Below are 57671 nucleotides of genomic sequence, written 5' to 3' on the forward strand. Positions count from 1 at the left end.
GGACGGATGTGCTTGCAAAGCAGAATGCGTATGCTATCCAGAATGATTTCATTGGTTCACCTCTCTAAAATTCATCTCTATATTTACGTAAAAACTCATACGCTTTCGGACCGTCAAACGACCAGTTGCGCTTGTTTCCATTTGGATAACTCGCAATGCCTTCACTTTCTAAAATCTTTCTGAACTTAGGATTGAATAATATCTTGTCATCCACACTGTTATTTGATTTGAATGGCGAATGATCAATGAACTCTTTTTTAGACCATGTCGCTTTCTGTTGGTTCATCAACAACTGTGTGTGAATATCTTTTTCAATCAATACATATTCTTCTGGGATGTTGATTTGCACACTGAGTGATTGTGTCATGAGTGCTACCTCCTTGAATCTGTTCGTTTGATTATTTTGATATAATCACCTGGGGAGGTGATTTATATGACTTGGTATGAATTTGAAAAATATTTTAGTTCTTTCCAACCAGAGGTTGAAAAGCAATTTGGTAACGATAGTGAATACTTTCGTAATTTATTATCAGAATTAAAAAGAGATAATTCTGAAGGTTTCTCAGAAGAATTTTTATATTCACTAGCTATGAACGAATGTTCTAAGCGTTATTCCGAAACGCTCATTTACAATGTTGCTCGGCAGATTTTAAAAGACGACGAGCAGAGTCAGTAGCACTTTCAGGGTCTTTCGGTATAATAAATGACTCTTTTGTTAAGTCTGAAAAATTCTTAGGCCGATTAAGCAATTGTTCTATAACTGTTACAGCAGCATATAGAATGATTGCTTTTTTAATTGGTTTTAAATCTTGCATGTGGTTTCCTCCTATTAATTGGTTTGCTCGATTGTTGGTAGGATGTTGTTATCTTTAAGCAAGTCGTAAATAAACAATCTGCCCTTTTGCGTCCATTTAGTATTCATACGTACTGATGTGCTACCGTCTTTATGTTCAATTTCTGTAGTTGATGAATGTGTATAGCCTTTATCGTGTAAGTTTGAATAAAGTAACCATTGTCCTGATTGCTTGTATTGAACTTTCAATTCATGCAGCAACTTGTTTAATGCTTGAGCTGACATACCATAGTCCTTTGCAATCTGACCTACTGTCACTAAACTTTTGTTGTTTAAAATCGTGTCTAAGTAAGACGCTTTGGGTTCATATTCAGCAATCTTTTGTTTTTGCATGTTGTTTTCAAGTTGTAACTGTTGTTTCTCTTTCTGCTCTTCAATCCACAATTCAGCACGCTTAACTGGATCATCTATCATATAACTTGCGATAGGCTGTGAGATTTGTCGTTCCATTTCATTAAATTTATTAATGTACGCCATTTTAAAATCGTTGTGACCTTGAATATTGAACATATATAAAATGAAACCGTCTTTAGTTAAGAGATATTCCTTCTGTTTACGTCCACGTGAATCTTTATAGTTACTAGGAACAATTAATGCACTCACATTTGAGGACATTAAAATTTGTTCTAGATCACGTTTTACATTGTCATGTCTTCTTTTCAACTCATTAGCTACTACTCGACTAGAAACGACTGCTCCTAATTCCGAATTGTTTTCAATTTTGATTTCTTGTAATGCTTGCACGTGGTTTCCTCCTTATTCAAAATCTTCATTAGATAAATTTGAAAGACGCTTTTTGTATAGATGTAAATACATATCTTTGAAGTATCTGTAAATCTTTGCAGCCTCTTCAAATTCACGTTCACTTAAATCAGAATTTCTGCTAACACCAAAAACTGCTAAAGTTAATTTTCTGATAAGCTCATGGATATTATCGTCATTCACTTTTCCGTTAAAGTACTTGTGAAAGTAATTGTTGCTATCACATAGATATTTCTTTAAAGCTAATGGTCTATAATGTCGGCCTCTATATGGAGGTTTTATAAACTTTGTAAAATTAAAGTCTTCATTGATGTTTGCGATATCGTCTTCTGTAATTCTTACTTCATTAAAAATTGAGATTGGTTTAATTGTTTTCTTACCGTCCAACCTTTTACTTACTTCACGTTCTACAATTTCAATCAATTCTTGTTTTGTTAATGTGATTTGCTCCATTGTTTCCTCCTATTAAGTTGTTTGACGTTGTTTTGTCGTGTTTTCACGACTTGGATTTAAAAAATATATATCTGCACTGATATCTAAGTACAGGCAAATCTTTCTAACTTCAGTCATGGAGAAATCGTTACCGTTTGTTCTATTGAGTTTTTTATTCACTGTAGTCCTGTTTACATCAAGCAACTCAGCTAAATCTTTGTTTTTAATCCCTCTTTCTATTAACAAACCTTTTAATTTGTTGTAAGCGTTCATTGTTTCACCTCTTTCTTTGTCGTGTTTTCACGACTTATCTATTATATTACACGTTAGTGTTACTTATTGCAACACCTTTTGTCGTATTTTTAAAACTTTTTTTATCTTTACCTATATATGTGTTGTAAATAAGCAACACTTATTGTATATTAAAATTACACAGAAAAGAAAAGTAAGGAGTGAAAACAAATGACTTTCGGAGATAGAATAAGAAAATTAAGAAAACAAAAAGGTTTAACATTACAACAACTTAGTGATGATTTACATGACCAGTTTCCTGCCAAAGATAAAAAAAATAGTTTTACAAAAGGTAAATTATCCAACTGGGAAAATAATAAATCCGAACCAATAGCTAAAACCGTATCACAATTAGCTACTTATTTTGGTGTCAGCATGGATTACTTAATCGGCTTAGAAGATGATATTGTACCTTTAGAAAATATTAATAATTATTATAAAGTTCCCTATTACGGTAAAGTATCGGCAGGAAATTTCGAAACTGTAGAATTAGAACATAAGGATTTTGAAATTCCAGATATTGCATTCAAAGGACGCAAACCAAGCGAATGTATTGCTTTACAAATTAATGGAGACAGTATGAATAAAATCCTCGCTAATGGTTCATACATAGTCGTACATGATTATAGAATCAATCAAGATTACAAATTAAATAGTAATGATATTTTAGTATTGCGCATTGGTGGAGAATACACTGTAAAACGCGTTAGACGTACCGAAACAAAGTTGCATTTAGATCCAGTAAGTTATTCGGACGAATTTAAAACGAATTCATTTGATTTAGAATCTGTGGATGAAATAGAGGTAATTGGAAAAGTGATTTATAACTATCAAATATTTGAGTAAAGTTGAATTACCTGCTTTAAAAGCTAGTTTATAAACCATTGCTTCTGGTATGAAATCGCCTTTCTCAACTTCTTGGGAAAGATATTTTCTTAAATATTTATTGAAGGAGAAACAAAAATGAAAATCAAACTATTAGGAACATTAGCACTATCATCTGTATTATTACTCACAGCATGTGGGCAAGAAGAAGAAAAGAAAGAGAAAGACAATAAAACAGAAACAACTAAGAAAGAAGAGCAAAAGAAAACGGATGAAACACAAACATACGAAGATGTACAAAATAATAATCAACAAGAAACAAATAATAATATTTCTGCTCAAGATGCAGAACAAATTGTTTCGAATTATTATATAAATAGAGGTTCTAATGGTCTGCAAGCTTTTGAATTCAAAACAAATATGGCCAGAAGTAATGATAATGAGTACTACATTGAACACCTTGTTCGAGATGCTGCCGGAACACCTGTAAAATTTTGTGCTGTTGTTAATAGAAGAACAGGAGTAGTTGTTGATAGATTTAATGATATGAGCGAAGAAGAAATGGCAGAATTTGAGGAATTCAAAAAAAGGAGCCCTAAATACCGTAGCTCTGATGAAAAGGAAAATACCGAACAAGAGAATTCTCAGCCTGTGGAACAACAAGAAGAAACTAATAACCCTGATATAGAGCAACCTAAAAATGAAGAAAGTAGCATGAATACACCTTCTGATGAAGAAATCAAAGAATGATAGAGTCAGCAAAGCTCACTACACAGTTTACAATCAGCATCATCTCAGCCCCCCCCTCCACTCTGGGGCGAAAGGAGGTTGAGGATGGAATTTAAAAATTGGAAAGTTAATCTTAATGGAAAAGGTTCATACAATATCGTGACTAATGAAGATACTTTGTTAGTTTTACAAAATTATCAACACGTTGAAATAGCTTTAAAATTTGAAAACGAAAATATTCAAGTTAAATCTCTAGGATACGGACAAGATTTAAGTATCAATCCTGTTACAAAAGAGATAACTATAAATGTAACTGATTTATTAGAAGATGATGAGTAGGTTAAAGGAGGTAAGAAATGGAAGAAGCTTGTTAGTTTCAAGAACTATCTTTAATATTGACTAATAAAGAAAAAACATCTATAATGCAAGTATGAAATAGTTGTTCTATGAAACGACTCAAGAAACCTCTCATGCTTGCATGAGGGGTTTTTTCGTTGTAGGAGAGAATTCTATTGAAAGACATAAATGCCATAAAAATTTATTTAAAGACTTCCAAAGAATCAAAACCATATTTAAGCTGTAAAGAACAAGTAATTTTATTAAAAGATAGAGGATTAATTATTGATAACGAAGAATTTGCGTTGCTACAGCTAGAAACAATTTCCTATTATTCATTGATTAACGCTTATTCTCACTTTTTTAAGAATAAAGACAACGACCATTTTGTAAAAAATACACATTTTAGAGATTTGTTCCATTGTTATCAAAATGATATGAGATTAAAGAATTTATATTTTAAATACTTGATATTGATTGAACAGTCTTTAAAGAATAATGTTGCTGCGGTAGTGGCTAAAAACTTTGGCGTCAATGAACCTAAAACAAAAAATAAATATAACCCAAAATTTTTCGATAGAAAATATAGTTATCTAGATACTTACTATTATGATCCTCATAAAAGTAAAAGAGCTGGAGTATTGGATGATATTAGCAAATCTTTAAATTGGAATAAAGTGGAATCGATAAATCATTATAAGAGTAAACATAACCATGTGCCACCATGGATAATAATATTACCTCACAACTTTGGTTTAACAATTAAGTGGTTAAGCATTTTAAAGAAAAAACATAAAGTAGAAGTTTTAAAAAGTATTTCTAATATAACAGATAACGAAAAAGAGTTATCAAGTATAGGGGTGGATTCACTGAATTTATTAAGAGAATTCAGAAACAGAATAGCACACGGCCATAGATTTTATTCTTTTAAATCTGAATCCCAATTATCTCGAACACATTTCAATAATATAATTGATTACGAATTAATTTTGAAAAAAGATTATGCTAAAGACATTGGAAGAAATGATTTATATGCATTAACTTTAATAATTCTTTTGTTTACTAGAAATAAACCAACACGGGATAATTTAATAGAAGAGTTATTTAAATTATACGGAGAAATGGATCAATACAACAAAATAAATTTACTAGAATCAATCGGTTTTACTTACGATCTAATACGAAAACTTTCTTTTTTTAATGAAAATTATCTTTGAAAGTTTAATCAATAATTTTGGGTACACCACCGTACCCTTATTATTTTTTTACCTTTTTTTGAGGAGGAATGCATTATGCGAATGAGACAATACGAAAAAGGCAAATGGCAATATGAATTTAAATATAATAACAAACGCTACCGTAAAAAAGGATTCCGTACTAAAAAAGAAGCTGAATACGCAGGTATAGAGAAGTTAAATGAATTACAACAAGGTTATTCCCCTGATAACACTTTGACATTACATCAATACTTAACTCAGTGGGTTATTACCTATAAACGTAACTCAGTATCAAAATCAACGTACGGAGGTTATAAAAGTAATTTGAAAATATTAAAATCATTCAAAATAGCAGATATACCGATAGCAAAATTGACACGTCTTGATGTTCAGAATTTCCTTACTGCGTACACAGAAACACGCAGTCAAGTGACGGGCAGAAAAATGCGATCATTACTTAAAACCTCATTAGACGATGCTGTGTATGACGGGTTAATCAAACGTAACCCTGTGTATAGAATTACATTCAAAGCAGGTCATGAACCTAAAAAAGAAACAGACAAGTTCATCAGTATAGAAGAATACAAACGGTTAAAAAATAAACTGATGCAAAGCAATAAAAGAATGGATTTGATTTTATTTATCATGATTTGTACTGGTTGTCGTGTGAGTGGTGCAATCAATATGAAATCGAGTTATATCGGTAAAGACCTTTATATTGATGAACAGAAAACAGATTCTTCCCCTCGCTATGTAGACGTAGCAAAAGAAGATATGCAGCATATCAGAAAAGTGATTTCTACATGGGCTGTTAGTATGGACGGTTACATTTTTAAAGATAGAGGAATACTGCCAAGAGTAAAAAGAGTGAATGCAAGACTTGGAGAGTTATGCGAAGAATTAGATATAAAAAAGATAACTACTCATGCGCTGCGTCACACACACTGTAGTTATCTATTATCACAAGGTGTTTCTATTCAATATATCAGTAAACGTTTAGGACACAAAAATATGCGTATCACATTGGAAGTGTACTCTCATTTATTAGAGGAGCAATTTGACGAAGAGAATGACCAAGCAATTGAAGTTTTAGGGACTCTTTAGGGGCTTAACCCCTATAAACTCGCGTGGTTACAACCATGATTTTTGCCTTGTGAGAATAAGTTCACAACGGTGTCATCGAATTCTACAATTGTTCCTTTCATTTGGAAACCGTTTAATAAGAAAACAGTTAACTCCTCTTTGCTGTCTTTAAAACCTTGTAGAAAATTCTCTTGGATGCTTTTATCATTCATGATTGCATTCTCTCCTTTTTTTTATTTATGTGGGCAGTAATGTCATCTAGAATCAATGGAAGTGGCTGTTGCTCTCTATCAAACCATTGCACATTCATTTTATTTTTGAACCAAGTCATTTGACGTTTTGCGTAATTTCTTGAGTGTTGTTTTAACTTGTCAACTGCTTGTTCAATCGAAATGTCTTGATCAATAGCAGGAATCAACTCTTTATATCCTATTGCTTGCATGCTCTGACAATTTGTAAAACCCTGTCTCAGCAGTTGCTCTACTTCATTAATTAAACCCGCTTTCATCATATGATCAACACGATTGTTTATTCGTTGATACATAGTTTCACGCGACGTTTCTACCCCTATTAATAATGTATCATAATTTTCTGTATATTGTTGAACTTTTTTGCGATTACTTAATTTTTTTTTCGTTTTTAAGTAATATTCAACCGCTCTCAACACTCTTTTACGGTTATTCGGGTGAATATCCTCTGCAGACTCCGCATCAAAGCTTGCGAGATATTGATGTAACGCTTCATTAGACAAGCTTTCTAATTCCTCCAGCTTTTCACGTACAGCACATGCTGTTTCTTCAGAAACTTCTTCTTTATCAAATGGATAGTTATAAATTAGTGATTGAATATAAAGACCCGTACCTCCAGCGATAATTGGAACTTTACCGCGCGCTGTGATGTCTTTAATTAATGCTTCAGCACGAACTTTGAAGTCATATGCTGAAAATGATTCATCTGGATTTAAAATATCAATAAGATAATGAGGGATATTTTGCATCTCTTCAGGCGTAGCTTTAGCTGTCCCAATGTCCATGCCTTTATAAACCTGCATTGAATCACCGCTGATAATTTCACCATCAACTTTTTTCGCAAGTTCAATGCTTAATTCAGTTTTCCCTACCGCTGTTGGTCCTACAATGACAACGAGTAAGGGTTTTGTGTTGTTGCTCATATTAATCCCCCTGCTTATATTTGTTAAGGATATTTTTCTTAATCCAGTCATACATGTTATTCCATGTTTGATGATAGTCTTCTTCAAACAGAATTTCATGTCGCTTATTACGATAAAGTTGTACCGTAATGTGTTTTACACCATTTTTCTTCATTGCCACACCCAGTCTGCGAATACCTTTGCCATAGTCTCCAAATGCATCATCTTTACCAGAAATTAATAAGACTGGTAAATCTGCATTCATCTTTTTGATTTCTTTTGGTGTGCTGGTTTTCATCATTTCATTCAGCGTTTCATAAATAATCTGATTTGAGACTAAGAATCCGCAATACTGATCAGAACAATATCTATCAACTTCCTCTCTTTGTGTTGATAACCAATCATTCTCAGTTTGCACGTTCTGAATTCCTCGATTGAATGGTCTGAAAGCTAGACGGTTGACCCATCTGAGTCTTCTGCGTTTGCCAAATACAATCGTGATTATTTTCATTAATAATGCTAAAATCTTCCCTTTTAATTTCGGGAACAATCCTGTACCTGTCAAAATCAAACCTTGCGACATATCAGGATACATTTCAACATATTTACGTGCAATAATCGATCCCATTGAATGGCCGAGCACAATATACGGCAGTTCATCTCTTTCTGGATATAACGTTTGCGCAATTTCATAAGCATCCGCCGCAACATTTTCAATACTGTCATAATGCCCTCTTGTGCTTTCGTCTATATCCTTACCATGACCTCGATGATTGTGACGAATCACATCATAGCCTTGTTGGTTGAGCGATTCGACAAATGTATCATAACGTCCCATATGTTCAGCCATACCATGAAAAATATGTACAATTCCAATTCGTGTTTTATTCGCTTTATCTAATTTAACTTCAATATTTGTACCATCTTCAACTGTTACCTTAAATGTGTTAGGACACATTGACTACACTCCCGTCTAACTTTTTATTATTCTAAGATGCCTTCACTAGATGTCTTACCCTTCTATTATAAAACAGACCCCAAATTCTTGAAATAGGCTTTCATTTACCTAAATAGTAAAAAAACTGCACTCTTTAATAATAGGATAACAAAAATGAGCTGGAACTTCGTCCCAACTCATTTTGATACTCTATTTTGCTTTATTCAGCAGGTTGATTATTCGCAGTTCTTGCTTCATTAATCGCTTCTTCCAATTCTTCTGTATACAATGAACGTTGAATTTCGTCATAGTTTAATAGTTGTGCTAATACATCTACAACCGCTTCTTTATATTTCAAGACATCTTCAATATCGAAGTACAACATACCTGTTCTGCGGATTAAGAAATCTGTTGGTTTATAAACCATTTCATTTTGAATACCATATACCAATTCAGCATAGATTTCTAATGGCAATCCTGAGTTTTGATATTGTGCCGTATGCGCAATTTTATAGATTTCATCTGCGTTTGAACCATAACGTTGTGCAATATCTTCAGCAGTTTTTGCGTCAATTTGATATTTCTTAGCTTCAGCTACTTTTTCTTCTACAAAGTGATCGAAATTCGCACTGCCGCCGACATCTCCGCCTGAAATTGTCAGATGTTTTGTTTCGCATGGACCGAATTTCTTACCGAAGTCTTGTTGTAAACGTTTTGCTAATAAGTCCACAATGCCTTTTGCCATATGACGATAACCTGTTAATTTACCGCCCGCAATTGTTAATAGGCCAGATTTACCTTCCCAGATTTCATCTTTACGTGAAATTTCAGATGGGTCTTTACCTTCTTCTAAAATCAATGGTCTGATACCTGCCCAAGATGATTCGATATCTTTATCTGTTATATCTAATCCTGGGAACATATAGTTCACTGCATCGACTAGGTAATCACGGTCTTCTTGTGTTGGTAGTGGTGACGCTTTGTCATTGTTATAGAATGTGTCAGTTGTGCCGATATACGCTTTACCTTCACGAGGAATCGCAAAGATCATTCTGCCATCTGATTTTGTATCGAAATAAACCGCTTGTTGTAATGGGAATTTAGATTGATCGATAACAATATGCACACCTTTAGTTAAGCGTAATTGTTTATTGTTTCTAGAATAATCAGCGCCTCTGACTTCATCTACCCATGGGCCACTAGCATTAATAACTTTTTTAGCGTGAATGGTATAAGCTTCATCCGTCAACATGTCAGTCACTTGAATGCCATTCACTTTTTCGTTGTCATTGTATGTGAAATTCATTGATTTCGTATAGTTAAGAATATCTGCACCTTTTTCCGCTGCACGTTTCATGACTTCAATTGTTAAACGCGCATCATCTGTACGATATTCTACATAGTAACCGCCGCCTTTTAGGCCTTTCTTTTTAACTAATGGTTCTTTTTCTAATGTTTCTTTTTTGTTCAACATTTTCTTGCGTTCTGATTTTTTAACCCCTGCTAAACGGTCATACATTGCTAAACCGATAGAAGTTGTAAATTTACCGAATGTACCGCCTTTATGCATCGGTAACAACATCCATTCCGGTGTTGTTACATGTGGACCATTTTCATAAACAATCGCACGTTCACGTCCAGTTTCTGCTACAACCCCGACTTGAAATTGTTTTAAGTAGCGTAAACCGCCATGAACTAATTTAGTAGAACGAGAACTTGTTCCTTGCGCAAAGTCTTGCATTTCTACTAATGCCACTTTCATACCGCGGTCTGCCGCATCTAACGCAATGCCGGCACCTGTAATACCACCGCCGATGATAACGACATCATATTCTTCCTCTTTCAATCTTCCTTTAATTACATCTCTGTTTAATGTTGATAAACTCATTGAACAACGCCTCCTAAAATATTCTGTTATGAATGCATGAGACAAGTCGAGATGCGAATTTAACGCAAAATAAATTAAAAAATGAGAGACCTATCCCATACATTAAAAATGGTGTGAACAGTTCTCTCATTCTCGAGTCATAGATATTAACTTGTCTTTAGTATAACATAGTTAGAAATCAGTCGTCTAATTAGTCGTCCAGCTTGAAGACTTGTGTTGCTTCTACAGCTTTTTTCCAACCTTTATATAATTTTTCTCTTTCTTTTTCATCCATTTCAGGTTCGAAAGCTTGATCTAATTTCCAACGGTTCGCAATTTCTGCTTTACTATCCCAGAAACCTACCGCAAGTCCTGCAAGATAAGCAGCACCTAACGCAGTCGTTTCATTGATTTCAGGACGTTCTACTGTAATATTTTGAATATCTGCTTGGAATTGCATTAAGAAGTTGTTCTTAACAGCACCACCATCTACACGGATATTCTTCACTTCAATACCTGAGTCTTGAATCATCGCTTCAACCACATCACGTGTTTGGTAACAAATAGATTCTAACGTTGCTCTGATAAAGTGTTCTTTCTCAGTCGCACGCGTAATACCTAATACTGCACCACGCGCATTCGCATCCCAATAAGGTGTACCGAGTCCAACAAATGCAGGCACCACATAAACGCCATCACTTGATTCAATACGGTTCGCATAGTTTTCAGATTCAGGTGCGGAGTTAATCATACGTAAACCATCTCGCAACCATTGAATAGCTGAGCCAGAGACGAAAATAGAACCTTCTAATGCATAATTCACTTCGCCATCTAAGCCGAATGCGATTGTTGTTAATAAACCGTTATCAGATTGAATCGCTTCTTTACCAGTGTTCATTAACATGAATCCACCTGTACCGTACGTGTTTTTCACTTCACCACGTTCGAAGCATGCTTGTCCGAATAAGGCTGCTTGCTGATCCCCTGCGATTCCCGCAATCGGTACTTCTTGTCCGAAGAAATGATAATCTTTTGTTTTCGCATAAATCTCACTTGATTCATGAACTTCCGGCAACATTTGTTTTGGAATATCTAGAATTTCTAATAATTCATCATCCCATTTTAAGTCATGAATATTGTAAATTAATGTACGGCTGGCATTCGTATAATCCGTCACATGCGCACCGCCCCCTGATAATTTCCAGACAATCCATGAATCTACTGTACCGAATAATAAATCACCGTTTTCAGCTTTTTCTCTTGCGCCTTCCACATTGTCTAAAATCCATTTGATTTTAGTACCAGAGAAATATGGATCAAGAACTAAACCTGTTTTCTCACGGAATGTATCTTCATAACCTTGATCACGTAATGATTGTACAATATCTTGTGTTTGACGAGATTGCCACACAATCGCATTATAAATCGGACGACCAGTATGTTTATCCCAAATGATAGTTGTTTCCCTTTGGTTTGTAATACCGATACCGCTGATTTGATGCGGATAAATATTATCGTCATTCAACACTGTCGCAATGACAGACAACACGGATGTCCAAATTTCATTCGCATCATGTTCAACCCAACCTAAATGTGGGAAATGTTGTGTGAATTCACGTTGTGCTGTTGAGACAATTTCTCCTTCTTTATTGAATAATATTGCACGTGTACTTGTAGTACCTTGGTCTATTGACATAATATATCTTTCCATAGTAAGCCACTCCTTAACCCTGATTTTAACATGTTATTAATGTTTTAACTGTTCCCCCGAATTATCTAAGCCTGCAAACACTTTGATTAGTAAATCGTACCAATGTCTTTCTTATCGATTTTATTTAAGACAACACCTAAAATTAAAGTTGCTGCAGTTAATAAAATCGCCACAACAGATAATGCATCAAATGTTTCTTTATAAGCTGCACGGTAAATACAAGCACCTAACATACCGCCTGCAATTGGACCTAGCACAGGCACAATCGCATAAGACCAATTTGAATTGCCTTTACCTGCAATCGGTAATAATGCGTGCGCAATACGCGGACCTAAATCACGCGCTGGATTAATCGCATAACCTGTCGGGCCACCTAAACTTAAACCAATTGCCACAATCAAACCACCGACAATAATCGGATTTAAGCCTTCAGTGAACTTATTAATACCAATAAATAATAAGCTTAATGTTAATGCTGCTGTACCGATAATTTCACTGAAAAAGTTAGCATAGTAATTTTTGATACCTGGTGCTGTACAAAACACTGCTAATTTTGCACCTTGATCTTCAGTCACTTTCCAGTGCGGTAAATACATTAACCAAACTAAAAAGCCTCCGACAATACCGCCGAGCATTTGACAGATGATATAACCTGGCACTTTGTACCATTCAATACCGCCATCCATCGCAAAAGCAACTGTCACAGCTGGATTTAAATGTGCACCTGAAAAAGTTCCGACTGCATAAACACCTAGTGTTACCGCAAGCCCCCAACCAAGCGAAATATTAATCCAATCACTGCCTAAACCTTTTGATTTTGCTAAGTTCAAATTGGCAACCACGCCGCCCCCAAATAAAATCAGAATGGCTGTCCCTAGAAATTCCGCAAAATATGGACTCATCTTAATTCACTCCTTAAAAAAAGACAAAAAGACTCCTACATAATTGAATACAATGTAGAAGTCTCCTATCTCTATCAATATTTATATTAACTTATTAACAGAATATCTTTTTATGAAAGCGTTGTCAATAATTATTCACAATTTCACAAAATTACGTTCCAAAAATTTACCATAATGTTTTATTGCTCGTTGTAACATATTCCGCACCACTTGTTACGGCTTCTTGTACTTCTTCTTCTAAATCAATCAGCCCACCAGCAATCACAGGTGTCTTTGTTTCATCATAAATTTTCTGTATTACCTTGCTTGCGACTCCAGGTAATACTTCCACAAAATCCGGCTTTACTTGTTGGATTAAGGCAATACTACGTTTAAGCGCATGACTATCAATAATAAAGACACGTAAAATTGTCGTTACTTTTAATGTCTTTGCTTTTTTAATCACTTTAGGTTTCGTCGACACAATACCTTTCGGCTTGAATTTTTGAATCAAATATTCACAACCGAACTCATCGTGCGCAATACCCCTTGTTAAATCCACATGAATATACATTTCCATGCTGTGTTGTTTCAATAAATCGGTAATACTTTGTAAATGACCGATATGCGCATCCAATAACACGCAAGTAGGATAATCCGCTTTCACCAATTTTTCTAAATCGCGCATTTCACGGATTGCAGGTAAAATGTGTGGTTTCAAGCTCATATCTCCTTTACTGGATACGTTTGAATAAACGCTCCATTTCATAATTTGAAAAACTGATGATAATCGGACGACCATGCGGACAAGTAAATGGGTCTTCCATTTCTCTCAACTGATCAATTAAGTCCGCCATTTCATGATTTCTTAAATAATGATTGGCTTTAATAGATTTTTTACAGCTCATCATGATGGCCGCTTCTTCTCTAATCTTCTTAATCTCTACTTTTTTATGTTCTAACACATACTCTACCATATCTTGAATAATCTCTTCTGCCTCTGCTTTAGGGAACCAGACAGGATAACTATTCACGATATAGTCATGCGCACCGAACGGTTCTAAATGTACCCCTACTTTATCTAATTCATCCTTGAACTCATCAATAATCATTTGCTCATCTTTTGAAAAATGGAATGTTAACGGTATTAATAAATTCTGAACTTCATTCGTTACTTCTCCAATTTTTTCACGGAAATACTCATATTTAATGCGTTCTTGTGCCGCATGCTGATCAATCATAAACATGCCAGTCTCATTTTGCGCAATAATATATGTCCCATGAACTTGGCCGACTACTTCCATATATGGCACACGGTGTTTAGGTTGCGCGTTTTGTGTTTCACGAACATCTGGTGTTGGTTGTGCGTCATACGCTGCTTCTTCTGGTGTATGTGTTGTAGCTTCAGTTTTATTTAATAATGCATCGTTATTATCAGATTGATTATCTTTTTCTTCTAAATCAGACAACATTGCTTTTTGCATCTCTTGATACGCTTGATAATCTGAAGCTGATGTATTCTTTTCAGAGACCTGTTCATTAGAAGCTTCAGATTCAGATTCAAAGGTAGGCAAATCATTCGAAGTTTGAGTAGATTGTTGCTGGTTTCTTTTTTCAAAATCTAATTTCTGTTGTTCAAATGATTCCAACACTTTGTTCTTTTTATACAATTTATTTTCATCATTATGTGGAATTAAGATTTTATCTTTAAACGCATCTCTAATTTTTTCGACAATTAAATCATATAATTGTTCTTCTTTAGAAAGTCTGACTTCTAATTTTGTAGGATGCACATTGACGTCTACTAAAATTGGATCCATTTCAATATTGATATAACAAATAGGATAACGGCCGATTGTCAGCAACGTATGATACCCTTCTAAAATGGCTTTATTTAAAATGAAATTCTTAATATAACGTCCATTGATAAAAATAGAAATATAGTGACGGTTACTACGTGAATGTTCTGGTTTAGCGACATAACCTTCTAGGTGGTAATCACTCGTATCACCTGTAATATGTACTAAATCTTTAGCCACTTTCATACCGTATATTTCTGCCATCACTTCATTCGTACGTCCAGAACCATTTGTTTTAATCAGCACTTTACCATCTGAAACTAAAGTGAAACGCACATCTGGATGACTCATGGCCATACGGTTGACGATATCTGTAATCTTGCCTAATTCTGTATACAAGCTCTTCACATATTTCAAACGTGCTGGCGTATTATAAAACAAGGATTCTACTAAAATATCTGTCCCTTGTTTCGCTTTCGCCGGCTTTTGGTTTAAAATTGCGCCATCTTCTGCATAAATTTCATGACCGTTTTGTCCGTCTGTACATGTTTTTAATGTCACTTTTGCTACAGAAGAAATACTGGCCAAGGCTTCACCACGAAAGCCTAATGTTCTTATATGGAATAAGTCGTTATCTTCACTTAACTTACTCGTCGCATGACGATGAAAGACTAACTTCAAGTCATCTTCCTCTATACCTGTTCCATTATCTACAACACGAATAGATTCAATGCCAGACTGTTTAACTTCTATATTAATTTCACTTGCTTGTGCATCAAGGGCATTTTCGAGTAATTCTTTGACGACTGATCCAGGACGTTCTACGACTTCACCCGCCGCAATTTTATTAGCGAGTGAAGTTTGTAATTCTTTAATTTTGCCCATGATTCGTCACCTCTATTTTAATTGATTTTGTAATTCGTTTAATTTAATCAATGCTTCAAGCGGTGTCATATTAGAAATATTAAGTTGTTTCAATTCCGCTTCTATCGCACTTTCTTTCGGCGCACTATCAAATAAGTCAAAGGTACCTTGGAAGAACTCTGCTTCATTTCCTTTAGACTGTTTTGTTTCTTCTGTGCTTTCAGCCACCTGCATTTCTGATGTTTCATTCGTCGGAATATGCGGCTGTGGTTTATCTTTTGCTTCAAAGGCATCTAAAATCACTTGTGCACGGTCAATCACTTCATCAGGTAAGTCTGCTAATTTCGCAACTTGAATACCATAACTGTCATCTACTGCACCCTTTTTGACTTTATGCAGGAAGATCAATTCGCCTTGATATTCATTTGCTGCGACATGTACATTTTTAAGACATGGTAACGATTGATCTAATGTTGTCAGCTCATGGTAGTGAGTAGAGAATAAAGTCTTCGCATGAGACGTTTGTGCTACATATTCAATCATGGCTTGAGCTAATGCTAAACCATCAAATGTAGAAGTACCACGACCGATTTCATCGAAGATAATCAAGCTGTCTTCAGTCGCGTAAGTTAAGGCTTTTTGTGCTTCTAACATTTCTACCATGAACGTACTTTTACCTGAAACTAAATCATCCGCTGCACCGATACGTGTAAAGATTTGGTCAAAAATCGGTAAGACCGCTTCACCACATGGAACATATGCCCCCATTTGCGCCATAATACTGATAATCGCAATTTGACGCATATATGTTGATTTACCTGACATATTCGGTCCAGTAATTAAGTAAATAAATTGTTCGTCATCTAAGTAACAATCATTAGGTACATAATCATTATAATCCATCACACGTTCTACCACTGGATGGCGTGAATCGACTAAGTTCAATGTTTTATCTTCACTGAACTCAGGTCTGACGTAGTTATATTTTTGCGCGATTTCCGCAAAACTTTGAAGACAGTCAATTTCTGAAATTAATTTTGCTTGTTTTTGAAGACGTTCAGTATAAGTTTTAACTGCTTCTCTCAATTTCACAAATAATTGATACTCTAATTCAACCGCTTTATCTTCTGCGCCTAAAATCAAATCTTCTTTTTCTTTTAATTCGTCAGTAATAAAACGTTCCGCATTCGATAAAGTTTGTTTACGTGTATAGCCATAATCAGCAGGTTCAAAGTCTTTTAGATTCGCACGCGTAATTTCGATAAAGTAACCGAATACTTTGTTGAAGCTGATTTTTAATGAGCGGATGCCAGTACGTTCTCGTTCTTTTGCTTGAAGTTGCGCAAGCCATTGTTTCCCATTAATTGACGCTTCTAAATATTCATCAAGCTGTTCATTGAAGCCTTGTTTAAATAAACCACCATCTTTTACAGAAATCGGAGGCTCTTCCACGATACTTTGTTCTAATAAATCGAGTAAATCATCTAAAGGTTCTAGCTGTCTGAATTGTTCTGGCAGCTGTTGATCAAATTCATCTAGTAAAGCTTTGATATTCGGAATTTCAGATATTGAGTGCTTCAATTGGATTAAATCACGTGCATTGACGTTACCATAACTGACACGTCCCACAAGGCGTTCAATATCATAGACTTGGTTTAAGTAATTACGGAGTGTATCACGTTCGATGAAGCGGTCTATCAATTGAGACACTGCATCTAAACGTTCATTAATAGCTTGTTTATAAATTAATGGCCGATCTATCCATTGTTTTAAACGACGTGCTCCCATCGGAGTTTTCGTTTCATCCATCAGCCATAATAAAGTACCTTTTTTAGACTTCAAACGGATACTTTCTGTTAACTCTAAATTACGTTTCGCATAATAATCCATTTTCATAAAGTCTACTGCTTCGTACACTTTGACATCTTCAATATGATCTAAGTTTCGTTTTTGTGTGTGATGAATATAATCTAATAAGACTTGTACAGCACGATGCATCAGGTCATCTTCTACTTGATTCACTGGATAGTCTTGATTCGTGATATCATCTACAACAGTCAACGTTTCAGTCGCAAGCGACATTTGTTGTTTTAAGTTTTCTTCTACTGTTTCTGCTGTCACAATTTCATTTGGATTAATCGTTGTGATTTCATTCAGCAACATACTTTCATCTTTAAAGTGTGTCACTTTTAATTCACCAGTAGAAACATCGCAATAACTTAACGCAATGCCACCATTTTCTCTGACGAAGCTTAAAATATAGTTGTTTTGTTTCTCATCAACACCGCCCTGGTTCATAATCGTACCAGGTGTAACGACGCGGATGACTTCACGGCGTACCATGCCTTTTGTAACCTTCGGATCTTCCATTTGTTCACAAATAGCCACTTTATAGCCGTTATCAATTAAAGTTTCGATATAGCTTTCTGCTGAATGATACGGCACCCCGCACATGGGTATCGGATTTTCTTTTTTCGCATCACGCTTCGTCAACGTGATTTCTAACACTTTCGATGCGACTTTAGCATCTTCATAAAACATTTCATAAAAATCGCCTAGTCTGAAAAACAGTAAGCAGTCTTGATATTGTGATTTAATTTTTAAATATTGCTGCATCATCGGCGTTACATTTGTCATGATTTTCAATCATTCCTTCTAATTTTAGGTTTAATCATTATAAGTGATTGTATAGGAAATTCATATTCTTTTCACTTGTCTTAACTCATCTATTTTAACAAATTATGTTCTCACAAACGAGTATCGTCTTTACACTGTAATTTTAATCTAATTTTAAAAATAATAATAAATCATAAAACTATAGTTAACTTTTATAAACTTATAGTAAATATGTGCAATTCCCCTTAAATCTTAAGCTATCATGAAAATATCTTAAACAAAGGAGCATGAATACATATGAAAATTAAATCAACTATTTTTTCTACTCTCATGATTTCTACTGCACTTCTCGCAACTTCCCAAGCTTCTTATGCGAGCACCGACACTATCGGTCCAGCTTCAAATGCGCATAACCAATCTACAAAAAATATGTCTAATCATCCGCATAACATCTTAAATCAAAATGTTTCAATTGCACATCGTGGCGCGAGTGGTTATGCACCTGAACATACTTTCTTCGCATATGACAAAGCGAAACATGAACTTAACGCAGACTATATTGAATTAGATTTACAGATGACTAAAGACGGCAATCTTATCGCGATGCATGATGAAACGGTAGATCGTACAACTGGTGGAAAATTCCATGGTCCCGTCAAAAATTATACGACAGAACAACTGAAACAAATGGATGTCGGTACTTGGTTTAACGTTGAAAATCCACAATATGCGAAACCTGAATATGAAGGCGCAAAAATTCCGACGCTTGACGAGATTTTAAATCGTTATGGTCAAGATACTAATTATTATATCGAGACAAAGTCACCAGATGTGTATCCAGGTATGGAAGAAAAATTACTTCAAACACTGAATCAACATGGCTTATTAACTCCTGCAAAACTAAAAAACGGACAAGTTGTGATTCAAAGCTTCTCACAAGAAAGCTTACTGAAGATGCAACGCTTAAATAGCCATATTCCGCTTATTCAACTAACAGATATTGGTCAATTATCCGCTTATACTGATCAACAACTAGACTTTATTTCATCTTATGCACAAGGTGTCGGCCCTGAGTATCATGATGCGACACCACAAAATGTCGACAAAGCACATCGTCACGACTTACTTGTTCATCCATATACAGTAAATACACAACCAGAGATGCAAGCATTGCTGAATGCAGGTGTAGATGGTGCATTTTCAAATTATATCGATCAGTATATTCAGTTACGTGATCAAAAATAGTACTAATTGACCACATATAGTTATTTCATGTATGAGATTCTAACAGTTTACTAGTATTTTCTTTCTATGACTAAAACAATATTTAGTTATAAAAACCACAAGATATAACAATGACCCCATTCACTTCATTTAAGAAACAAATGGGGTCTTATTTATTAATCTTTAGGCAACCAACGAGAGAGTTTGCCTTTTTTAAATAATATCATTAATACAACATAGCTGATAAAAGCACCGACAGCACTTGAAGTAATAAAGGCTGCCATTAAAGGTTTAATCGCAAAATGTTGTAAACCGAGTACGAATGCTAATGGAATACACATAAAACTTCCGATTAATCCTGTACCGATGACTTCACCGATAGCTGCCATAAATAAATGTTTACGGTAGCGGTAAAGTGCACTTGCCAACAATACACCAATCATACTGCCAGGAAACGCAAAAGCAGATCCTGTGCCGAACATCATTCTAATTACAGAAGATAGAAAGGCTTGTGCCAATCCAAACCACGGTCCTACAAATACAGCGCATAGCACATTAATCATATGCTGAATCGGTGCTGCTTTAATCGGTCCAATAGGGATAACAATCAAACTGCTTAAAACCACATTAATGGCGATAAACATTGAAGTCAGTGTAAGCTTTCTTACATTCACAATAAAAAACGCCCTTTCACTTATAATTTAAAGTTACTGCTTGTGGTGCGCTGCATTTAACTGATCAGCCATCGTATTAATCATCATCTGCAATAAATCATTCGCATCTGCTTGGGCATCACGAAACTCTGTCACAATCGGCAACGCATTGATTTTTTGTTGAATCTCCGCAATCTCTGCTTCACTACGCTTGAAAGCTTCCATTTTGCCGTAGTTCTGCAAATTGACTGATTGCTTTTGTCGTTGTTTCAAATCAGCCATCCACGCATCGATATGATGATTACGATGTATTTGTTGTTCAACTTTTTGATATTCTTTAACGGTTTCTAAAGCTTTTATTTGATCACTGAGTGCTTGTGCCTTAGCGATAATCTCTGCTTTATCGTACATTATGCTTCAACCGCTTCAGCTTCCACAATATTTAAGAATGTACCGTTTAAAGAATATTGTTTCGCTTCATCAATTTTCACTTTCACTAATTGACCAATTGCTTCTTTAGGTCCTCTGAAATTGACAAGTTTATTTTTCTCAGTATAACCTGCTAAAACATTTTCATCTTTTTTACTGCTGCCTTCACATAGTACAGTGACCACTTCACCTTCGTATGCTTTTAAGGCACGTTCTGAATAATAACCGACTTTTTTATTCAAACGTTGTAAACGTTCTTTCTTCACTTCAGTTGCCACGTTATCTTTCATACGTGCTGCTGGTGTACCATCACGTTGTGAATAAAGGTACGTATACGCATGTTCGAATTCAACTTCATCATATAGTGATAAAGTCTCTTCAAATTGTTCTTCAGTTTCATTTGGATAACCGACAATGATATCTGTTGTTAACGCAACATCTGGAATTGCTGCTTTGATACGATTTACTAAATCTAAATAACTTTCACGTGTATATTTGCGTCCCATAATTTTAAGTACGGCATCATTACCAGATTGTACCGGTAAATGAATATGTGGAATAATATTGCCGCCTTTGGCAATAACTTCAATCATGTGGTCTGTGAAGTCCCATGGATGACTTGTTGTGAAGCGAACACGTGGAATATCAATTTTAGCGATATCTTCAAATAAATGGCCTAAACCATATTCAATATCTTGTAAGTCCTTACCATATGAGTTAACATTTTGTCCTAATAATGTAATCTCTTTATAACCTTGACGTGCTAAATCACGTACTTCTTCAATAATATCTTCTGGTCTACGGCTACGTTCTTTACCACGTGTAAACGGAACAATACAATATGTACAGAACTTGTCACAACCGTACATAATATTGACCCAAGCTTTGAAATAGTCATCACGTACTTTAGGCAAGTTTTCAATAACATCGCCTTCTTTTGACCATACATCAATGACCATTGCTTTAGATAAATAAGCTTCTTCTAAAATTTCAGGCAGTTTATGAATATTATGCGTACCGAAAATCATGTCCACATTTTGGAATGATTTTAAGATTTTATTTACTACTGATTCTTCTTGTGACATACAACCGCAAACGCCGATTAAACAATCTGGACGATCGCGTTTTAAATGTTTTAAATTACCGATTTCACTGAACACTTTATTCTCCGCATTCTCACGGATTGCACAAGTATTCAGTAAAATAACATCCGCTTTCAACATGTCGTCTGCTAGCGTATAACCAAGTGCCTCAAAAATACCTGCCATTACTTCTGTGTCATGTGCGTTCATTTGACAACCGTATGTTTTAATAAAGAACGTACGGCCTTTACCCATATCTTTAAACTTTTCATCTATTTGGAAATCACGATTATATTTTACTTCTTCTTTACCGCGTTTTTTGGCTTCTTTTAAACTAGGAGGTTGATACACTGTTTCGAAGTACTGACTATAATCTTTTTCTTTTTTATTTCGTTGAGCAATGACGTCTAAAGAACCTGCTTTTCTTTGTTCTTCATTCACTTCGCAAAATCCTTTCTATATCCCCGATTTATCATTATTACATTATATATGGTTTATCATAAAAGTGCAAAATGATTCTTGTTCTCATAAGAAAAAGCCGGTCAATGTGACCGACTCTTTGATTAGTGTTTAGATTTAGGGTTCAAAGCATCTTTTAATCCTTCACCCACGAAGTTGATACATAAAATTGTAATCGTAATAATCATCGCTGGTGGCATCCAAATCCATGGTTTACTGCTTAATACATCCGCTTCTTGCGCATCCGATAACATATTCCCCCATGTCGGTGTTGTTTTCGCAATACCGAAACCAAGGAAACTTAAACCAGCTTCTGCCACGATTTGTACCGCAAATAATAATGTTGCTTGTACAATGATGACACTTAAAATATTTGGAAGTAAGTGTTTTAACATAATTTTATAAACAGGTGTTCCAATTGAAACTGCCGCTAAGAAATATTCATTTTCTTTTTCCTGCATGACTTTACCACGAGTTAATCTGGCAATCCCAACCCATGATAAGGTAATGATTACAGCTGCTAAAATAAATGCTGAGCCATATGGGTTTTTGATTTTGTCACTGAATGTCGCATTTAATACGATTGCGAATGGAATGAATGGGAACAACATAACAAACTCAGTAAAACGCATTAAAATGGTATCTACTTTGCCGCCATAGTAACCTGAAATCATTCCGACAATCAAACCGATGATTAAAATTCCGGCAGTTGTCACAATCCCAAAGACCATAGAGACACGACCAGAATAAAGCAGACGACTTAAAATATCACGTCCACCGGCATCTGTGCCTAACCAGTGTTCTGGTGACATATCCCCTTTAATATAAACCAAATTTTGTAAGTTTGGATCGTACGGCGCAAGCAGTGGAGATAACATTGAAATCACAAATATCGCAATTAATGTAATCAGCGCTGTCATTGCTAATTTATTATGTGTGAAGTGAATCATGGCTGTTTTCAGCGGTGAATAACTTTCATGTTTCGTTTTTGATTTTTTAGACATGTTTTCTCCTCCTTAGTTGCTCTTAATTCTAGGGTCTACAATACTGTATGTGATGTCGGATATTAAGTTCGCTAATAGTCCTAAAAATGCAAAGAATAAAAGTAATGCCATCATTAATGGATAGTCTTTACCGCTGATTGCTTCAATTAATAATTTACCGATACCAGGATAAGAGAAAATCGTTTCTGTAATTACAGCCCCGCCGAAGATAGATAACACATCTCCACCGAAGAATGTCACAATCGGAATGACTGAGTTTCTTAAAATATGTTTGTTGTAAATTTTGTTTTCTGAAATACCATTTGAACGTGCTGTTCTGACATAGTCTTTACGTGAATTTTCGATAATATCATTTCTTAAGAATTGTACGTAACCTGCTGTCGACATAATACCTAGAATCAATGCAGGCAATAAGGCATGATAAATTTTACTCATATAGTACGGGAATGTACCTTCTTCCAAACCAATCGTCACTGAGCCTTGGAATGGGAACCAGTTTAATTGGAAAGCAAATAAATAAATTGCGAACACACCCGCTACAAATGAAGGTAACGCGAGTAAGAAATAGTTCGCGATTTGTATAGAATAATCTAAAGGTGAGTACGGTTTCCGTCCTGAAACAATACCAAGCGGAAACGCTAAAATATAAGTAAATATCAAACTTAATGTACCTAGTGTAATTGTGTTTGGCATTCTTTCTTTAATTAAATCTAAAACTGGACGTTTGAATCGTACAGATTCACCTAAATCACCTTGAGCGATTTTTTCAGCCCATTTCATATATTGCACATGAATCGGCTGATCATAGCCTAATTTTTTTCTTTGTTGTTCAATATATTTAGATGCTGAACTATCAGTTGACGTTACAGATCCTGTAAAAGCATCACCCGGCTGCATTTTCGCAATACCGAAGATAACGATTGAAATTAAGAATAATAACCGAATCATCAATAATAAACGACGAACAATTAACTGAATCATTTTTCCACCTCTTCCTCAATCAATAAGCATGCTGCGAAATGATTTTGACTGACTTCTTTATACTTTGGCTTAGTTGTTTTACACGCTTCTTGAGCAATCGGACAACGGGTATGGAATGGACACCCTGTCGGTGGATTGGCAGGAGAAGGTAAATCACCTGTTAATAAAATACGTTCTTTTCTTTTTTCTGGATCAATTTCAGGAATAGCTGAAATCAAAGCTTGTGTGTACGGATGTTTAGGATTGTTATAAATTTCATCTGACGGACCTTGTTCTACAATGTGTCCGAGATACATAACTCCAATGTAATCACTCACATGCTTTACGACACTTAAGTCATGGGCGATAAATAAATAGCTGAGATTAAACTCTTCTTGCAAATCATCTAATAAGTTCAAAACTTGAGATTGTACAGAAACATCTAACGCACTGACAGGTTCATCTAAAATGATAAGTTTTGGTTTTAAAGCGAGTGCACGTGCAATACCGACCCTTTGTCTTTGACCCCCTGAAAATTCATGCGCATATTTGTAATAGTCTTCTGTATTTAGACCTACTTTGACAAGCAGTGCTTTGACTTCTTTTTCGAGTTCTTCTTTAGATATTTTATGATAGTTTTTAATCGGTTCAGCGACGATATCGCCGACCATTTGAAGCGGGTTTAATGATGCATAAGGATCTTGAAAGACCATTTGAAAACCTTGTCTCGCTTCTCTCAACTTTCTACCTTAAATCTTTGTGATATCCTCGCCATCGAATAAAACAGTACCATCTGTCGGTGTCTGTAATCTTAAAATGCTGCGTCCTGCTGACGATTTACCACAGCCTGATTCACCAACAAGCCCCATTGTTTCTCCTTCATTAATTTTAAAACTGATACCGTCTACTGCTTTAACTTGACCGATTGTTCTACGAAAAAATCCACCTTTAATTGGATAATATTGCTTAAGATTGTTTACTTCTAAGATTGTCTTTTTATCCATATCGTTCCTCCATTATTGCTCGTCATATAAATGACAAGCGACTTTATGTTTTGCGTCAATCGATTTTAAAGCGACGTTTTCAGTTTTACAGATATCCATAACATGCGGACATCTATTTGCGAATTTACATCCTACTTTCGGCATATTTACAAGTGAAGGGACACTACCTTCAATGACTTCTAATTTTTCAACATCACTGTCTAATTTAGGTATCGATCTGATTAAAGCTTGTGTATAAGGATGTTTCGGAGATTTGAAAATTTCATTTGTCGTGCCAGTTTCAATAATATTACCGGCATACATTACGGCAACGCGGTCACAGAGTTCTGAGATAACAGCTAAGTCATGCGAAATGAAGATGATAGACATATTCGTTTCTTTTCTGATTTTACGTAACAACTCTAAAATTTGGGCTTGTACTGTAACGTCTAAGGCAGTGGTAGGCTCATCAGCGATTAACAAATCAGGACTACAAGAAATAGCTAATGCGATCATGACACGCTGTCTCATCCCCCCTGATAATTGATGCGGATAGTTATCAATGACTTCTGCGGCACGCGGAATACCTACTTGGTTCAGCAAATCAATCGCTTTGGCTCTCGCTTCTGATTTATTCAATTTCAAATGCAGCATGATTTTTTCAGTAAGCTGATTACCAATTGTAAATACTGGATTTAAAGCTGTCATCGGTTCTTGGAAAATCATTGAGAGTTCTTTACCTCTTAGTTGGTTATAGTCATTCTCACTGATGTTGTCGACACGCTTACCTTTAAAGACGATTTCTCCTTCTTCAATCTTGGCAATTTTTTCTGGTAATAACTGCATCACAGATAAACTTATTACAGATTTACCTGATCCTGATTCACCTACGATCCCAAGAATCTCCCCTTCTTCAACTGACAAATTAATATCATTAACTGCAGAATGCCATTCTTTCTTTATGTAAAAGCTGGTTTTTAATTGTGTTATTTCTAAAATATTCCTCGATGTCAATTTCAACACTCCCTTTTTTTGCTTAGAAAAAGCCTCGAAAATAATCGAGGCTTTTCATGCAAAATTATTTTTCTACAGTCCATTCATTTGCAGGGTTAGAACCTTTGAATGAAACTTCAAAGTTTTTAACTTTATTGCTAACTAAAGTAATATCTTCAAGTTCTACAAGAGGGATAACTGGAACATCTTTATTCCAAAGTTTTTGCCATTTCAAGTAGATATCTTTACGTTTTTCTTTGTCGTTTCCTACAACATCAAAATCAGTAGCTTCTGCTAATAATTTATCTGATTCTGGGTTGTTGTAACGTGATTCATTCCATAATGCATTTGATTTATATAAACCTGATGGATCTGGGTCAGCCCCTTGTTGCCATCCTCTGAAATAAACTTCAACGCTACCGTCTGATTTTTCTAAATCTGCATTATATTTACTGAATTCAACCATGCTGACTTTAGTTTTCAAACCAACTTTTTCCCAATAACCTTTAAGTGCTGCAGTTCTTGGTTCAAATGTTGGGTTTGCACCTGCATAGTGTTTCAAGCTGATTTCGAATTTTTTACCTTTAGGGTCTTCTCTGAAACCATCGCCGTCTCTATCTTTATATCCTGCTTCATCTAATAATTTTTTCGCTTTTTTAACATTGTAGCTATAGTCTTCTAAGCCTTTATTACCTTGAGATACCCAGTGACTTGTTGGAATTAATGAGTTCGTTGGTTTAGCGTAACCATACATGAATGCTTTAATCCATTCATCTTTATTGATCGCATAATCCATTGCTTTTCTTAAACGTACATCTTGGTATTTAGGAAGTGGTTCTCCGACTTTCATTGCTTTTTTATCATATTTGTTTAATACAAATCCGATAATTTGGTATTGTGTTGATGGTGCTGTTAATATTTTAATGTTGTCTGCTTTAGAGTCTTTGACTTGTTTCGCCATTGGTGGTGTACCTTGACCTACCATGTCGATGTCGCCGTTTTGAAGAGCTTTAACCATCGCATTTTGGTCTACAACTTTATAGTTGATTTTGTCTAGTTTTGGTTCACCTTTCCAGTAATCTTTGTTTTTCTCAAATTGTACTGATTCGCCATCTACGATTTTTTTAACTTTGAATGGTCCATAACCGATTGGGTGTTTACGAACAGCGTCTGATTTCGCCATATCTTTAACTGGAATATCTTTAAAGATTTTTTCACTCAATAAATCGCCAGCATAAATTTTCAATAAGTTATTAACTTTTTTCTCTTTGAATGTGATTTCTACATTGTAGTCATCAATTTTTTTGATACCTGAAATTGTATCCGCTTGACCTTCTTTTTTCGCTTGTGCCCCTTCGATACAATCTACGTTGTCATAACGTGGACCATCGTAGTCAGGATTTGCTAATGTTTCTAATGTGAAAAATCCAGTCATTGATTGTTAATGGATTACCATCTTGCCATTTCACACCTTTTTTCAATGTGAATTTATATTTCTTAGCAGGTTCGATTTCTTTCCATGACACTAAGTTTGGTTCTAATTGTAAATGATCATCCATTTTGAATAATCCATCACTGAATAATCCGATAACACCTGAATCAGTGACTGATGCTGCATAAATACCAGAGAAGTTACCTTCTGGTGGTGCACCTGTACCAATATTTAATGTACCGCCTTTTTTGTCACTCTTGCCCGTACTGCTTGAACCCTTAGTATTATTAGAATCCGACTTTTTGCTGCCGCATGCTGATAGTACTAATAACAGTGATAGTAAAACTATCGCTAACTTAAACCATCGTTTCTTCATATAATTCCTCCTCTTGCTGTTATCTCTATGCCGCTTATATGAAATTATTATATTAATATTCAGACTATTGTGTCAATGACGCTTCTATTTTTTATTATTTTTATAATTAGGTTGTTTGATAAAACAAAAAAGCACTCCTGTAATTAGGAATGCTTTAGCAAATAATATTTATTAATCATATTTTGCGGTCAAATCTTCCATTGTAATACCAGTCGGTACATAATAGAACTTCACTTGACTGATGACACTTGGTACTTCTAGTTCGACCATTCTGTCATTAATATTTTGAATTAAAATTAAACACTCGCTCATTGTGCCTTGAACGGTTGTTTCTAATGGCGATACTCTAAATTTTAATCCAGATTGTTCAATAATAGAAATCGCTTCATCAACATATGGAATAACGTCTTCACCATTGGGTGTTTTAGGTAATACTTGAATACTCATCAATGTATCTTGCATCTTTCAAACCTCTTTTCACTATTTCATTAACTTTACTGTATCAAAATTTATATTTTCTATCGAATATTCTATCTTAGTTTTATGGAAATCATACAGTGTGGTAATAACAGCTGATAATAATGAGGCGATGATCAATTTCTTTATAGACTAGGCGGTGGATTTCATCAAGTTTCAAAACTTTAAAACCACCTTCACTGATTCGTCTAACATATAGAGGCACAGGATGATTATCTTCATCAAAAGGAATTTCACCTTTAATTTGTCTGATTGCTCGATTAAAATGTTTGATTAATTCTCCATTTAAACTTTTGAAATGGGTATGATCATTATTTGCTGTTTCCGTAAAATCGATTAATAAATGATCGTCTACTAACACTTTTACGAGATGTCCATTGATATAATCTCTAATACAGTGTGCTAAATGTTTTCGATTGGCTTCGTTTTTTAATAAATAAATGCGTGCATCATACCCTTGTGGTGTTTCATTTTCAATTATATGTTCATTTGAAGGATCTACTTGCTGTCCTTCTAAGTAATTATGTGCAATTTTATTTAATAAGTGCTCTTGTGTCATAGGAGTTTCATTTCCGTTTATCTCTTTCTTCATTTTGTACACCTCTTAAATGCGACTTATTTAAACATTACCCTGATTAAGCGGTATGCCAAACTTTTATTTTAAACTTTAGTCAATCTCAATTTAATGGATATACAAAATAATCATATAAATATATTTTCAGAATCATAAATAAGCCTTCATACCCTTACAATAACTTATACCCGTTATTTGAAGAATATGAAGGCTATTTTGTATTTTAAATAAATTGTTTTGTTAGTTCATCAAATTGTGATTGGTCAATGTTGATATCTTGCTTAGCTAAAGCTTCTCCGCTCATCACTTCTAATTGTGATTCATAAGAAGGTGTTTCTTTATCTTGATATACAATACCTGTCAGCAATGATTCATGATTGATAACTGCTTGTGTTGCTTTACCTTTATCTGATGGATCATAATCTTCTAATTCATCAACAGATACAAGATTTTCTTTAAACCAATCATACGTGTTTACTTTATTATAAGTCACACATGGTGAGAAAACGTTCACAAATGAGAAACCATCATGGTTGATTGCTTCTTCGATTAAAGCAGTCAATCCTTTGATGTCACTTGAGAAACCTTGTCCTACAAATGTTGCACCTGATGATAATGCTAATTCTAACGGTGCGACGTTTTGTTCAATGTTGCCTTTTGGTGTAGTTTTTGTCACAAAGCCAGGTGCTGATGATGGTGATGTTTGTCCTTTAGTTAAACCATAAATTTGGTTATCCATAACGATGTACGTAATGTTCATGTTACGACGTAATGCATGAATGGTATGACCCATACCAATCGCATAACCATCTCCGTCACCGCCTGAACAAATCACTGTTAAATCTTTATTGGCCATTTTAACACCTTGCGCAATCGGTAAAGCACGACCGTGAATCGCGTGCATACCATATGAGTTAACATAGCCTGATAAACGACCTGAACAACCGATACCTGTAATTAATGCTACTTCTTCTGGTTCTAAGCCTACATTTGCAGCTGCTTTTTGAATCGCTGCTTGGACTGAGAAGTCACCGCAACCTGGACACCAGTTAGGCTTAACGTTATTTCTAAAATCTTTAAATGTTGCCACCTGTAACCACTCCTTCAGTTTCTTTGGCAATTTCTAAACCTTTTTCTTCAATTTCATGTGGTAAGAATGGTGTACCATCATACTTCGTTTGATTGATTAATTTTTGATGGACGTTCACATTCATTTTTAATATATTCGCAAGTTGTCCTTGATAGTTATGTTCAACAACAACTACTTTTTTCGCTTTATCTACCGCTTCTTGCACAATTTGTTTAGGGAACGGATGCAATTGTTTAATTTGTAAATGATTGACTTTAATACCTTCATCTTCAAGACGTGCTTTACCTTCTTGAATTGCACCTTTTGTTGAAATGAAACCAATATATAAGATATCCGCTTCATCATACGGTTGATCGTCAATCACAGGTTCATTGATTAATAACTTTTCTGTCTTACGCATACGTTTGTCCATTTGTTCTTGACGGTTTTGTGCAGACTCGCTAGGTTTACCTTCTGGACTGTGTTCTACACCTGTCACATGATGAATACCGCCTTTAACACCTGGAATTGGTCGTGGTGATACACCGCTTGCTGTTAATGCATAACGTTTGAAGTAAGATTTATCATCTTCATCTCTTTCAATATCACTTTGCAGCAACTCGCCACGTTTAATTTCTACACGACTGAAATCTAATTGTTCAACAGTTTGTTTACCTAATGCTAATTGTAAATCACTTAAGATAATGACTGGGCATTGGTATTCTTCAGCTAAGTTGAAAGCTTCAACTGTTAAATAGAACGAATCTTCAGCATCTGTCGGTGCTACGACAATTTTAGGAATATCGCCATGCGTACCATAAATCATCTGCATTAAGTCAGATTGTTCTTCTTTTGTCGGTAAGCCTGTTGATGGACCGCCACGTTGTGTATTCACAATCACTAACGGCGTTTCAGTCATACCTGATAACCCGATAGATTCCATCATTAACGACAAGCCAGGTCCTGCTGATGCTGTAAATGCACGGACACCTGCATAGTTTGCACCGATAGCCATTGTCGCAGCCGCAATTTCATCCTCTGTTTGGATAACTGCACCATTTACTTTTGGTAAGTTTTCAATCATATATTCCATGATTTCTGATGCTGGTGTAATCGGATAAGCAGCCATAAATTTAGAACCCGCTGAAATCGCACCTAAACCAATCGCATCGTTACCAATCATATATAAATGCGGCTCAGACTGGCTTGCTTCAAGGTGGTAGTCACCTTTTAAGTCTGTCATTTCTTCTTTCATAGCTTCATAGCCTGCATGTAACGCTTGAACGTTCATGTCTACAATATTTTCGCCTTTTTTACCGAATGTATTCGCAATTAAAGATTCGAAAGATTTGATATCTAAATCCATAATGGCACATGTTGCACCAATTGCGACCATGTTTTTCATTAATTTCGTACCTAACTCTTTTGCGATATCTGTAAAAGGCAGTACGATCAGTTGGGCTTTACAATTTTCAGGACGAGACGGTTTTGCTTTTGCATCTACAATAATTACGCTGTCATCACGCATTTCATGATGGTTTAATTCAATCGTTTCTTGATCAAATGCGATTAGAATATCTAAATCATCGCTGATCGCATGTACAGGTGTTGTTGATACCCTGATTTTATTATTGGTATGTCCGCCTTTAATACGGCTTGAGAAATGTCTGTATCCGTAGAGATAATACCCTTCACGGTTCATTGCTGTGGCAAAGATTTCTCCAGTCGATTCAATTCCTTCACCTTGTTGTCCGCCTACTTTCCAAGATACTTGTGATTTCATACCTAGCTTTGCCTCCTGTAATATAATTCATCTATCATCATAACAAAATAAACCACTGTATTACTATGATAACAGTGGTTTTAAGTGAAATTCATACTAACGGACGATACCCTATCAGACCATTTCGAATGGGTTATCTTCGTTAATTAAAATCCGTTCAATCTTTTTGGTTTTACCATTTTTATCTAAATCAATAACTACACCAGATAAAACTTCTCTTCCCTCGTCAGGTACAACATGACGTTGCGGTAAACTTGAGATAAAACGGTAAATGACTTCATCACGATTAATACCTAAAATACCATCATAGAAGCCAGTCATACCGACATCTGTAATGTAACCTGTACCTTGAGGTAAAATACGGTTATCTGAAGTTTGAATATGTGTATGCGTTCCAACTACAGCACTTGCGCGGCCATCTAAATACCAGCCCATCGCATTTTTCTCTGATGTTGTTTCCGCATGAAAATCTACAAAAATATAAGGCGTTTCTTTTTGCGCTTCTTTTATCAAAGCATCTGCTTTTTTAAATGGATCATCAATATCTTGCATAAAAGCGCGTCCTTGCAAATTGATAACAGCAAGTTTTGTGTCATTAATTTGCATATAACGCATGCCGACACCTGGTGCTTCATCAGGGAAGTTCGCAGGTCTGACCATACGTTTCGCATCATCAATAAACTCATAAATCTGACGCTGACCATACGTATGATTGCCCATCGTCATAAAGTCTACGCCTTCACGTAATAATTGTTTATAAATTTTTTCAGTCAGTCCTTTGCCGTGTGCCGCATTTTCAGCGTTCACAATTGTCGCAGTCGGACGGTAATGTTGTTTCAATTTAGGAAGATACGTCGTGATTGCCTGACGTCCTACCTTACCTACGATATCGCCGATAAATAATATTCTCAACGTTCCTTCATCCTCTCATATTAGTTAGTTTAATGGAAAAAGCATCAATTGAAAAGTATCAATCGCGTTCTGAAATCAAAGATTCTTTTAAGTTTTAATAACTTCATCTTTAATTCTATGTAGAGCGGGTAAAAGTAATTAAGTCATTCATACATCACATTGTTGTATTTGTAAAAAATCTGTCAATTTTCGACTAGAAGTTTTACTTTTTCAGGGTGTGTTTGTATGTTATGATTTGTCTATCAAATTTATAGGAGATGTCGTTATTCAATGTCAATTAATATTGATCCCGAAAAGTTCGCAGAACTAGTACTTCAATCAAATCCGTCAAAAAGTGAGGATGCTGAAGATATCGCAAAAGAAGCTTTAGAACTTTATGTTAATGCTTATCGTTTAGCTGAAAGATACGCACAATTATCTTCAAACGCTTTAGATACATGCGAAGTACTTAAAGAAGTAAAACAAACAGATTTACTTTTATCTAAATAAAGACAACGATTATAAAAATAAAAGCAATGCAGTGATATACACTGACACATGAAACACGTGAAGTTAAGCAAAATATGCTTAACTTCTTTTTTATGTTCAACTTTTTATTGCTTCTTCAAATGTTCTATCAATAAGCTTAGATTATCATCAATGTATTTATTCTTATGTGTAAACAAATAAAAATCACGTTGTATATCTACAGGTACTACGCTTAAATATTGATGATCATAAGGAGTCAGTGCTGAAGAGGAAACAATAGATATTCCCATACCACTGCGCACCATATTTTTAATCAGTGTGGTGTTATTCATTTCAACTAAAAAGATATCATCTAAGCCAAGTTTCTCAATCCCCTTCTCTTGGTATGCACGCGTACCTGAGCCTCTTTCTCTAATATAAAACGTTGAAGCTTGTTCAAACACTTGCCCTTTTCTACGAATTAAAACTAACTCATCATGTTCAATTTTAATTTTATTTAACGCATTGTCTTGAATTTCTTTTTCTACAATACCTACATCGATACTATTATGTTTAAGATGTTCAATAATATGTTCTGAGTTATCTAATCTCGCATGAATGTGTAATTTAGGATATTTTAGTGCCAAGTCTGCGAGATGTTCAGACAATCGATATTCTCCGTAAGTGTAACTGCTGCCAATGGTTAGTTCTCCTGAAATTGTATGAGGTGCTTGTTTTAAATCTTTTCTCAAACGATCTTCAAGTCGCTGTTTTTGTATCGCATATCGAAATAAAGTTTCACCATCAGTTGTGAGTCGCATGTTCGAATGTTTAAATTCAAATACCTTCACGTCATAGTCACTTTCTAAGCGTTTAATATCTCGGCTGATTGAAGGTTGCGAGGTATATAAGTTTTGTGCTGCTTTCGTGTAGCTTCTCGTTTTTACGACTTCAATTAATACTTTAAAAGGATCCATTGTACGTCCTCCGACTCTTTGACTTTTCACTATTATAACAAATTTGTTATGAGCGCTATACCAAATATTTATTTAACGTTATAGTCAGCCAATGATAACCTTAATTTTAAGGAGGCATGACTATGACAACATTTAGACAAAAACCTTTCATACTAGGGATACTCTTTACTCTGGTTATCGCACTCATCAGTATGTTGTTAGCGAAGTTGCCGATTCTCGCAAATGTAGGTGCATTGACTATTGCGATCTTATTTGCGATTGTTTATCGACATATTAAAGGATATCCGGAAACACTTAGACCTGGCATTGAATTTTCAGCGAAAAAGCTTTTGAAATTTGCGATTGTCTTGTATGGTCTTAAATTAAATATTAACGAAATCATTACACAAGGACGTACATTATTACTCGTGGATATCGGTGTAGTTATTTTTAGTATCGGTTTTATTTTCTTATTAAACAAATGGCTTAAAGGTGATCGTGATATCGGTCTTCTATTAGGAATCGGAACAGGAATTTGCGGTGCAGCTGCTATTGCCGCAACTTCTTCAATTCTAAAAGCGAAAGAGAAAGACACAGCATTAAGTGTGGGCATTATCGCATTAATCGGAACACTCTTTTCATTAGCCTACACTGTTATTACATCTATCTTTAATATTGCGCCACAATTATATGGCGCATGGTCAGGCAGTAGTTTACATGAAATTGCGCATGTCGTATTAGCTGCTGGATTTGCGGGAGAAGCTTCACTTAAAATCGGACTACTCGCAAAACTCGGACGTGTATTTCTATTGATTCCAGTCAGTTTGATTTTACTCGCAATCATGAAATACAAATCACAACATAGTGCACAAAAAGCTAAAATAGAAATTCCATATTTCTTATTTGGTTTTATTATTGCTGCACTGATTAATACGTATTTACCATTGCCAGAACCTTTAATGGCAGTATTAAATTTCTTAGCAACATTACTCATCATAATGGCAATGGTTGGATTGGGCTTGAATGTTGCCTTAAAAGATATTAAAGATCGTGCCGGCAAACCATTAATAGCAATTGTAATCGCATCTATTATATTATCCGCATTAACTTTTGCGACTCTAAGTATGCTGCATATATAAATTTAATATGAATTAAATGAAACTATCCCTTGAGCTCATTCAAAAGCTGAAGGGATAGTTTATTTGTATATAAAAGAACCTTGAGCTATCTCTAGCCCAAGGTTCTGTTGGTTTCAAAAATTATTTTGCATATTCAATTGCTCTCGTCTCACGAACAACTGTCACTTTGATATGTCCTGGATACTGTAGTTCATCTTCTATTTGTTTTTTAATATCTCTTGCTAGGCGATGTGCTTTCAAGTCATCGATGTCATCTGGTGATACAATCACACGGATTTCACGACCTGCTTGAATCGCAAATGCTTTTTCTACGCCTTCATAACCTTCAGATAGTGCTTCTAAGCGTTCTAATCTTCGGATATAATTTTCAAGTGTCTCTTTACGAGCACCTGGACGCGCTGCTGATAAAGCATCTGCTGCAGCAACTAGGATAGAGATAATTGATGTTGGTTCAACATCCCCGTGGTGGGAATGAATCGCATTAATAACTGTTTCGTTTTCATGATATTTCTTCGCAAGTTCTACACCAATTTCGACATGGCTGCCTTCTACTTCATGATCAATCGCTTTACCAACGTCATGTAACAAACCAGCACGTTTTGCCAATGTCACGTCTTCACCAAGTTCAGCTGCAAGCATTCCTGATAAATGTGCAACTTCGATTGAGTGTTTTAAGACATTTTGGCCATAACTTGTTCTGAATTTAAGTCGACCGAGTATTTTAACTAGGTCTGGATGCATGTTATGAACGTTAATTTCAAATGTAGCTTGTTCACCAGCATCTCGGATAATATCATCTACTTCTTTACGTGCTTTTTCTACCATGTCTTCGATACGACCCGGATGAATCCGACCGTCTGAAACAAGGTTGACTAAAGCTGTGCGTGCAATTTCTCGTCGAATAGGATCGAAGCCTGATAATATAACCGCTTCTGGTGTATCATCTATAATTAAATCGATACCCGTCAATGTTTCTAAAGTACGAATGTTTCGACCTTCACGGCCAATAATACGACCTTTCATTTCATCATTCGGTAAGTTGACTACCGATACTGTTGACTCTGAAGTATGTTCAGCAGCTAAGCGTTGAACCGTTGTTGCCAACAATTCTTTTGCGGTTTTATCAACTTTTTCTTTCGCTTCATTTTCCTTTTCTTTAACAAGTACTGCAATATCTTGTGACAGTTCTTCTTCAACACGTTGAAACTGTTCTTTGATTGCTTCATCACGTGTGAGACCGGAGATGCGTTCTAATTCTTGTTCGTGCTTCATTATTATGGATTGAACACTACTCTCTTTTGCATCTACTTGTTGTTGTTTTTCTTCAATTTTCGATTCTTTTTGCTCTAAAATCTCATCTTTTTTGTCTAATAGATCAGACTTACGCTCTAAGTTATCTTCTTTTTGAAGAAGGCGGGTCTCTTGTTTTTGAAGATTTCCACGTATTTCTCGAAGTTCATTTTCTGTTTGTTCTTTTAAACGTTGATTTTCTTCTTTCGCCTCAAGTAATCTCTCTTTCTTGAGATTCTCTGCTTCTTTGTTCGCCTGATTGATAATATCATCTGCAGTTTGTTTTGCTTGCACTTGTTTATCGTGCAAAACTTTTTGGGCAACTATATACCCTACAACAACTCCTAGAATACAACCCAGCAAAATGAGTAGGAGGGTTAATAAATTCACACAAACACCTCCTTTTTCTAGGATTTTGTTTATTTGTATATCAATTTCAATATGATTATATGAAGTTATATAAGAATCATACATACCAATTGTACTTTTTTAACATGAGAAGTGTCAAGGTTAATAGTTTACATAACCTTCATAATTACACCGCAAAAAGAAAAACCTGGAAGCTATTTCCAGGTTTATAAAATAGATACTATTCTTCTTCAAATAAAGATGCATTTTCACTATTTTTTTCTGCTTCTTTTTCTTCTTTCTCTTCAACATCTCCATCAAAAATACCAAGTTTTTGACGTAATTTTTGATCGATGTCTGCTTTAACATCAGGATGTTCTTTCAAGTAATTCTTAACGTTTTCTTTACCTTGACCCATACGGTCGCCATTGTAAGAATACCAAGCACCTGATTTATCAACGATATCATGTTCAACACCTAAGTCGATTAATTCGCCTTCTTTAGAAATACCTTGTCCGTACATAATATCAACTTCTGCTACTCTGAATGGTGGCGCAACTTTGTTTTTAACTACTTTAATTTTAGTACGGTTACCTACAATTTCTTGGCCTTGTTTTAATTGTTCTGCACGACGTACTTCTAAACGTACTGAGCTGTAGAACTTCAATGCACGTCCACCTGGCGTTGTTTCAGGGTTACCGAACATTACGCCGACTTTTTCACGGATTTGGTTGATGAAAATCGCTGTACAGTTTGATTTAGAAATAGCACCTGAAAGTTTACGTAAAGCTTGTGACATTAAACGAGCTTGTAAACCAACGTGTGTATCTCCCATTTCACCTTCAATTTCAGCTTTAGGTGTTAATGCTGCAACTGAGTCGACAACAATAATGTCTACTGCACCACTACGCACAAATGCTTCTGCAATTTCTAAACCTTGTTCCCCATGGTCAGGTTGTGAAAGGTATAAGTTATTGATATCTACACCTAATGCTTCTGCATATACAGGATCTAACGCGTGCTCAGCATCAATAAATGCTGCAATGCCGCCTTGTTTTTGTACTTCAGCAATCGCATGCAATGCAACTGTTGTTTTACCAGAACTTTCTGGTCCGTAAATTTCTACAATTCTTCCTTTAGGGTATCCGCCTACTCCTAAGGCATTATCTAATGTAACAGAACCGCTTGATACACTTGAAACTCGGCGCGCTTTGTTATCGCCTAACTTCATAACCGCACCCTTACCAAACGATTTCTCCATATTCTTAATTACAGTATCTAGCGCTTTTTGACGTTCATTATTCAATGTCTGGCCTCCTATTCGAGATATCTTCTCAAATTTATCTTAATTCATACTATACAGGTTTCTATCCTAAATTACAAGAAATAAACGAATATTTGTTCGGTTATTTCTTGTTTTAAGTGATAACCAACCGAACACTAGTACTTATAAACGTAATTTTTTGTCTATTTCTTACTTAGAAAACATATTTATCAAACGGATATAGACATAGTTTGGCGTTCTATGTTTAATTAAATTCCTTTTTTGCGTCATAGTAAACGCTTCTATTTTGAAGTCATCTTCTGTGCGTACACCTAAATACACTTCATCCTCTTCATGCAATAAGGCTACACCGATATCAGTTTGATAAAGTTTACGTACTTGTTCTGCACCTGATTTTAATCGTGTTTTAATATCTAAGTCTTGTTCTACAAAGATAACATCATCAACCAACATACCTCTTAACTTATCAAGTTTATCATCTTCTTTAAGTTTAGAGTAAACTTCTCCTGATGTAACACCATCATAAATCGCAAAAGTACCCGGTACTTTTTCAAGTGTTGCTTGTTCGATTGTTGTTTCATCAGAACCAAAATAATAATCTCCAATACGATTAAGAATTTCTGTTCTAATTGGTTTGATTAAAGACTTACATGTAGCTTCATCTGGTCCACTTGCTGTAACACGAATTTTAACTTCATGAGATCCGGCTAAAGGCGCAATAGTCGGATTAGATTGATTGTCTATTAAGTCTAACAATTCTGTTTCAACACGTGATTCTCCGATACCCGCAAACTTCAATTGTTCAGAAAAGATTGTACCGTTTTCTTGCATTAATAATGGAAGTAATTCTTCTTCTGCCATCGGATTCATTTCTTTTGGTGGTCCAGGCATTAACGCAATACGTTTACCATCTTGTTCTACTAACATGCCAGGTGCCATACCTACTCTATTTGGCAGAACCGTTGACCCTTCAATCACTAATGCTTGTTGTTTATTATTTTCGCTCATTTCTTGTTTTTGTTCTTTAAAGTAGCTTTCAATATATTCTAATGCTGTTTCATCTGTAACCAGTTCACGCCCTAAGACTTTTGCTACTGTATGTTTCGTTAAATCATCTTTTGTCGGACCAAGTCCGCCTGTCATTACGATCGTATCGTTAACTTCTAGAGATTGACGCAATAAGCGTTCTAATCTAGCTTCATTATCTCCAATTACCGCTTGTTCCACGACATTTAAGCCAACACCGTTAAATAATTGAGAAAGGAACTTCGCGTTAGTATTGAGTATTTGTCCTAATAGGAGTTCTGATCCTACTGCTACAATAGAAATTTTCATAAAATTTCCTCCATTACCTTTGAGAATCTTAATTCATACTATACAAATATAAGAGTGGCATAAACATAGTGATTTGTGAACTCATATGCATTCAGTTCACCGCTATGTATATGCCACCCTTAAGATGATATAGATTATGATTGTTTTTTAAATACATCTCTACCTTTGTAGAAATATTCAATACCTGAAAGAACTGTAAAGAATACACCGATGTATAACAATACTTGTCCGATTGGGAAACCAATCCATACGACAAGTGGTTCACCAAGTAAAATCCAAACTAATGCAACCATTGTAACTGCTGTTTTAATTTTACCTAATTGACCTGCAGCGCTGACAAAGCCTTGTTCAATTTGAAGTAAGCGTAAGCCTGTTACCGCAAATTCACGTGCAATGATAATAATCGCTACAACTGAATTCGTTAAATCAAGTTGAACTAAAACGATTAAAGCACTTGCAACTAACAATTTATCTGCTAGCGGGTCTAAGAATTTCCCCATGTTTGTCACTAAATTCCATTTACGTGCTAAGTAGCCATCCGCAAAGTCACTGAGTGAAGCGATGATAAAAATCAAACCGCTGATAAAGAACTCAATACGAATCGAATGACTTCCGATAAATGTCATATTGCCAAAGCCGAAGTCGACTAACGCAAAAAGAATAAATACCGGTATTAAAATTACCCTGAAGATGGTTATCTGATTGGGTAGATTCATAAACATTTCCTCTTTTCTTGCTATTTTATAATAAGAATACTGCTGCCACCCATAAGACCAAAGTTACCACAATAAAAATACTGAGCCAAACAACCAGTTGCTTAGAATCTTTACTTTGTGTTTTATAATCTGGCGGATTTGAACCACTGAATTGTTCAATAGTTTCATCATAGTGGCTATCTGCAGAATTCGGCAGCTCCTCTTGATGATGAGCAATCAGGATAGAAGCATCTGTATTCACTGCTTTGGCATATTTCTCAATAATACCTTCCGCATAATTCGGATTAGAAAGCGCATTAAAATCATTCGCTTCGATAAGAGTCAAAGTTTCTCTTTTCACTTTAGTCTTTGACTCTAATTCATTTAACGTCATGCCTAAGCGTTCTCTTTTCCCTTTTAATGTCTGTCCAATTGTATTGCTCATGTTTTGACACTCCTTGAAACATTATTCAAAAAATCCGAATCCTCCGCCAAAGTCATCAAAGGAATTACCGAAATCTAAGTTATTCTTACTTTTAACTGTTTGTTGTTTCATATGTTCATATTTGATTTCTTGATCTTCAGTTTCTCTCAACTCAATAATATAATCAAAGTCTTCTAACTGATAATCACAAGAATCTACAAATAAATCCGGATGTTCTACCACTTTGATTGCTGGTAAAGCCATCACTTCATCGACTAATTGACGATGCTTAGGATCATTTTCTCTGGCAGTCACTGCCCCATCGATAATATAAACATGTTCTGGTCCGTATTCTCCTTTTAATAGAGAATTACGTATGGTTTGTTTAATCAATGTAGAACTGATAAACAGCCAACGCTTATGCGCACAGACACTGCCTGCTACAATTGATTCTGTTTTACCGACACGTGGCATGCCACGAATACCGATTAGTTTATGGCCTTCTTCTTTAAAGATTTCTGCTAAAAAGTCTACCAGCAGACCTAAATCCTCACGTTCGAATCTGAACGTTTTCTTATCATCTGCATCTTGTTTGATATAGCGGCCATGTCTGACTGCTAAACGATCACGTAATTGCGGTTTACGCATTTTAGTAATCGAAATTTCATCAATTTGACTTACAATATCTTCAAAGCGTCGCATTTTGTCTAAACTGTCTGCACGAATTAATAGACCTCGACGATTTTGATCGACGCCATTAATTGTCACAATACTGATCCCCATCATCCCTAATAGACTTGCGACATCTCCTAAAAGTCCAGCTCGGTTAAAGGTAATTTCATATTCTAAATACCATTCAATTTTTCTTTCTGGTGCTATCATGTTTTAACACGCCCCTTAGTTCAACAACATATAGAATTCATCAGAATGAATTGATACATACTCATTTTCAATAGAATTGAAAGATATCTACATTATACATTATCTCTAAGTATATGAATATGGAATTCATGTTTAAATATACCAACCGCCATTGACTTTCTGTATTGTACCTGTGACACTTTGTGCACGTTTATCATAAAGATAAGCACATGTGTACGCAACTTCATCTGGTGTAACCATACGTTGTTGTGGCAGTTCATCAATAATAGCTGCTAATTCAGAAGGTTCAAACTCATCTGCCATATTACCACTGACCATGCCAGGTGTCACAGCATTGACTGTAATATTTGTCATCGCAAGTTCTTGGCTTAAAGCTTTCACAAAGCCGATTTGTGCCGCTTTCATCGCAGAATAAACAGTTTCCATGCTCGCACCTGTTTCTCCCCATATTGAAGAGATAATTAAAATGCGGCCTTGAGCACTTGCTCTTAATTGTTCTAAAAAGAAACGTGTGATAAGCATCATGTTTTTAACATTCAACTGATAACATGCATCAATGTCTGTTGCTGTCATATCTTGAAACATGCCATATAAACTGCGACCAGCTGCATAAACTAAAACATCCAAATTATGAATAAATGAAAATACAGATTCCATGTTTATATTTTGCGTCAAATCCGCTTGTACAAACGATACATTCTGACTCTCATATTTAGCTTTTAGCTGATCTGGTGACGATTGATTATAATGAACAATGACCTCATAACCATCTGACAATAATTGTTCTACAATAGCGGAACCAATAGAGCCAGAACCTCCAATGACTAATGCTTTCATTTACTTCTTAATCTCCAGTCTGCTGTCAGCAATTTGATCAAAGTTTAAACTTTTCTCTGCCGCTTCATTAATACTCTCTAACGTAATACTATCTACAATGTCCAACATATTGAATAAGCTGACACCTTCGAAATAAAGTTTTGTATATTGATTCGCAATATATTCTGGTGAGTTCAAACTTGAAATAAACTCTCCAATAAATTGTTTCTTCAACAATTCAAAGGCTTCTTCATCTTCTAAATTGCCGACCTTAGCTTTCAACTCATCCAACAATAATGACTTCAACTTATCTGGGTCTGGTGTTGAACTTGTAATTAAAGAGAAGCTGTAAGAAGGTTCTAACACAAATTGATAACCAAATGTATCATCAATTAAGCCTTCATTTAATAAGTTTTGATAGAAGTCTGTTTCTTCACCTAATACCATTTCGAAGAAGAATGTCATTTCAATATCACGTTTCATAAAGACTTCTTTTGATGCTTGTTGCGGTACGTTTTTAAAGCCAAGCATCAATCTTGGAATTTGAATATTCATTTCCTCAACCACTTTGGTTTGTTGAACTGCTTCAGGCTCTTCTAAGCTATCGCGTACAATTTCAGGCTGTGCTGTCAATTCTCGTTTTGCTTCATGATCACGAACTAAATCATGAATACGTTCAGGATCGACATTACCTACAACAAACATCACCATATTAGATGGATGATAAAATGTTTCGTAGCAAAGATATAAATCATCTTTTGTAATTTCATAAATACTTTCAACACTGCCAGCAATATCTACTTTAACAGGGTGTTGTTTATACATTGCACGTAATGTATTGAACATTAGCTTATAACCTGGTTGTTCTTGATACATTTTTATTTCTTCAGCAATAATCCCTTTTTCTTTTTCAACTGTTGCTTCAGTGAAATAAGGCGTCTCTACCATGTTCATCAAACGTAAAATGTTCGACTCTACATTTGAGGTTGCGCTAAATAAATAACTTGTGCGATCGAAACTTGTAAAGGCATTGACTTGTGCATTATCTTCCGCAAAGTCAGTAAATAAGTCGCCTTCTTCTTTTTCAAATAATTTATGTTCTAAGAAATGCGCAACACCATCCGGTACTGTCACAAATTCATCACTGCCTAAAGGTTTAAATTTGCTGTCTAATGAACCGAACTGTGTCGTATATGTAACAAATGTTTTTTGGAACCCTGGCTTTGGAATGATAAAAACTTTTAAGCCATTATCCATTTGCGCTTCATATACTGTTTCATCGATTAACTCATAATAACATTTTTTCATTTATGCTTCGTCCTCCTTCGTCAACACATAAATCGTATCTAGGATGGCACTTTGTGTGAGACGAATAACATCTTCTTTCGTCACATCGTGAATTTTTTGTCCATAATTACCATTTGTTAAATCTTTCGGTAATAAGATTTGATTATGTGCAATTTCTACCATACTTTTCGGACGGTCTTGTGATTCGTTACGTTGTGAAATTAAAATTTTCTTCGCAAGTTCTAATTTCTCTTCACTGAATTCACCACGTTGGAATTTTTCAAATTCCGCTAAAATCGTATCTTTCGCAACTTCATATTTTTCAGCAGAAACACCGCTTAACACAAACATGTAGCCATTCTTACCATCAATTTGTGAATGTACAGAATATGCTAAACTTTGTTTTTCACGCACTTCATTGAACAAGACAGATGATGGATCACCACCGAACATTGTGTTGAAGACCACAAAGGTATAGTAATCTGGTTGTCCATAGTATGTGTTGAAGCGATAACCGATGTTCAACTTCGCTTGGTCAATTTCGTCATATTCTACAATAGTTTGCGGCAGTTCATCTTTAGAACGTTGTGCTTGAATGACTGAAGAAACTTGTTGTAGTGGTTTAATATCAAACAGTTGTTTGATTTTGTCTGTGACTTCTTCTGAATCGACATTACCTACGACATAAACAGCACAATCATCGTTCTCTAACATGGATTGGTATGTATGATATAACAATTCTGGTGTGATTTGAGGTATATGTTCGATTAAACCTGATGCTAGATAACTATATGGTTGATCGCCAAACATGTTTTTCATTAATTTTAAGAAAGCTAGTTGTGCTTTATTATCATTGATTGCTTCTAGTTTCTTTTTCAATAATGTCTTTTCTTGTGTCACAAATGTTTCATTGAAACGTTCGTTTTCAACTAACGGATGATAAAGAATTTGTTGAAGTAATGCTAAACCTTCATCAAACAAAGGGTCTTTATGTTTTAAGTAACGTTCGTTCACAATTTCTAATGTAATTGTGATGACATGTTTATCCTTGAACTTTGTCACGAAACTATTGACATAAGCCCCATATAACTCTGAAAGTTTTCTGTTAAACGCTTTATCTGTCGGCCATTCTTTTGTGGCTCTGACAAGTAATTTACTTAACAAGGCACGCGCAGTCATAGTTTCTTCATCCAGCGGTGCCATAAATTTGAATGTGATAATTGTTGTTTTAAATTTATCCGTCGGCATCACCTTAATGCGCGGCTCTGTATGATTGTGTTGTTGACTCACACTGTCACACCCTTTCTTAATTTTCTTCAATTTTACGTATTGTTTTAAATTTGACTACTTCACTCTTGAAGTAATTATAAGAGTAAAGAATCGGTCTGTTTTGATGGTCATAATGGATTTGTCTTAATAGCATCAATGCTTCATTTGGTGCTGACTCTAAAGCTTCTGATACTTTAGGTTCATAGCTGACCGATTCAATCTCTGTTTCTGAATATGCGATACTGATATCAGCAAAAGCTTTGATTGCAGTTAAAATGGATTCATCATGCGCTTGAAATGCAGCACAAGTCAGGTAACTTGTTGCCACTTTATCTAAACAATAAACAACAGGACTACCATCAGCGGTTCTGATTCTTTCAATCAACGTGACAAATTCGCCTTCTTTTAAATCCAGCGCTTTACGATCATACATTGTTGCTGGTTGTTGATCTAAATTCATAAAAATAGTGCCCGCTTTATAGCCTTCATTTTCAATCATTTTGCTGATGCTTAACAACTTATCAAGTGGATAGAAGAAAGGTTGAGAAGTTTTAACACTCGCTGTTGCTTCAAAGTTTTGTGTTAAAACTTGTTCCGTAATAAGTTCATCCACTGCATCATATACATCATCAGTTTTTGCGTTAACTTCTCTTGCGATTGATAAAGTACTTGGAACCGGATCACCCGGTTGCAAGTTACCTTCTTCAATTTCATTTAATATCCATTCTTTAATTCTGTATATCGAATTCGTATTTGTCATCATTACACCTCACCATTATCTAAATCCACTAATACTTGTCGTGGTTTACTGCCTCGTTGTGGTCCAATCACTTGGTTGTTTTCTAAATCATCCATTAAACGTGATGCACGGTTGTAACCGATTCTGAATTGACGTTGTAAAAGGGATGTACTCGCTTTTTGCTGTTCGACAATAAATTGATAAGCTTCATCATATAGCGGATCTTCACTTTTCTTTTCTCCGCCCTCTGGTGTTGTACCAGGTTCCATTTCTTTAACATAATTCGCTTTTTGTTGATCAATTACAAAATTCACTACATTTTGAACTTCTTGATCACTTAAGAATGCACCTTGGATACGCGTTTGAATAGAACCGCCTTTACCAAAGTACAACATATCCCCTTTACCTAATAGCTTCTCAGCTCCGCCTCGGTCGATAATCGTACGAGAGTCTGTTTGAGAGCTGACCGCAAAAGCAATACGTGATGGAATATTGTTCTTGATTAATCCCGTAATAACATCCACAGATGGACGTTGTGTCGCAATAATTAAGTGAATGCCTGCAGCACGAGCCATTTGTGTAATACGTTGAATCGCATTCTCAACATCTTTACCTGCAACCATCATCAAGTCAGCTAATTCATCTACAATTACGACAATATAAGGTAATAGAGATTGTTTTTCATCTAATTCCTCATTTTGACGCTTCATATAGTCATTATAGCTTTCAATATTTCTAGTACCCGTATGTTGGAATAAATCATAACGACGTTCCATTTCCGCCACAATTTTCTCTAACGCTTGTGATGCTTTATGAGGATTTGTGACCACTGGAATTAATAAATGCGGAATACCGTTATATACATTCAATTCTACCATTTTTGGGTCAATTAGCATGAGTTTTACTTCATGGGGTTTCGCATTCAGTAAAATACTCGTAATGATACCATTGATACATACAGATTTACCGCTCCCGGTAGAACCTGCCACAAGCAAGTGCGGCATTTTATTTAATTCTACGCTGATAGGTTCGCCTGATATATCTCTACCCAAACCTACCTCTAATTTATTCTTAGAAGGGAATTTTTCATCTAAGACTTCTTTTAAAGAGACTAATGCGATTTTATCATTCGGTACTTCGATACCTACAGCTGAACGACCAGGAATCGGTGCTTCAATACGCACATCTTTGGCAGCCAAAGCTAACGCAATATCATTATGCAAGTTGACGATTTTGCTGACTTTAACCCCTTGTGCTGGTTGTACTTCATATTGAGTCACTGCCGGACCGATTTTGATTTGGGTTACTTTCGCATTAACATTAAAGTTCTTCAATGTATTTTCAAGTAAGCGCCCTTTCTTTTGAACTTCAGCACGTGAAGTTGTTTTTTGTTTCACTGGTTCATTCAAAATTGAAAGTGGCGGTAATTGATAGTCTGAATTTTCAACTTCACCCGCTTCAGAAATACTGCCCATATCTTCAGATGATTCTGTTGATTCATTTGTTTGTGTTTGTTCTACCAACTGACGTTTTTCACGTTTTCTTTTAGGTGCAGGTTCTGCTTGAGGTTTAGGTTCTGCTGGTTTTGGTGTCTCTTCTTTTTGATCATCACCGAAAATCGGAATCGCAGCTTCTTGCTTCTCTGCTTCTGACATGGGAACTTCTGTAAAGTCGCTGACATCCTTCACTTCTTCTTGTTGTGCACGCTCTGCTGCTTTTTCTTCTTTACGGCGTTGTTTTTCTTCTGCACGCTCAGCTTGACGTGCTTTACGTTCTTTTCTATGTACTGCTGCTTTTTCACTGCCTGATTTTAATTTCTCTAAGAAAATTTTAGCCACATCACGATGACGTTGTTTAGATAATAAAATAAAACTTGAAATAAAAAGTAATATTGTTAAGATGACAACGCCGACAATGGATACAAGCGGTATAGAGAAATGAACTAAATAATAACCAAGCACCCCGCCGCCGAAATTCGGAAAATGAGTTTTATCATATTGACGATACACATAAGAAATAACAGGTTCACGGTCGCCCGTCGCACCTTTCGTAAAGACTAAATACAACTGTGTCGCAAATAACAACGCAACTTGTAACACAATTGAACCTGTTAATCTTCTAGTTTTCGGCAGCTTGCCGTTATAAGCTAAAAAGCCTGATGCTAATATAACGAGAATGTAGGTTAAGTATCTACTATAGCCAAACAAGTAATTGAAAAGGGTATCAATTACTCTTCCGATTATTCCTAATTGGAAGGCACCTAGAACAACAAGCACTACCGTAATAATCGCAGCAATATAGCGTAACGGTGCTTCATTTTGTTTTTTCTTTGTGGTTTTTCTTCTTGCTGTCGTTTTACGTTTCGTATTTGTTGTTCTTTTCTTTCTTTGTGCCAAAACATACACCTTCTTTTCCATAAAATATGTCTTAGTGAATATGTATTATGCGTACAGACAAACTAAGGTGCCTATACGCACACATGCTAAACTTACTATCCTTCTATTTTAACATTTAACGTATAGACCACATAGTTACACATGATTAAAATATGAGCTATACGATGAAATGCTATGGTACGCATGTTTGCACACCATAGCATTCTTGTATGTTAATCTTGCATACTTTTAATTAAACTTCAGAAATAATTGGGATAATCATTGGACGACGTTTTGTGTTTTCAAACAACAACTTGCTGATTTTATCACGCATATTTTGCTTGATTTCAGACCATTCAATACGACGTTCTTGAAGACCTTGTTCCACTATCTCGCGTACTTTTTCTTCCGCTTCTTTCAACAATTCTTCACTTTCTCTGACATACACGAAACCACGTGATTGAATTTCAGGTCCTGCCGCAATTTGTCGGTTTTTCGGATCTAAAGTCACAACCGCAATGAAAATACCATCTTCTGCTAATAAATGGCGGTCACGTAAAACGATATTACCGACGTCACCGACACCGATACCATCAATCAGTACGTTACCTGATTCTACTTTTTCATTTAAAATCATATCTTCGCCATCGAAGTTTAAGACATCGCCTTTTTCAGCTAAGAAAATCTTTTCAGGTGCTACACCTGCTTCAGCCGCTAATTTCGCATGGGCAATCTGCATTTTGAACTCGCCTTGGACAGGGATAAAGTATTCTGGCTTCATGATGTTAATCATCATTTTGAGTTCTTCCATGCAACCATGACTTGATGCGTGGATTTTCTTATTATTTGGGATGATATCTGCTCCGGCACGTGCTAATTCATTTAACGTGTCACCGATAATTACTTCCATGTTAGCTGACGCTGTCATGGCTAAGAAGACTGAATCACCTTTTTCGATATTCATAATTTTATGCTTTTGACGCGCCATTTGGTTCAATGCTTCTACAGGTTCTCCTTGCATACCTGTCGCAATAATTACCACTTCATTTTTCGGATAATTTTTAACTTCATTAATTGGAATTAATAAGTCTTTTGGAATATCAAAGTATCCCATTTTACGTGCAATATTGAATGATGTTTCTAGTGAACGTCCTAAGAATGAGACTTTACGATTCAATTTGCAAGCTATATTTAACACTTGTTGAATTCTGATAAAGTTTGATGCATAACAAGACACAATCAATCTGCCATTCACTTTTGTAAATGCATCTAACATATGAGATTCAATCACATTTTCAGGTGTGTTGTAACCTGGTTTCTCCGCTTCAGTCGAATCACTGATTAACGCAAAGACACCTTCGTCTCCGATTTCAGTCATTTTCTTAAGATCTGGCGCATAGTTGCCTTGTAAACTTTGGTCAAATTTAAATTCACCAGTATACACAATTGCACCATATGACGTATGAATCGTTACACCTAAACTATCTGGAATACTATGTGATGTATTAAAGAATGATACATTGACATTTTTAAAGCGCATTACAGATTCATTGTTGACTGTATAATATCTGACTTTCTTATCAATTTTACGTTCTTTCATATATTCTTTAACAAGTGCTAATGTCAATTTAGAACCATATACTGGTGCGTCAACTTTTTCTAAAACATAGCTGACTGCACCAATCGCATGCTCATGTCCATGCGATAAGAAAATACCTTTTAATTTATCTTTATTTTCAATGACATATTGAATATCAGGAATTACAATGTCGACACCCAGCATTTCGTCTTCTGGGAACATAAGACCTGCATCCAACATAAACATTTCATCGTCAACTTCAACGATATACATATTCTTCGCAATTTCACCCACGCCGCCAAGCGGGATGATGCGAATATCATTATTCTTTTTCTTTACTAAATTCAATTTTTCTCCTCCTATTTATAATCCCCGACCATATAAGTATTCACTCTATATTATAAGTTAAAATCTTTTTAATGTACACTAATGAATCCATAGGCCAGCACGATGTTAAACCGTACATATGTATAAAAGAATGCTTGTGAAGCAACATCAAGTTGTACAAGCATTCTTCTTATTCAATCTCATATTCTATTAGTTTTCTTTATTTAATAATACACGGTGAGATGCATTCACACGGCCTTTACTGTCAATTTCAGTTACTTTAACTTCAATTGAGTCGCCAAGTTTCAATACATCTTCAACTTTATTGATACGCTCATTCGCAATTTGTGAGATGTGTAATAACGCATCAGTGCCTGGGAATAATTCTACGAACGCACCGTATTTTTCAATACGTTTAACTTTCGCATTATATGTTTGACCCACTTCTGCTTCACGTGTAATTTCTTCAATAATTTCACGCGCACGATTGATCATCGCTTGATCTACTGCACCGATAAAGATAGTACCATCTTGTTCGATATCCAGTTTAACACCTGTTTCATCAATGATTTCATTGATTTTCTTACCGCCAGGTCCAATAACATCTCTGATTTTGTCTGGTTTGATTGTCATTGTTTCAACTTTAGGTGCATACGCACTTAATTCTGGTCTTGGTTGATCGATTGTTTGAAGCATGTGTTCTAGAATTGTTAAACGACCGACACGTGCTTGTTCTAAAGCTTCTTCAATGATTTCTCTAGTTAAACCATCGATTTTGATATCCATTTGGATTGCTGTGATACCATCTTTAGTACCGGCAACTTTGAAGTCCATATCGCCTAAAGCATCTTCCATACCTTGAATATCTGTAAGAATTGTATAGTTATCATCGCGTGTTACAAGACCCATCGCAATACCAGCAACTGGTGCTTTGATTGGTACACCTGCATCCATTAAAGCAAGTGTAGAACCGCAAATAGATGCTTGTGATGATGAACCGTTTGATTCAAGCACTTCGCTGACAATACGTACTGTATATGGGAAATCTTGTGTGTCAGGAATGATATATTTCAAAGCACGTTCGCCTAATGCACCGTGTCCGATTTCACGACGACCTGGTGCACGAACTGGACCTGTTTCACCTACTGAGAAGTTCGGGAAGTTATAGTGATGCATAAAGCGTTTTTCAACTTCAGGTCCTAAACCGTCAATTAATTGATATTCGCTTAATGCGCCTAATGTCAATACAGATAACGCTTGTGTTTGACCACGAGTGAATAAACCTGAACCATGTGCACGCGGTAATAAACCGACTTCAGATTCTAATGGACGAATTTCATCTGGCTTACGTCCATCTGGTCGTACTTTTTCATCCGCAATTTGACGACGGACTTCTTCTTTTACTAAATCATTTAAGATTGCATTTACTTCAGCAAGTAACGCTTCGTTTTCCGGATCTTCTTCATCCTCGAAAATCTCAATAATTTCGTCACGAACTGCGTCGATATTTTCTTCGCGTTCTTTTTTATCAAATGTTTGAATAGCTTCCTTCAAACCTTTTTCTTGTGTTAATGCAGTTACTTTTTCTTCGACTTCTGCATCACGTTCAACTGGAATAAATTTTGATTTCTCAGGTTTAAGATAATCAATAATTTCCTCTTGGAACGCTACTAAACGCTTGATTTCTTCATGACCGAAGAAAATTGCATCTAACATTTCTTTTTCAGTAATCTCGCTTGCGCCTGCTTCAACCATGTTAACTGCGTCTTTATGGCCTGCAACTTCTAAATCTAAACGAGATTGTTCTTTTTGTTCTACAGTCGGGTTGATCACATATTGACCATCAACATAACCGACATTTACCCCTGCAATCGGACCTTGGAATGGGATATCTGATACACTTAATGCCATTGATGAACCGATCATTGCTGCCATTTCTGGTGAACAATCCGGATCAGCACTTAACACGATATTCATGATTTGAACATCATGGCGGTAACCTTTAGGGAATAATGGACGGATTGGTCTATCGATTAAACGCGCAGTTAAAGTTGCTTCGTCAGCCGGACGACCTTCACGTTTTTTAAAGCCCCCAGGAATTTTACCTGCTGCATACATTTTTTCTTCATAGTTAACTGTTAATGGGAAGAAATCTCCATCACGCGGTTCTTTTGATGCTGTCGCAGTAGATAATACAACTGTATCCCCATAACGTACGAGTACCGCACCGTTTGCTTGTTTTGCCATCTGCCCAGTTTCAATTGTTAACGGACGGTTTGCCCATTCGGTCTTAAACACTTTCTTGTCTTGAGACATTAGGAATCTCCTTTCTCTTACTACCTCTTTTACATTAATAATTCTATCATATCATTTACATGATTATTTTTATACGCACATTCGTATCTAAGCTATAAAAAAAGGAAAGCAACCAACGATGGTCCTTTCCTCTAACTGGTATCAGCGTTTTACTTAAGAAAAGATTAACGACGGATACCTAATGATTTGATTAATTCACGGTAACGTTGAATATCTTTTTTACGTAAGTAGTTTAATAAATGTCTACGACGACCTACCATTTTTAATAAACCACGACGTGAATGGTGGTCTTTTTTGTGTGTACGTAAGTGTTCGTTTAAAGCATTGATTTCTGCAGTTAATACTGCGATTTGTACTTCTGGTGAACCTGTGTCTGTTTCGTGTACACGGTATTGTTTGATTAATTCGTCTTTACGTTCTTGTGAAATTGCCATTGTCAATTTCCTCCTTTAATAATTTAGTCTCCTCAGTCTGAGTCAGGCGTCGGAGTATCGACCTGCCAAGAGTGAGGACTGTTTTTAATCTTGTTTTGATTACCACATGTGTAATCATTCCGACCTAAATATTATAAGATACTTCATCACCGAAATCAACCGATAATAAATATTTCGCTTGTTCTTTATCTTTATTCATTTGTTCTACAAGCGGATCAATACCATCAAACTTGATTTCCGGTCTTAAATAGTGGTGCCAAAAGACAATCACACGTTCACCATAAATATCTTCTTCAAAATCAAAGATATTCACTTCAATCACGACATGTGATTTCTTAGGATCATGAAATGTCGGTTTCACACCCACATTACATACGCCTCTATAAATACGTTGTTCTGTACCGATAGCTAAGCTGACTGCGTACACACCTTTTTTAGGTAATACATAATCGTCGCTCGGTTCAATATTTGCTGTTGGGAACCCGATTGTTCTACCACGTTTTTCACCTTGGACTACTGTTCCTTTGATGCGGTAACGATAGCCTAGTTCATCATTTGCTTTCTGCAAGTCGCCTTCTTTTAATGCTTTTCTAATTTCAGTTGTTGATATTTTCTCTGAGAACATTTCTTGTTTGCTCACAATCGTTGTATTAAAGTGTGTTTTTAATTCTTGGAGTACAGACATATTGCCTTTACCGTGTTTGCCGAATGTAAAATCAAAGCCTGCAACGACTTCTTTCACATGGTTTGCGATTAAATATTCATTCACAAACTCATCAATCGAAACATCCGCAAATTTAGATGTGAAATTCACAATAATAACATAATCGATGTTATATGATTCTAAAATTTCGATTTTATCACTTAACGGCGTTAAATAATCCGTTCTTTTTTGTTTAGGATTCAATACAACCGATGGATGGGGATCAAACGTCATAATCGCTTTTTTCAAATTACGTTTTTTCGCAATCTCATTTAAAGTATGAAAGACTTGCGCATGTCCTTTATGCAAGCCATCAAAAAATCCCAATGCCATCGCAACGTCTTCTTGTATATATTGCTCAGGTTGAATTGGATGTGTAACTTCAATTACTTTCATTTTGCGATGCTCCTTTAGTTAAATACCTTTTTAGGTTTGATTTCATTCGGTTTCTCAGCGTGCGGAATATAAAGTGCTAAGGCTTTTTCTGTTTCTTTATCTTCCATCACTGTTACTTCATCAATCGCTTCAGAAAATTCATTTTTATAAAATTTCTGTCCATTTAAAATACGTTTTTTGATTTTCGGGTCGTCAATTTGAATATGAGGCAACCCTTTCAAACCATATTCTATCGGAAATAGCTTTTCCTGTAATGCTTCTTGCTTATATAATTCATCAATTTGATCCAAAGTTAAACTTTCATCGATAGAAAAACCGCCGCTTTCTACACGTGTTAATTGAGACATATGTGCCGGAAAACCTAATGTTCTGCCGATATCAGTTGCTAACGTTCTGATATATGTCCCTTTCCCACAACGTATAAATATATCAAATGAACATGTGTCATCTTTATACCGAATCTCAGAATTACGTTCAATTTCATAAATACGCACTTTTCGTTTAGGGCGTTCAACTGTTTCATTATTACGTGCGTACTCATATAGCTTACGTCCATTCACTTTAACAGAAGAATACATCGGCGGAATTTGTTCAATTTCACCTACAAATGATAAAATCGCTTCATCAATTTTATCAGCTGTTAAATCTTTACTGACTACTTTCGTTTCTAGCACCTCTCCAGTTTGGTCTTCAGTAGTTGTACTCACACCGACCGTAACCGTTGCTTGATATGCTTTACCCATTTCCATGATATAGTCACTGACTTTAGTGGCACCACCGACACAAATTGGTAAAACGCCATTTACTTCTGGATCTAATGTGCCTGTATGGCCTACTTTTTTAGTATGTAAAATTTTACGCAATTTAAATACAACATCATGGCTTGTTAAACCACGTTCTTTAAATACAGGTAAAATACCCTCCATCAACTACACCTCTTCTCTCTGTCATACCTCTACTATTTTACAATAAATTCAAAATGAAATATAGGCAAAGAAAATTAAGCAGCTGTTGAACGCATATAACACTTCAACAGCTGCTTATATTTTTAATCATCAAAATCATCATCGTCGTCATCATCTTTAATTTCGAACCATGACACAGACAGTACTTTTTTATTGAGGGCATTCACTTTAATTACTGCGCCTTCATCATCGTCTACGATTTGTTGAACCGTATAAAAAGGTGGATTGTGCTCTTTTTCTAAATCAATATAAACAAATTGACCTGGCACTTGATGTTGTGCGACTGCTTTTGCTGTTTCTTCTGAAATATAAGGTGTCTCTTTCTTCTTAGTTGCTTTTTCTTGCTGTGATTTAGACTTAGTCGGTCGTTTGACTTTTACTGTATGGACATTTTTAATTGCGCCGTCTTTTTTATCCACTTCTAAATCATACTTCAACCCTTCATCTAACAATTTTACTTTATAAGTTGTTTTTGCTTTATTTAAAGTTATAGATTGAATTTTTCCGTCATAACGATCATCTACTAGTTGTTTAACTTCTTGTTGGGTGTAGTCGTGTTGCGTGGACTTGAAATAAATCACTGCACATAATATCACTATCAATATACAAATAATGACTATCAACAGTATTTTAATCATCTTTTTGAGCACCATTTGAAGTCACCTTTTCTATAATCAAAATAAACGTTGTGCCAACATCAAGCACACTTTGTACTTGAATTTCTATGTCATTACGTTTGGCTAATTCAAACGCGATATAGAGTCCTAAACCAGAACCCCCAGATTGTCTTGCTCTTGCTTTGTCCACACGATAAAATTTATTGAAGATTTGTTCTAAATCTTCTGGCGGAATACCAATGCCACGATCTGAAATATTCACGTGTATGTGCGTTGGATGTTCCATCGCATGTATCATCACATCATCTTGACTGTACTTAATCGCATTATCTAAAAAAATTGTCATCAACTGTTTGAACTGATCTTCATTCACAAATGCACGTGCAGTATTATCACAGTGAAATACAATATCTCTATCATATGCATGTGCGAAACGTGAAGCCTTATGCTCTAATATTTCATTTAAATCAACAGATTGCCGTTCTGCCTGTTGATTACTGCGCTCTACTTTAGCTAAATCCAACATTTGCTCAGTTAAATATTTCAGCCGTTGTGCTTCATCGCTGATCGCATCTATACTTTCATTTAAAATATCTTCTCTAGTTTTTCCAAACCGCTTCAACATCTGACTATATGAATTAATCACCGTAATCGGTGTTTTCAATTCATGAGAAGCATTGGATATAAATGCTTGCTGCTTTTCATCATGTTCCTTTAAATTTTCCATCATATCATTATATGTCTGAGTTAATGCTTGCAACTCTTTAGTATCCTTTTGATTAATATCCATAATGACATAATGATTCGTTTCAATCGTCTTTTTCATTTTCTCAATCAATTGATTTATCGGTTGTAAAATAATTTGAGTCAGTAATCGATTTAATAAAAAGACAATCAACAAAATAAACAATGTAGAAAGTGTTAATACCACTTTTAAAATATCGTATTTACTATATTTGAAATCGATATTCTCAAAAATTTGTAGATTACTGACTTCTCCATCTTTCCAAACGAGCGGAACACTGACTAAGACAAAATGATGCCCTTTTTTATAAATCGCCTTTTTATATTGTTTATTTTTATACGGTTCACTTAAATCTTTATATTTTGGATTAGATGTGACTTGAAATTTACTATCATCATCTTTACCTACAATCGCAATATAATCATCAGTTAAAATCAAACTTTGCAATACTTTTTCTTTGTCGTTATGATTTTCTTTAGCCTTTCGTAATTCCTCCATCGTGCTGATTGCTTTATCTTCTAATTGTGCGGTTTCCGCATTTAACGAAGTGGTACGATAAATAAAATAGATCGTCAAATTAGTAATAATGACAACAATCGCAATCATCAAAGTAATATAAATTTGAAGTTGTGTTCCTAGTTTCATAACTAAGCTCTCATCATATAACCGATACCTCTGACACTTGATATAATTGAAGTATCAGCCGTATCTAATTTCTTTCTTAAGTATCTGACATAAACATCTACTATATTCGTATCGCCTACGAAATCATAACCCCAGACATACTCAATGATCTGCGCGCGATCTAAAGCAATGTTTTGATTGGTCATAAAATAGTACAACAAATCGTACTCTTTTTGTGTGAGTTCGACTAGACTGCCATCGACAAAAACTTCTCTAGATTGTGGATTCAATTCGATGTGATCATGTGTTAAAACTTCAACAGCTTCTTTTTGATTTAATTGCTGCTGTTTTAAATGTACACGAATCCGTGCTAATAATTCTTCAATTTCAAATGGCTTAGTCATATAATCATTTGCACCAGAATCTAAACCGCTGACTTTATCCATGACTTCATCACGTGCAGTTAACATAATAATTTTAATATAGTCATCATCATTTCGAATACGTCTGAGCACTTCTAATCCATTTAAATCTGGTATCATCACATCAAGTAAAATCAAATCAATCTGACGTTCTTGATAAAGTTGTAATGCTGCTTTACCAGAATGCGCTATACAGACATCATAGCCTGCATAATCCAATTCTAGTTCAATGACGCGTGCTATTTTCTCGTCATCTTCCACAATTAAGATAGTTTCCACTTTCTATTCACTCCTATTTCAATGCAAGCCCAACATATTGCCAATAAACATAATACATCACAATCATGGTAAGCATATATACTGGCATGATACCTAAACTTAAATACATGAGCTGTTTAATTGTAAATGGTCTTTCTTTATTCTCATAAAACAATAACAAGGCTTTAGAACTGACTGGAAAAGTTAAGCAGTAGTTCGTACCGATCAGCGCAAT

Annotated in this window: 54 protein-coding genes and 4 pseudogenes (1 of these 58 cut by a window edge); 9 read left to right on the forward strand and 49 right to left on the reverse strand. The window is 35.4% G+C overall.

All coding sequences use genetic code 11. The annotated features are described in order from the left end of the window. Window positions 1-64: 64 nt before the first annotated feature. On the reverse strand, window positions 65-367 hold the full coding sequence (locus HMPREF2846_RS09910) for a DUF771 domain-containing protein (RefSeq protein WP_070626556.1): 303 nt from the start codon (window positions 365-367) through the stop codon (window positions 65-67). Between the two features lie 66 nt (window positions 368-433). Between HMPREF2846_RS09910 and HMPREF2846_RS13950 the strand changes: the two genes are divergently transcribed. Continuing rightward, window positions 434-676 carry a hypothetical protein gene (locus tag HMPREF2846_RS13950; RefSeq protein ID WP_083309998.1) on the forward strand — a complete coding sequence of 81 codons (243 nt, stop codon included), beginning with the start codon at window positions 434-436 and terminating at the stop codon, window positions 674-676. Here HMPREF2846_RS13950 and HMPREF2846_RS14230 read toward each other — a convergent pair. Genes HMPREF2846_RS14230 through HMPREF2846_RS09930 form a run of 4 tightly spaced genes read right to left on the reverse strand, consistent with a single transcriptional unit; the run spans window position 624 to window position 2320 of the window. Continuing rightward, the gene (locus tag HMPREF2846_RS14230) at window positions 624-815 is read right to left on the reverse strand and encodes a hypothetical protein (protein WP_070626557.1); all 192 of its coding nucleotides are present in this window, start codon (window positions 813-815) and stop codon (window positions 624-626) included. The genes HMPREF2846_RS13950 and HMPREF2846_RS14230 overlap by 53 nt on opposite strands. 14 nt (window positions 816-829) lie before the next feature. Continuing rightward, the gene (locus tag HMPREF2846_RS09920; RefSeq protein WP_070626558.1) at window positions 830-1597 is read right to left on the reverse strand and encodes a phage antirepressor KilAC domain-containing protein; all 768 of its coding nucleotides are present in this window, start codon (window positions 1595-1597) and stop codon (window positions 830-832) included. A 12-nt stretch (window positions 1598-1609) separates the two neighbouring features. Beyond that, a complete protein-coding gene (locus HMPREF2846_RS09925; RefSeq protein WP_060803539.1) occupies window positions 1610-2068 on the reverse strand; it encodes a hypothetical protein in 459 nt (152 codons plus the stop codon). Window positions 2069-2080: 12 nt separating this feature from the next. Then, window positions 2081-2320 carry a helix-turn-helix domain-containing protein gene (locus HMPREF2846_RS09930; protein ID WP_060803538.1) on the reverse strand — a complete coding sequence of 80 codons (240 nt, stop codon included), beginning with the start codon at window positions 2318-2320 and terminating at the stop codon, window positions 2081-2083. 189 nt (window positions 2321-2509) lie between these two features. On the opposite strand from HMPREF2846_RS09930, the gene HMPREF2846_RS09935 reads away from it, so the two are divergent. Beyond that, window positions 2510-3184 carry an XRE family transcriptional regulator gene (locus HMPREF2846_RS09935; protein ID WP_060803537.1) on the forward strand — a complete coding sequence of 225 codons (675 nt, stop codon included), beginning with the start codon at window positions 2510-2512 and terminating at the stop codon, window positions 3182-3184. Here the strand turns inward: HMPREF2846_RS09935 and HMPREF2846_RS14235 are convergent. Continuing rightward, a pseudogene (locus HMPREF2846_RS14235) lies at window positions 3173-3292 on the reverse strand (phage antirepressor Ant); the annotation flags it as partial. The gene HMPREF2846_RS09935 and the pseudogene HMPREF2846_RS14235 sit on opposite strands and share 12 nt — an antisense overlap. Window positions 3293-3301: 9 nt before the next feature. On the opposite strand from HMPREF2846_RS14235, the pseudogene HMPREF2846_RS13955 reads away from it, so the two are divergent. The 4 genes and pseudogenes from HMPREF2846_RS13955 to HMPREF2846_RS09955 form a co-directional block, all read left to right on the forward strand. Continuing rightward, window positions 3302-3841, forward strand: a pseudogene (locus tag HMPREF2846_RS13955) (hypothetical protein); the annotation flags it as partial. Between the two features lie 156 nt (window positions 3842-3997). Further along, window positions 3998-4231 carry a hypothetical protein gene (locus tag HMPREF2846_RS09945; protein ID WP_070626559.1) on the forward strand — a complete coding sequence of 78 codons (234 nt, stop codon included), beginning with the start codon at window positions 3998-4000 and terminating at the stop codon, window positions 4229-4231. Window positions 4232-4404: 173 nt separating this feature from the next. Then, entirely contained in the window at window positions 4405-5445 is a 1041-nt protein-coding gene (locus HMPREF2846_RS09950; protein WP_070626560.1) for an Abi family protein, read from the forward strand. Between the two features lie 75 nt (window positions 5446-5520). Beyond that, window positions 5521-6549, forward strand: a complete 1029-nt coding sequence (locus HMPREF2846_RS09955; RefSeq protein WP_015978110.1) for a site-specific integrase — start codon at window positions 5521-5523, stop codon at window positions 6547-6549. 11 nt (window positions 6550-6560) lie between these two features. Here the strand turns inward: HMPREF2846_RS09955 and HMPREF2846_RS09960 are convergent, their stop codons facing one another. The 9 genes from HMPREF2846_RS09960 to mutS all read right to left on the reverse strand — a co-directional run bounded on the left by HMPREF2846_RS09960 (window position 6561) and on the right by mutS (window position 18374). After that, a complete protein-coding gene (locus tag HMPREF2846_RS09960; protein ID WP_002480758.1) occupies window positions 6561-6740 on the reverse strand; it encodes an RNA chaperone Hfq in 180 nt (59 codons plus the stop codon). Further along, window positions 6737-7699 carry a tRNA (adenosine(37)-N6)-dimethylallyltransferase MiaA gene (gene miaA / locus HMPREF2846_RS09965; RefSeq protein ID WP_070626561.1) on the reverse strand — a complete coding sequence of 321 codons (963 nt, stop codon included), beginning with the start codon at window positions 7697-7699 and terminating at the stop codon, window positions 6737-6739. Before miaA ends, HMPREF2846_RS09960 begins: the two co-directional genes overlap by 4 nt. 1 nt (window position 7700) lies before the next feature. Beyond that, window positions 7701-8636 (reverse strand): alpha/beta hydrolase, encoded by a 936-nt coding sequence (locus HMPREF2846_RS09970; protein WP_023015658.1) that lies wholly within the window; start codon window positions 8634-8636, stop codon window positions 7701-7703. A gap of 199 nt (window positions 8637-8835) precedes the next feature. Beyond that, window positions 8836-10503: a glycerol-3-phosphate dehydrogenase/oxidase gene (locus HMPREF2846_RS09975; protein WP_057509844.1), complete on the reverse strand. Its 1668-nt coding sequence runs from the start codon at window positions 10501-10503 to the stop codon at window positions 8836-8838. Window positions 10504-10693: 190 nt separating this feature from the next. Then, complete coding sequence (glpK, locus tag HMPREF2846_RS09980; protein ID WP_070626562.1) at window positions 10694-12193, reverse strand: glycerol kinase GlpK; 1500 nt, start codon at window positions 12191-12193, stop codon at window positions 10694-10696. Window positions 12194-12279: 86 nt separating this feature from the next. Next, on the reverse strand, window positions 12280-13095 hold the full coding sequence (locus tag HMPREF2846_RS09985) for an MIP/aquaporin family protein (protein WP_070626563.1): 816 nt from the start codon (window positions 13093-13095) through the stop codon (window positions 12280-12282). Window positions 13096-13261: 166 nt separating this feature from the next. Further along, window positions 13262-13795 (reverse strand): glycerol-3-phosphate responsive antiterminator, encoded by a 534-nt coding sequence (locus HMPREF2846_RS09990; RefSeq protein ID WP_070626564.1) that lies wholly within the window; start codon window positions 13793-13795, stop codon window positions 13262-13264. A gap of 13 nt (window positions 13796-13808) precedes the next feature. Then, entirely contained in the window at window positions 13809-15758 is a 1950-nt protein-coding gene (gene mutL, locus HMPREF2846_RS09995) for a DNA mismatch repair endonuclease MutL (protein WP_070626565.1), read from the reverse strand. Between the two features lie 12 nt (window positions 15759-15770). Next, the gene (mutS, locus tag HMPREF2846_RS10000) at window positions 15771-18374 is read right to left on the reverse strand and encodes a DNA mismatch repair protein MutS (RefSeq protein WP_070626578.1); all 2604 of its coding nucleotides are present in this window, start codon (window positions 18372-18374) and stop codon (window positions 15771-15773) included. 276 nt (window positions 18375-18650) lie between these two features. Here mutS and HMPREF2846_RS10005 point away from each other — a divergent pair, with 276 nt between their 5' ends. Beyond that, window positions 18651-19598 (forward strand): glycerophosphodiester phosphodiesterase, encoded by a 948-nt coding sequence (locus HMPREF2846_RS10005; RefSeq protein WP_002480749.1) that lies wholly within the window; start codon window positions 18651-18653, stop codon window positions 19596-19598. Between the two features lie 155 nt (window positions 19599-19753). Here HMPREF2846_RS10005 and thiW read toward each other — a convergent pair whose 3' ends face one another. The 13 genes and pseudogenes from thiW to HMPREF2846_RS10070 form a co-directional block, all read right to left on the reverse strand. Beyond that, window positions 19754-20251 (reverse strand): energy coupling factor transporter S component ThiW, encoded by a 498-nt coding sequence (thiW, locus tag HMPREF2846_RS10010; RefSeq protein ID WP_002480748.1) that lies wholly within the window; start codon window positions 20249-20251, stop codon window positions 19754-19756. Window positions 20252-20284: 33 nt separating this feature from the next. Then, window positions 20285-20641 carry a YlbF/YmcA family competence regulator gene (locus tag HMPREF2846_RS10015; protein ID WP_002480747.1) on the reverse strand — a complete coding sequence of 119 codons (357 nt, stop codon included), beginning with the start codon at window positions 20639-20641 and terminating at the stop codon, window positions 20285-20287. Further along, entirely contained in the window at window positions 20641-22182 is a 1542-nt protein-coding gene (miaB, locus tag HMPREF2846_RS10020; protein ID WP_070626566.1) for a tRNA (N6-isopentenyl adenosine(37)-C2)-methylthiotransferase MiaB, read from the reverse strand. Before miaB ends, HMPREF2846_RS10015 begins: the two co-directional genes overlap by 1 nt. A 122-nt stretch (window positions 22183-22304) precedes the next feature. After that, window positions 22305-23204: an oligopeptide ABC transporter permease gene (gene opp4C, locus HMPREF2846_RS10025; RefSeq protein WP_023015663.1), complete on the reverse strand. Its 900-nt coding sequence runs from the start codon at window positions 23202-23204 to the stop codon at window positions 22305-22307. 12 nt (window positions 23205-23216) lie between these two features. Continuing rightward, a complete protein-coding gene (gene opp4B, locus HMPREF2846_RS10030; RefSeq protein WP_070626567.1) occupies window positions 23217-24185 on the reverse strand; it encodes an oligopeptide ABC transporter permease in 969 nt (322 codons plus the stop codon). Beyond that, a pseudogene (locus HMPREF2846_RS10035) lies at window positions 24182-25168 on the reverse strand (ABC transporter ATP-binding protein). Before HMPREF2846_RS10035 ends, opp4B begins: the two are co-directional and overlap by 4 nt. A 12-nt stretch (window positions 25169-25180) precedes the next feature. Next, window positions 25181-26161 (reverse strand): ABC transporter ATP-binding protein, encoded by a 981-nt coding sequence (locus HMPREF2846_RS10040; RefSeq protein WP_083309999.1) that lies wholly within the window; start codon window positions 26159-26161, stop codon window positions 25181-25183. Window positions 26162-26225: 64 nt separating this feature from the next. After that, window positions 26226-27948, reverse strand: a pseudogene (gene opp4A / locus HMPREF2846_RS10045) (oligopeptide ABC transporter substrate-binding protein). 171 nt (window positions 27949-28119) lie between these two features. Further along, window positions 28120-28410 (reverse strand): thiamine-binding protein, encoded by a 291-nt coding sequence (locus tag HMPREF2846_RS10050; RefSeq protein ID WP_002480740.1) that lies wholly within the window; start codon window positions 28408-28410, stop codon window positions 28120-28122. Between the two features lie 88 nt (window positions 28411-28498). Then, window positions 28499-29017 (reverse strand): type II toxin-antitoxin system YoeB family toxin, encoded by a 519-nt coding sequence (locus tag HMPREF2846_RS10055; RefSeq protein WP_002480739.1) that lies wholly within the window; start codon window positions 29015-29017, stop codon window positions 28499-28501. A 205-nt stretch (window positions 29018-29222) separates the two neighbouring features. Continuing rightward, the gene (locus HMPREF2846_RS10060; RefSeq protein ID WP_002480738.1) at window positions 29223-30089 is read right to left on the reverse strand and encodes a 2-oxoacid:ferredoxin oxidoreductase subunit beta; all 867 of its coding nucleotides are present in this window, start codon (window positions 30087-30089) and stop codon (window positions 29223-29225) included. Beyond that, complete coding sequence (locus tag HMPREF2846_RS10065; protein WP_070626569.1) at window positions 30076-31851, reverse strand: 2-oxoacid:acceptor oxidoreductase subunit alpha; 1776 nt, start codon at window positions 31849-31851, stop codon at window positions 30076-30078. Before HMPREF2846_RS10065 ends, HMPREF2846_RS10060 begins: the two co-directional genes overlap by 14 nt. Window positions 31852-31965: 114 nt before the next feature. Further along, window positions 31966-32763, reverse strand: a complete 798-nt coding sequence (locus HMPREF2846_RS10070; RefSeq protein ID WP_023015669.1) for a TIGR00282 family metallophosphoesterase — start codon at window positions 32761-32763, stop codon at window positions 31966-31968. Window positions 32764-33033: 270 nt separating this feature from the next. Between HMPREF2846_RS10070 and HMPREF2846_RS10075 the strand changes: the two genes are divergently transcribed. Then, on the forward strand, window positions 33034-33252 hold the full coding sequence (locus HMPREF2846_RS10075) for a hypothetical protein (protein ID WP_002480735.1): 219 nt from the start codon (window positions 33034-33036) through the stop codon (window positions 33250-33252). A gap of 104 nt (window positions 33253-33356) precedes the next feature. Here HMPREF2846_RS10075 and HMPREF2846_RS10080 read toward each other — a convergent pair whose 3' ends face one another. Then, the gene (locus HMPREF2846_RS10080) at window positions 33357-34187 is read right to left on the reverse strand and encodes a LysR family transcriptional regulator (protein ID WP_002480734.1); all 831 of its coding nucleotides are present in this window, start codon (window positions 34185-34187) and stop codon (window positions 33357-33359) included. A gap of 122 nt (window positions 34188-34309) precedes the next feature. On the opposite strand from HMPREF2846_RS10080, the gene HMPREF2846_RS10085 reads away from it, so the two are divergent. Then, window positions 34310-35305 carry a YeiH family protein gene (locus HMPREF2846_RS10085; RefSeq protein WP_023015671.1) on the forward strand — a complete coding sequence of 332 codons (996 nt, stop codon included), beginning with the start codon at window positions 34310-34312 and terminating at the stop codon, window positions 35303-35305. Between the two features lie 120 nt (window positions 35306-35425). On the opposite strand, the gene rny is transcribed toward HMPREF2846_RS10085, so the two are convergent. From rny to HMPREF2846_RS10185, 20 genes are all read right to left on the reverse strand, one after another. Then, window positions 35426-36985 (reverse strand): ribonuclease Y, encoded by a 1560-nt coding sequence (gene rny / locus HMPREF2846_RS10090; protein ID WP_002480732.1) that lies wholly within the window; start codon window positions 36983-36985, stop codon window positions 35426-35428. Between the two features lie 199 nt (window positions 36986-37184). Next, window positions 37185-38249, reverse strand: coding sequence for a recombinase RecA (recA, locus tag HMPREF2846_RS10095; protein ID WP_002480731.1), 1065 nt, complete (start codon window positions 38247-38249; stop codon window positions 37185-37187). A 168-nt stretch (window positions 38250-38417) separates the two neighbouring features. Next, a complete protein-coding gene (locus HMPREF2846_RS10100; protein WP_070626570.1) occupies window positions 38418-39563 on the reverse strand; it encodes a CinA family nicotinamide mononucleotide deamidase-related protein in 1146 nt (381 codons plus the stop codon). Between the two features lie 134 nt (window positions 39564-39697). After that, window positions 39698-40279: a CDP-diacylglycerol--glycerol-3-phosphate 3-phosphatidyltransferase gene (pgsA, locus tag HMPREF2846_RS10105; RefSeq protein ID WP_002480729.1), complete on the reverse strand. Its 582-nt coding sequence runs from the start codon at window positions 40277-40279 to the stop codon at window positions 39698-39700. A 25-nt stretch (window positions 40280-40304) separates the two neighbouring features. Next, complete coding sequence (locus tag HMPREF2846_RS10110; RefSeq protein WP_002480728.1) at window positions 40305-40703, reverse strand: helix-turn-helix domain-containing protein; 399 nt, start codon at window positions 40701-40703, stop codon at window positions 40305-40307. A gap of 21 nt (window positions 40704-40724) precedes the next feature. After that, on the reverse strand, window positions 40725-41564 hold the full coding sequence (locus HMPREF2846_RS10115) for a DUF3388 domain-containing protein (protein WP_023015675.1): 840 nt from the start codon (window positions 41562-41564) through the stop codon (window positions 40725-40727). A gap of 132 nt (window positions 41565-41696) precedes the next feature. Then, window positions 41697-42401, reverse strand: a complete 705-nt coding sequence (gene ymfI / locus HMPREF2846_RS10120; RefSeq protein WP_070626571.1) for an elongation factor P 5-aminopentanone reductase — start codon at window positions 42399-42401, stop codon at window positions 41697-41699. Continuing rightward, a complete protein-coding gene (gene yfmH, locus HMPREF2846_RS10125; RefSeq protein ID WP_070626572.1) occupies window positions 42402-43688 on the reverse strand; it encodes an EF-P 5-aminopentanol modification-associated protein YfmH in 1287 nt (428 codons plus the stop codon). Further along, on the reverse strand, window positions 43689-44915 hold the full coding sequence (yfmF, locus tag HMPREF2846_RS10130; RefSeq protein ID WP_172954253.1) for an EF-P 5-aminopentanol modification-associated protein YfmF: 1227 nt from the start codon (window positions 44913-44915) through the stop codon (window positions 43689-43691). Window positions 44916-44973: 58 nt separating this feature from the next. Beyond that, the gene (locus HMPREF2846_RS10135) at window positions 44974-45696 is read right to left on the reverse strand and encodes a GntR family transcriptional regulator (protein WP_002480723.1); all 723 of its coding nucleotides are present in this window, start codon (window positions 45694-45696) and stop codon (window positions 44974-44976) included. A gap of 2 nt (window positions 45697-45698) precedes the next feature. Further along, a complete protein-coding gene (locus HMPREF2846_RS10140; RefSeq protein ID WP_070626573.1) occupies window positions 45699-48071 on the reverse strand; it encodes an FtsK/SpoIIIE family DNA translocase in 2373 nt (790 codons plus the stop codon). Between the two features lie 232 nt (window positions 48072-48303). After that, window positions 48304-49977: a ribonuclease J2 gene (gene rnjB, locus HMPREF2846_RS10145; protein WP_002480721.1), complete on the reverse strand. Its 1674-nt coding sequence runs from the start codon at window positions 49975-49977 to the stop codon at window positions 48304-48306. A gap of 189 nt (window positions 49978-50166) precedes the next feature. Beyond that, entirely contained in the window at window positions 50167-52272 is a 2106-nt protein-coding gene (gene pnp, locus HMPREF2846_RS10150; RefSeq protein ID WP_070626574.1) for a polyribonucleotide nucleotidyltransferase, read from the reverse strand. A gap of 164 nt (window positions 52273-52436) precedes the next feature. Then, complete coding sequence (rpsO, locus tag HMPREF2846_RS10155) at window positions 52437-52706, reverse strand: 30S ribosomal protein S15 (RefSeq protein WP_002480719.1); 270 nt, start codon at window positions 52704-52706, stop codon at window positions 52437-52439. A gap of 124 nt (window positions 52707-52830) precedes the next feature. After that, complete coding sequence (locus HMPREF2846_RS10160) at window positions 52831-53805, reverse strand: bifunctional riboflavin kinase/FAD synthetase (protein ID WP_002480718.1); 975 nt, start codon at window positions 53803-53805, stop codon at window positions 52831-52833. 14 nt (window positions 53806-53819) lie between these two features. Next, window positions 53820-54734: a tRNA pseudouridine(55) synthase TruB gene (gene truB / locus HMPREF2846_RS10165; protein ID WP_176745486.1), complete on the reverse strand. Its 915-nt coding sequence runs from the start codon at window positions 54732-54734 to the stop codon at window positions 53820-53822. A gap of 119 nt (window positions 54735-54853) precedes the next feature. Continuing rightward, complete coding sequence (locus tag HMPREF2846_RS10170) at window positions 54854-55408, reverse strand: PepSY domain-containing protein (RefSeq protein ID WP_218086521.1); 555 nt, start codon at window positions 55406-55408, stop codon at window positions 54854-54856. Further along, complete coding sequence (locus HMPREF2846_RS10175) at window positions 55401-56777, reverse strand: sensor histidine kinase (RefSeq protein ID WP_070626576.1); 1377 nt, start codon at window positions 56775-56777, stop codon at window positions 55401-55403. Before HMPREF2846_RS10175 ends, HMPREF2846_RS10170 begins: the two co-directional genes overlap by 8 nt. A 2-nt stretch (window positions 56778-56779) precedes the next feature. Then, window positions 56780-57457 carry a response regulator transcription factor gene (locus HMPREF2846_RS10180; RefSeq protein WP_057509828.1) on the reverse strand — a complete coding sequence of 226 codons (678 nt, stop codon included), beginning with the start codon at window positions 57455-57457 and terminating at the stop codon, window positions 56780-56782. Between the two features lie 13 nt (window positions 57458-57470). Beyond that, window positions 57471-57671, reverse strand: partial view of an SLC13 family permease gene (locus HMPREF2846_RS10185; RefSeq protein WP_057509827.1) — the 3' portion only. 1173 nt of this gene lie beyond the right edge of the window; the window shows 201 of its 1374 coding nt (coding positions 1174-1374); its start codon lies beyond the right edge, outside the window; the stop codon is at window positions 57471-57473.

The sequence above is a fragment of the Staphylococcus sp. HMSC056G08 genome, assembly GCF_001812305.1.
GTDB classification, from domain to species: domain Bacteria; phylum Bacillota; class Bacilli; order Staphylococcales; family Staphylococcaceae; genus Staphylococcus; species Staphylococcus simulans.

What these genes read in the sequence shown, in the direction of transcription:
- HMPREF2846_RS09910 (WP_070626556.1), bottom strand. Translation starts at nt 367, where the DNA reads ATGACACAATCACTCAGTGTGCAAATCAACATCCCAGAAGAATATGTA.
- HMPREF2846_RS13950 (WP_083309998.1), top strand. Translation starts at nt 434, where the DNA reads ATGACTTGGTATGAATTTGAAAAATATTTTAGTTCTTTCCAACCAGAG.
- HMPREF2846_RS14230 (WP_070626557.1), bottom strand. Translation starts at nt 815, where the DNA reads ATGCAAGATTTAAAACCAATTAAAAAAGCAATCATTCTATATGCTGCT.
- HMPREF2846_RS09925 (WP_060803539.1), bottom strand. Translation starts at nt 2,068, where the DNA reads ATGGAGCAAATCACATTAACAAAACAAGAATTGATTGAAATTGTAGAA.
- HMPREF2846_RS09930 (WP_060803538.1), bottom strand. Translation starts at nt 2,320, where the DNA reads ATGAACGCTTACAACAAATTAAAAGGTTTGTTAATAGAAAGAGGGATT.
- HMPREF2846_RS09935 (WP_060803537.1), top strand. Translation starts at nt 2,510, where the DNA reads ATGACTTTCGGAGATAGAATAAGAAAATTAAGAAAACAAAAAGGTTTA.
- HMPREF2846_RS09945 (WP_070626559.1), top strand. Translation starts at nt 3,998, where the DNA reads ATGGAATTTAAAAATTGGAAAGTTAATCTTAATGGAAAAGGTTCATAC.
- HMPREF2846_RS09955 (WP_015978110.1), top strand. Translation starts at nt 5,521, where the DNA reads ATGCGAATGAGACAATACGAAAAAGGCAAATGGCAATATGAATTTAAA.
- HMPREF2846_RS09960 (WP_002480758.1), bottom strand. Translation starts at nt 6,740, where the DNA reads ATGAATGATAAAAGCATCCAAGAGAATTTTCTACAAGGTTTTAAAGAC.
- miaA (WP_070626561.1), bottom strand. Translation starts at nt 7,699, where the DNA reads ATGAGCAACAACACAAAACCCTTACTCGTTGTCATTGTAGGACCAACA.
- HMPREF2846_RS09970 (WP_023015658.1), bottom strand. Translation starts at nt 8,636, where the DNA reads ATGTGTCCTAACACATTTAAGGTAACAGTTGAAGATGGTACAAATATT.
- HMPREF2846_RS09975 (WP_057509844.1), bottom strand. Translation starts at nt 10,503, where the DNA reads ATGAGTTTATCAACATTAAACAGAGATGTAATTAAAGGAAGATTGAAA.
- glpK (WP_070626562.1), bottom strand. Translation starts at nt 12,193, where the DNA reads ATGGAAAGATATATTATGTCAATAGACCAAGGTACTACAAGTACACGT.
- HMPREF2846_RS09985 (WP_070626563.1), bottom strand. Translation starts at nt 13,095, where the DNA reads ATGAGTCCATATTTTGCGGAATTTCTAGGGACAGCCATTCTGATTTTA.
- mutL (WP_070626565.1), bottom strand. Translation starts at nt 15,758, where the DNA reads ATGGGCAAAATTAAAGAATTACAAACTTCACTCGCTAATAAAATTGCG.
- mutS (WP_070626578.1), bottom strand. Translation starts at nt 18,374, where the DNA reads ATGACAAATGTAACGCCGATGATGCAGCAATATTTAAAAATTAAATCA.
- HMPREF2846_RS10005 (WP_002480749.1), top strand. Translation starts at nt 18,651, where the DNA reads ATGAAAATTAAATCAACTATTTTTTCTACTCTCATGATTTCTACTGCA.
- HMPREF2846_RS10015 (WP_002480747.1), bottom strand. Translation starts at nt 20,641, where the DNA reads ATGTACGATAAAGCAGAGATTATCGCTAAGGCACAAGCACTCAGTGAT.
- opp4C (WP_023015663.1), bottom strand. Translation starts at nt 23,204, where the DNA reads ATGTCTAAAAAATCAAAAACGAAACATGAAAGTTATTCACCGCTGAAA.
- opp4B (WP_070626567.1), bottom strand. Translation starts at nt 24,185, where the DNA reads ATGATTCAGTTAATTGTTCGTCGTTTATTATTGATGATTCGGTTATTA.
- HMPREF2846_RS10050 (WP_002480740.1), bottom strand. Translation starts at nt 28,410, where the DNA reads ATGCAAGATACATTGATGAGTATTCAAGTATTACCTAAAACACCCAAT.
- HMPREF2846_RS10055 (WP_002480739.1), bottom strand. Translation starts at nt 29,017, where the DNA reads ATGAAGAAAGAGATAAACGGAAATGAAACTCCTATGACACAAGAGCAC.
- HMPREF2846_RS10065 (WP_070626569.1), bottom strand. Translation starts at nt 31,851, where the DNA reads ATGAAATCACAAGTATCTTGGAAAGTAGGCGGACAACAAGGTGAAGGA.
- HMPREF2846_RS10075 (WP_002480735.1), top strand. Translation starts at nt 33,034, where the DNA reads ATGTCAATTAATATTGATCCCGAAAAGTTCGCAGAACTAGTACTTCAA.
- HMPREF2846_RS10080 (WP_002480734.1), bottom strand. Translation starts at nt 34,187, where the DNA reads ATGGATCCTTTTAAAGTATTAATTGAAGTCGTAAAAACGAGAAGCTAC.
- HMPREF2846_RS10085 (WP_023015671.1), top strand. Translation starts at nt 34,310, where the DNA reads ATGACAACATTTAGACAAAAACCTTTCATACTAGGGATACTCTTTACT.
- HMPREF2846_RS10100 (WP_070626570.1), bottom strand. Translation starts at nt 39,563, where the DNA reads ATGAAAATTTCTATTGTAGCAGTAGGATCAGAACTCCTATTAGGACAA.
- pgsA (WP_002480729.1), bottom strand. Translation starts at nt 40,279, where the DNA reads ATGAATCTACCCAATCAGATAACCATCTTCAGGGTAATTTTAATACCG.
- HMPREF2846_RS10110 (WP_002480728.1), bottom strand. Translation starts at nt 40,703, where the DNA reads ATGAGCAATACAATTGGACAGACATTAAAAGGGAAAAGAGAACGCTTA.
- HMPREF2846_RS10115 (WP_023015675.1), bottom strand. Translation starts at nt 41,564, where the DNA reads ATGATAGCACCAGAAAGAAAAATTGAATGGTATTTAGAATATGAAATT.
- ymfI (WP_070626571.1), bottom strand. Translation starts at nt 42,401, where the DNA reads ATGAAAGCATTAGTCATTGGAGGTTCTGGCTCTATTGGTTCCGCTATT.
- yfmH (WP_070626572.1), bottom strand. Translation starts at nt 43,688, where the DNA reads ATGAAAAAATGTTATTATGAGTTAATCGATGAAACAGTATATGAAGCG.
- yfmF (WP_172954253.1), bottom strand. Translation starts at nt 44,915, where the DNA reads ATGCCGACGGATAAATTTAAAACAACAATTATCACATTCAAATTTATG.
- HMPREF2846_RS10135 (WP_002480723.1), bottom strand. Translation starts at nt 45,696, where the DNA reads ATGACAAATACGAATTCGATATACAGAATTAAAGAATGGATATTAAAT.
- pnp (WP_070626574.1), bottom strand. Translation starts at nt 52,272, where the DNA reads ATGTCTCAAGACAAGAAAGTGTTTAAGACCGAATGGGCAAACCGTCCG.
- rpsO (WP_002480719.1), bottom strand. Translation starts at nt 52,706, where the DNA reads ATGGCAATTTCACAAGAACGTAAAGACGAATTAATCAAACAATACCGT.
- HMPREF2846_RS10160 (WP_002480718.1), bottom strand. Translation starts at nt 53,805, where the DNA reads ATGAAAGTAATTGAAGTTACACATCCAATTCAACCTGAGCAATATATA.
- HMPREF2846_RS10170 (WP_218086521.1), bottom strand. Translation starts at nt 55,408, where the DNA reads ATGATTAAAATACTGTTGATAGTCATTATTTGTATATTGATAGTGATA.
- HMPREF2846_RS10175 (WP_070626576.1), bottom strand. Translation starts at nt 56,777, where the DNA reads ATGAAACTAGGAACACAACTTCAAATTTATATTACTTTGATGATTGCG.